The organism is Rhizobium sp. NPDC090275 (genome assembly GCF_044772225.1).
GTDB lineage: Bacteria > Pseudomonadota > Alphaproteobacteria > Rhizobiales > Rhizobiaceae > Rhizobium.
The window spans coordinates 57,672-113,052 of the sequence record NZ_JBIVYL010000010.1; the positions used below are offsets into that span (position 1 = coordinate 57,672).

54 protein-coding genes, 2 pseudogenes and 1 riboswitch (1 of these 57 running past the window's edge) are annotated in these 55,381 nt (G+C 61.6%); of the genes and pseudogenes, 30 read left to right on the forward strand and 26 right to left on the reverse strand.

All coding sequences use genetic code 11. The annotated features are described in order from the left end of the window. Nucleotides 1–124 carry the beginning of an MDR family MFS transporter gene (locus ACIQUB_RS23370; RefSeq protein ID WP_402932750.1) on the reverse strand. The gene continues 1,409 nt to the left of window position 1, outside the view, so the window shows 124 of its 1,533 coding nt (coding positions 1–124); the start codon lies at nucleotides 122–124; its stop codon lies beyond the left edge, outside the window. 117 nt (nucleotides 125–241) lie between these two features. Here ACIQUB_RS23370 and ACIQUB_RS23375 point away from each other — a divergent pair, with 117 nt between their 5' ends. From ACIQUB_RS23375 to ACIQUB_RS23390, 4 genes are all read left to right on the forward strand, one after another. After that, nucleotides 242–778 (forward strand): MarR family winged helix-turn-helix transcriptional regulator, encoded by a 537-nt coding sequence (locus tag ACIQUB_RS23375; protein ID WP_113238161.1) that lies wholly within the window; start codon nucleotides 242–244, stop codon nucleotides 776–778. An 83-nt stretch (nucleotides 779–861) separates the two neighbouring features. Continuing rightward, complete coding sequence (locus ACIQUB_RS23380; RefSeq protein WP_113238162.1) at nucleotides 862–1,542, forward strand: OmpW family protein; 681 nt, start codon at nucleotides 862–864, stop codon at nucleotides 1,540–1,542. A gap of 87 nt (nucleotides 1,543–1,629) precedes the next feature. After that, on the forward strand, nucleotides 1,630–2,286 hold the full coding sequence (locus tag ACIQUB_RS23385; protein WP_402932754.1) for a thiamine diphosphokinase: 657 nt from the start codon (nucleotides 1,630–1,632) through the stop codon (nucleotides 2,284–2,286). Between the two features lie 3 nt (nucleotides 2,287–2,289). Continuing rightward, nucleotides 2,290–4,113, forward strand: a complete 1,824-nt coding sequence (locus tag ACIQUB_RS23390; protein WP_113238164.1) for an ABC-F family ATP-binding cassette domain-containing protein — start codon at nucleotides 2,290–2,292, stop codon at nucleotides 4,111–4,113. Nucleotides 4,114–4,120: 7 nt separating this feature from the next. On the opposite strand, the gene ACIQUB_RS23395 is transcribed toward ACIQUB_RS23390, so the two are convergent. Beyond that, entirely contained in the window at nucleotides 4,121–4,516 is a 396-nt protein-coding gene (locus ACIQUB_RS23395) for an ester cyclase (RefSeq protein WP_113238165.1), read from the reverse strand. A 148-nt stretch (nucleotides 4,517–4,664) separates the two neighbouring features. On the opposite strand from ACIQUB_RS23395, the gene ACIQUB_RS23400 reads away from it, so the two are divergent. Beyond that, a complete protein-coding gene (locus ACIQUB_RS23400; RefSeq protein WP_047508956.1) occupies nucleotides 4,665–5,288 on the forward strand; it encodes a DUF5666 domain-containing protein in 624 nt (207 codons plus the stop codon). Nucleotides 5,289–5,303: 15 nt separating this feature from the next. On the opposite strand, the gene ACIQUB_RS23405 is transcribed toward ACIQUB_RS23400, so the two are convergent. Beyond that, nucleotides 5,304–7,133, reverse strand: a complete 1,830-nt coding sequence (locus tag ACIQUB_RS23405; RefSeq protein WP_113238166.1) for an ABC transporter ATP-binding protein/permease — start codon at nucleotides 7,131–7,133, stop codon at nucleotides 5,304–5,306. Between the two features lie 151 nt (nucleotides 7,134–7,284). Then, nucleotides 7,285–7,362: riboswitch (SAM riboswitch) on the forward strand. 34 nt (nucleotides 7,363–7,396) lie between these two features. Between ACIQUB_RS23405 and metA the strand changes: the two genes are divergently transcribed. The 7 genes from metA to ACIQUB_RS23440 all read left to right on the forward strand — a co-directional run bounded on the left by metA (nucleotide 7,397) and on the right by ACIQUB_RS23440 (nucleotide 13,070). Continuing rightward, a complete protein-coding gene (gene metA, locus ACIQUB_RS23410) occupies nucleotides 7,397–8,320 on the forward strand; it encodes a homoserine O-succinyltransferase (protein WP_018901853.1) in 924 nt (307 codons plus the stop codon). A 137-nt stretch (nucleotides 8,321–8,457) separates the two neighbouring features. Then, a complete protein-coding gene (locus ACIQUB_RS23415; RefSeq protein ID WP_113238167.1) occupies nucleotides 8,458–9,480 on the forward strand; it encodes an aldose epimerase family protein in 1,023 nt (340 codons plus the stop codon). A gap of 113 nt (nucleotides 9,481–9,593) precedes the next feature. Continuing rightward, on the forward strand, nucleotides 9,594–10,367 hold the full coding sequence (locus ACIQUB_RS23420) for a GntR family transcriptional regulator (protein ID WP_112942684.1): 774 nt from the start codon (nucleotides 9,594–9,596) through the stop codon (nucleotides 10,365–10,367). Then, nucleotides 10,364–11,395: an SIS domain-containing protein gene (locus ACIQUB_RS23425; protein ID WP_113238168.1), complete on the forward strand. Its 1,032-nt coding sequence runs from the start codon at nucleotides 10,364–10,366 to the stop codon at nucleotides 11,393–11,395. The genes ACIQUB_RS23420 and ACIQUB_RS23425 overlap by 4 nt, the downstream gene beginning before the upstream one ends. Continuing rightward, entirely contained in the window at nucleotides 11,395–12,546 is a 1,152-nt protein-coding gene (gene nagA / locus ACIQUB_RS23430; RefSeq protein WP_113238169.1) for an N-acetylglucosamine-6-phosphate deacetylase, read from the forward strand. Before ACIQUB_RS23425 ends, nagA begins: the two co-directional genes overlap by 1 nt. A gap of 139 nt (nucleotides 12,547–12,685) precedes the next feature. Beyond that, a complete protein-coding gene (locus tag ACIQUB_RS23435) occupies nucleotides 12,686–12,832 on the forward strand; it encodes a hypothetical protein (RefSeq protein ID WP_018901848.1) in 147 nt (48 codons plus the stop codon). An 85-nt stretch (nucleotides 12,833–12,917) separates the two neighbouring features. After that, entirely contained in the window at nucleotides 12,918–13,070 is a 153-nt protein-coding gene (locus ACIQUB_RS23440; RefSeq protein WP_018901847.1) for a hypothetical protein, read from the forward strand. A 27-nt stretch (nucleotides 13,071–13,097) separates the two neighbouring features. On the opposite strand, the gene ACIQUB_RS23445 is transcribed toward ACIQUB_RS23440, so the two are convergent. Continuing rightward, on the reverse strand, nucleotides 13,098–13,823 hold the full coding sequence (locus ACIQUB_RS23445; RefSeq protein WP_113238170.1) for a beta-ketoacyl-ACP reductase: 726 nt from the start codon (nucleotides 13,821–13,823) through the stop codon (nucleotides 13,098–13,100). Nucleotides 13,824–13,892: 69 nt separating this feature from the next. After that, nucleotides 13,893–15,074 (reverse strand): acetyl-CoA C-acetyltransferase, encoded by a 1,182-nt coding sequence (locus ACIQUB_RS23450; protein ID WP_113238171.1) that lies wholly within the window; start codon nucleotides 15,072–15,074, stop codon nucleotides 13,893–13,895. 236 nt (nucleotides 15,075–15,310) lie between these two features. Here ACIQUB_RS23450 and phaR point away from each other — a divergent pair, with 236 nt between their 5' ends. Then, nucleotides 15,311–15,889: a polyhydroxyalkanoate synthesis repressor PhaR gene (gene phaR / locus ACIQUB_RS23455; RefSeq protein WP_018901844.1), complete on the forward strand. Its 579-nt coding sequence runs from the start codon at nucleotides 15,311–15,313 to the stop codon at nucleotides 15,887–15,889. A gap of 57 nt (nucleotides 15,890–15,946) precedes the next feature. Here the strand turns inward: phaR and ACIQUB_RS23460 are convergent, their stop codons facing one another. The 4 genes from ACIQUB_RS23460 to mtgA all read right to left on the reverse strand — a co-directional run bounded on the left by ACIQUB_RS23460 (nucleotide 15,947) and on the right by mtgA (nucleotide 18,345). After that, a complete protein-coding gene (locus ACIQUB_RS23460; RefSeq protein ID WP_047508975.1) occupies nucleotides 15,947–16,354 on the reverse strand; it encodes a hypothetical protein in 408 nt (135 codons plus the stop codon). 146 nt (nucleotides 16,355–16,500) lie between these two features. Next, on the reverse strand, nucleotides 16,501–16,686 hold the full coding sequence (gene rpmF, locus ACIQUB_RS23465) for a 50S ribosomal protein L32 (protein ID WP_003543812.1): 186 nt from the start codon (nucleotides 16,684–16,686) through the stop codon (nucleotides 16,501–16,503). Between the two features lie 156 nt (nucleotides 16,687–16,842). After that, entirely contained in the window at nucleotides 16,843–17,490 is a 648-nt protein-coding gene (locus ACIQUB_RS23470) for a glutathione S-transferase family protein (RefSeq protein ID WP_113238172.1), read from the reverse strand. Nucleotides 17,491–17,598: 108 nt separating this feature from the next. Beyond that, a complete protein-coding gene (mtgA, locus tag ACIQUB_RS23475) occupies nucleotides 17,599–18,345 on the reverse strand; it encodes a monofunctional biosynthetic peptidoglycan transglycosylase (protein ID WP_183795299.1) in 747 nt (248 codons plus the stop codon). Between the two features lie 135 nt (nucleotides 18,346–18,480). Here mtgA and ACIQUB_RS23480 point away from each other — a divergent pair, with 135 nt between their 5' ends. Next, the gene (locus ACIQUB_RS23480; protein WP_113238173.1) at nucleotides 18,481–19,392 is read left to right on the forward strand and encodes a polyprenyl synthetase family protein; all 912 of its coding nucleotides are present in this window, start codon (nucleotides 18,481–18,483) and stop codon (nucleotides 19,390–19,392) included. A 152-nt stretch (nucleotides 19,393–19,544) separates the two neighbouring features. After that, complete coding sequence (locus ACIQUB_RS23485) at nucleotides 19,545–20,183, forward strand: LysE family translocator (RefSeq protein WP_113238174.1); 639 nt, start codon at nucleotides 19,545–19,547, stop codon at nucleotides 20,181–20,183. Between the two features lie 28 nt (nucleotides 20,184–20,211). Here ACIQUB_RS23485 and ispG read toward each other — a convergent pair whose 3' ends face one another. The 3 genes from ispG to ACIQUB_RS23500 form a co-directional block, all read right to left on the reverse strand. Next, nucleotides 20,212–21,465 carry a flavodoxin-dependent (E)-4-hydroxy-3-methylbut-2-enyl-diphosphate synthase gene (ispG, locus tag ACIQUB_RS23490; protein ID WP_113238175.1) on the reverse strand — a complete coding sequence of 418 codons (1,254 nt, stop codon included), beginning with the start codon at nucleotides 21,463–21,465 and terminating at the stop codon, nucleotides 20,212–20,214. A 97-nt stretch (nucleotides 21,466–21,562) separates the two neighbouring features. After that, nucleotides 21,563–22,756: an MFS transporter gene (locus tag ACIQUB_RS23495; protein ID WP_113238176.1), complete on the reverse strand. Its 1,194-nt coding sequence runs from the start codon at nucleotides 22,754–22,756 to the stop codon at nucleotides 21,563–21,565. Nucleotides 22,757–22,816: 60 nt separating this feature from the next. Further along, nucleotides 22,817–23,599, reverse strand: a complete 783-nt coding sequence (locus ACIQUB_RS23500; protein ID WP_113009336.1) for a DeoR/GlpR family DNA-binding transcription regulator — start codon at nucleotides 23,597–23,599, stop codon at nucleotides 22,817–22,819. Nucleotides 23,600–23,839: 240 nt separating this feature from the next. On the opposite strand from ACIQUB_RS23500, the gene ACIQUB_RS23505 reads away from it, so the two are divergent. From ACIQUB_RS23505 to ACIQUB_RS23515, 3 genes are all read left to right on the forward strand, one after another. Then, nucleotides 23,840–24,613, forward strand: a complete 774-nt coding sequence (locus tag ACIQUB_RS23505) for an amino acid ABC transporter substrate-binding protein (protein WP_047508997.1) — start codon at nucleotides 23,840–23,842, stop codon at nucleotides 24,611–24,613. A gap of 182 nt (nucleotides 24,614–24,795) precedes the next feature. Next, the gene (locus tag ACIQUB_RS23510; RefSeq protein WP_113009335.1) at nucleotides 24,796–25,476 is read left to right on the forward strand and encodes an amino acid ABC transporter permease; all 681 of its coding nucleotides are present in this window, start codon (nucleotides 24,796–24,798) and stop codon (nucleotides 25,474–25,476) included. Next, complete coding sequence (locus ACIQUB_RS23515; protein ID WP_112436395.1) at nucleotides 25,473–26,234, forward strand: amino acid ABC transporter ATP-binding protein; 762 nt, start codon at nucleotides 25,473–25,475, stop codon at nucleotides 26,232–26,234. The genes ACIQUB_RS23510 and ACIQUB_RS23515 overlap by 4 nt, the downstream gene beginning before the upstream one ends. Nucleotides 26,235–26,614: 380 nt before the next feature. Here ACIQUB_RS23515 and pyc read toward each other — a convergent pair whose 3' ends face one another. Together pyc and ACIQUB_RS23525 are read right to left on the reverse strand one after the other, a co-directional pair. Continuing rightward, the gene (gene pyc, locus ACIQUB_RS23520) at nucleotides 26,615–30,079 is read right to left on the reverse strand and encodes a pyruvate carboxylase (RefSeq protein ID WP_113238178.1); all 3,465 of its coding nucleotides are present in this window, start codon (nucleotides 30,077–30,079) and stop codon (nucleotides 26,615–26,617) included. Between the two features lie 119 nt (nucleotides 30,080–30,198). Beyond that, complete coding sequence (locus ACIQUB_RS23525; RefSeq protein WP_113238179.1) at nucleotides 30,199–30,942, reverse strand: LuxR family transcriptional regulator; 744 nt, start codon at nucleotides 30,940–30,942, stop codon at nucleotides 30,199–30,201. A gap of 326 nt (nucleotides 30,943–31,268) precedes the next feature. On the opposite strand from ACIQUB_RS23525, the gene ACIQUB_RS23530 reads away from it, so the two are divergent. From ACIQUB_RS23530 to ACIQUB_RS23540, 3 genes are all read left to right on the forward strand, one after another. Next, nucleotides 31,269–33,032 carry a glucan ABC transporter ATP-binding protein/ permease gene (locus tag ACIQUB_RS23530; protein ID WP_112942725.1) on the forward strand — a complete coding sequence of 588 codons (1,764 nt, stop codon included), beginning with the start codon at nucleotides 31,269–31,271 and terminating at the stop codon, nucleotides 33,030–33,032. Nucleotides 33,033–33,144: 112 nt separating this feature from the next. Further along, complete coding sequence (locus ACIQUB_RS23535) at nucleotides 33,145–33,498, forward strand: VOC family protein (RefSeq protein ID WP_113238180.1); 354 nt, start codon at nucleotides 33,145–33,147, stop codon at nucleotides 33,496–33,498. 170 nt (nucleotides 33,499–33,668) lie between these two features. Continuing rightward, nucleotides 33,669–35,555 (forward strand): MFS transporter, encoded by a 1,887-nt coding sequence (locus tag ACIQUB_RS23540; RefSeq protein ID WP_113238181.1) that lies wholly within the window; start codon nucleotides 33,669–33,671, stop codon nucleotides 35,553–35,555. Between the two features lie 52 nt (nucleotides 35,556–35,607). Here ACIQUB_RS23540 and ACIQUB_RS23545 read toward each other — a convergent pair. From ACIQUB_RS23545 to leuB, 3 genes and pseudogenes are all read right to left on the reverse strand, one after another. Then, nucleotides 35,608–36,336: pseudogene (locus ACIQUB_RS23545) on the reverse strand (phosphatase PAP2 family protein); the annotation flags it as partial. 82 nt (nucleotides 36,337–36,418) lie between these two features. Further along, nucleotides 36,419–37,180 (reverse strand): phosphatase PAP2 family protein, encoded by a 762-nt coding sequence (locus ACIQUB_RS23550; protein ID WP_113238183.1) that lies wholly within the window; start codon nucleotides 37,178–37,180, stop codon nucleotides 36,419–36,421. A gap of 119 nt (nucleotides 37,181–37,299) precedes the next feature. Further along, a complete protein-coding gene (leuB, locus tag ACIQUB_RS23555) occupies nucleotides 37,300–38,412 on the reverse strand; it encodes a 3-isopropylmalate dehydrogenase (RefSeq protein ID WP_113238184.1) in 1,113 nt (370 codons plus the stop codon). A gap of 182 nt (nucleotides 38,413–38,594) precedes the next feature. On the opposite strand from leuB, the gene ACIQUB_RS23560 reads away from it, so the two are divergent. Together ACIQUB_RS23560 and ACIQUB_RS23565 are read left to right on the forward strand one after the other, a co-directional pair. Beyond that, nucleotides 38,595–39,527, forward strand: coding sequence for a pyridoxal-phosphate dependent enzyme (locus ACIQUB_RS23560; RefSeq protein ID WP_113238185.1), 933 nt, complete (start codon nucleotides 38,595–38,597; stop codon nucleotides 39,525–39,527). Nucleotides 39,528–39,586: 59 nt separating this feature from the next. Next, nucleotides 39,587–39,733, forward strand: a complete 147-nt coding sequence (locus ACIQUB_RS23565) for a hypothetical protein (RefSeq protein WP_402932783.1) — start codon at nucleotides 39,587–39,589, stop codon at nucleotides 39,731–39,733. 164 nt (nucleotides 39,734–39,897) lie between these two features. On the opposite strand, the gene leuD is transcribed toward ACIQUB_RS23565, so the two are convergent. The 3 genes from leuD to ACIQUB_RS23580 form a co-directional block, all read right to left on the reverse strand. Further along, the gene (leuD, locus tag ACIQUB_RS23570) at nucleotides 39,898–40,506 is read right to left on the reverse strand and encodes a 3-isopropylmalate dehydratase small subunit (RefSeq protein WP_018901042.1); all 609 of its coding nucleotides are present in this window, start codon (nucleotides 40,504–40,506) and stop codon (nucleotides 39,898–39,900) included. 127 nt (nucleotides 40,507–40,633) lie between these two features. Beyond that, on the reverse strand, nucleotides 40,634–41,062 hold the full coding sequence (locus tag ACIQUB_RS23575; protein WP_113238186.1) for a glyoxalase/bleomycin resistance/extradiol dioxygenase family protein: 429 nt from the start codon (nucleotides 41,060–41,062) through the stop codon (nucleotides 40,634–40,636). 137 nt (nucleotides 41,063–41,199) lie between these two features. Next, nucleotides 41,200–41,442 carry a hypothetical protein gene (locus tag ACIQUB_RS23580; RefSeq protein ID WP_111562683.1) on the reverse strand — a complete coding sequence of 81 codons (243 nt, stop codon included), beginning with the start codon at nucleotides 41,440–41,442 and terminating at the stop codon, nucleotides 41,200–41,202. Nucleotides 41,443–41,554: 112 nt separating this feature from the next. On the opposite strand from ACIQUB_RS23580, the gene ACIQUB_RS23585 reads away from it, so the two are divergent. Further along, on the forward strand, nucleotides 41,555–42,478 hold the full coding sequence (locus tag ACIQUB_RS23585) for a CoA ester lyase (protein WP_113238187.1): 924 nt from the start codon (nucleotides 41,555–41,557) through the stop codon (nucleotides 42,476–42,478). 11 nt (nucleotides 42,479–42,489) lie between these two features. After that, nucleotides 42,490–42,696, forward strand: coding sequence for a DUF1737 domain-containing protein (locus tag ACIQUB_RS23590; protein ID WP_018901046.1), 207 nt, complete (start codon nucleotides 42,490–42,492; stop codon nucleotides 42,694–42,696). 35 nt (nucleotides 42,697–42,731) lie between these two features. Here ACIQUB_RS23590 and ACIQUB_RS23595 read toward each other — a convergent pair whose 3' ends face one another. Next, complete coding sequence (locus ACIQUB_RS23595; protein ID WP_112942703.1) at nucleotides 42,732–43,169, reverse strand: metallopeptidase family protein; 438 nt, start codon at nucleotides 43,167–43,169, stop codon at nucleotides 42,732–42,734. A 163-nt stretch (nucleotides 43,170–43,332) separates the two neighbouring features. On the opposite strand from ACIQUB_RS23595, the gene ACIQUB_RS23600 reads away from it, so the two are divergent. From ACIQUB_RS23600 to bfr, 5 genes and pseudogenes are all read left to right on the forward strand, one after another. After that, entirely contained in the window at nucleotides 43,333–44,283 is a 951-nt protein-coding gene (locus ACIQUB_RS23600; protein ID WP_113238188.1) for a hypothetical protein, read from the forward strand. Between the two features lie 40 nt (nucleotides 44,284–44,323). Continuing rightward, nucleotides 44,324–45,736: a Y-family DNA polymerase gene (locus tag ACIQUB_RS23605; protein WP_402932914.1), complete on the forward strand. Its 1,413-nt coding sequence runs from the start codon at nucleotides 44,324–44,326 to the stop codon at nucleotides 45,734–45,736. Further along, on the forward strand, nucleotides 45,733–49,179 hold the full coding sequence (locus ACIQUB_RS23610) for an error-prone DNA polymerase (RefSeq protein ID WP_113238190.1): 3,447 nt from the start codon (nucleotides 45,733–45,735) through the stop codon (nucleotides 49,177–49,179). Before ACIQUB_RS23605 ends, ACIQUB_RS23610 begins: the two co-directional genes overlap by 4 nt. A 94-nt stretch (nucleotides 49,180–49,273) precedes the next feature. Beyond that, nucleotides 49,274–49,668 (forward strand): annotated as a pseudogene (locus tag ACIQUB_RS23615) ((2Fe-2S)-binding protein). Continuing rightward, the gene (gene bfr, locus ACIQUB_RS23620; protein WP_018901052.1) at nucleotides 49,634–50,119 is read left to right on the forward strand and encodes a bacterioferritin; all 486 of its coding nucleotides are present in this window, start codon (nucleotides 49,634–49,636) and stop codon (nucleotides 50,117–50,119) included. Before ACIQUB_RS23615 ends, bfr begins: the two are co-directional and overlap by 35 nt. Nucleotides 50,120–50,175: 56 nt before the next feature. Here bfr and ACIQUB_RS23625 read toward each other — a convergent pair whose 3' ends face one another. The 5 genes from ACIQUB_RS23625 to rlmH all read right to left on the reverse strand — a co-directional run bounded on the left by ACIQUB_RS23625 (nucleotide 50,176) and on the right by rlmH (nucleotide 55,343). Beyond that, nucleotides 50,176–50,706, reverse strand: coding sequence for an RNA pyrophosphohydrolase (locus tag ACIQUB_RS23625; protein WP_113238191.1), 531 nt, complete (start codon nucleotides 50,704–50,706; stop codon nucleotides 50,176–50,178). A gap of 11 nt (nucleotides 50,707–50,717) precedes the next feature. Then, entirely contained in the window at nucleotides 50,718–51,914 is a 1,197-nt protein-coding gene (locus ACIQUB_RS23630) for a divergent polysaccharide deacetylase family protein (RefSeq protein ID WP_113238192.1), read from the reverse strand. A 79-nt stretch (nucleotides 51,915–51,993) separates the two neighbouring features. After that, nucleotides 51,994–53,316, reverse strand: a complete 1,323-nt coding sequence (locus ACIQUB_RS23635) for a S41 family peptidase (RefSeq protein ID WP_047509025.1) — start codon at nucleotides 53,314–53,316, stop codon at nucleotides 51,994–51,996. After that, nucleotides 53,306–54,739, reverse strand: a complete 1,434-nt coding sequence (locus ACIQUB_RS23640) for a murein hydrolase activator EnvC (RefSeq protein ID WP_113238193.1) — start codon at nucleotides 54,737–54,739, stop codon at nucleotides 53,306–53,308. Before ACIQUB_RS23640 ends, ACIQUB_RS23635 begins: the two co-directional genes overlap by 11 nt. A gap of 121 nt (nucleotides 54,740–54,860) precedes the next feature. After that, nucleotides 54,861–55,343 carry a 23S rRNA (pseudouridine(1915)-N(3))-methyltransferase RlmH gene (gene rlmH / locus ACIQUB_RS23645; protein ID WP_113238194.1) on the reverse strand — a complete coding sequence of 161 codons (483 nt, stop codon included), beginning with the start codon at nucleotides 55,341–55,343 and terminating at the stop codon, nucleotides 54,861–54,863. Between the last annotated feature and the right edge of the window lie 38 nt (nucleotides 55,344–55,381).

Sequence of the window (55,381 nt, forward strand, 5' to 3'; positions counted from 1 at the left end):
GAGCGGTGGCAACGATCTGGTTGTCGAGCGTGGCCATGAAAAGGGCGGCCATCAGGAAGAGAAAGAGAATGAGCCGGCGACGAGGGTCGGTCACCAGCGGCTGCGCGGCGATCTGTGAATTCATGGGGGCGATCTTTCAGGTTTCGGCGCAATTTATGTGCTGTCAGCATATAAATGTCAACGTCATATAAATGACATCAGCATATTTTCCTCCCCGATCGCTTCTGTTATCCTCCGTCCCATGACAGATAGTTTGCAAATCGCCCCAGACACCACGCCGACCGAGGATGATATCGCCCATATCGGCCAAAGCATGAGCCGTATGCGCATGATCACGGGGCGACGACTGATTGCCCGCCTCGCCATCGAAAAGGTGGCTCCGGATCTGGAGCTTTCGCATCTGGATGTTCTCGAAGCCGTCAAGCTCGCCCGCAGGAATGGCGAGGTGACCGTGGGGACGATTGCCGAGGCCATGCGCATCGATCCGTCCCGCGCAAGCCGCATTGTCGCCGACATGGTCGGCCGCGGTGTTCTCGAACGCGCGGCATCTCAGCAGGACGCCCGGCGGATCCTGGTGGTGATCACGCCATCCGGCTGGAGCCTGCTCACGGAACTGAAATCTCAAAAGCTCGCGATCATCAAGGATGTCGTCTCCGACTGGTCGTCTGCGGACGCCAAAAACTTCGCCGAGCTATTTGATCGGTACATGACCGGCTTCGAGCGCGTTTTCGCCATGCGTGACAAACATTTGCCCGCGGCACCAAAAGCTGGAAAATAGAACGAGAGATTGATCTGAATCAAACGGTTACCCGACAGCGTTTCATAGAACTCCCCCTGACCATAAACCTAGGAGAGATTCGAATGAAACGCCGCCTGGCAAAACTAAAGGGCATGTTCGCTGCCGTCGTTCTGGTTGCCGCTGCCCATCCGGCCATGTCCGCCGACCTGACCCAGCCGACCGCGGCTCAGGAAGCAACGCAGAGCCAGAGCCCCTGGATGATCCGCCTGCGCGCGCTTGGCGTCATCACCCAGGATTCCGGCTACGTTGGCGGCGTCGCGGGATCGGATCTCTCCTACTCGGACACCGTCGTTCCTGAATTCGACGTCACCTACTTCTTCACCGACAACATCGCCGCCGAGCTCATCCTCGGCACGACATTCGCCAACGTCACCGGCAAGGGTTCGATCGAAAGCCTCGGCGATGTCGGCAAGACCTGGCTGCTGCCGCCGACCGTCACGCTGCAGTATCACTTCAACGATTTCGGCAACTTCAAGCCCTATGTCGGCGCCGGCTTGAACTACACGATCTTCTACAACGAGAAGGGCAAGAGCGCCCAGAGCCTCGACATCGACAACACCTTCGGCGTCGCGCTCCAGGCCGGCTTCGACTACATGTTCGACGAGCACTGGGGCCTCAACGTCGACGTCAAGAAGATCTTTCTGCGTCCCGATTTCAACGTGAACGTCGGCGGCGCCGACATGACCGGCAAGGCCAAGCTCGATCCTTGGCTGATCGGCGCCGGTGTGACCTACCGTTTCTAAACCCAACCTTTATCGCAGAAACGCCAGAGGGCGCGGACAAACCCTGTCCGCGCCCTTTCCCTTTTCCTCCGCTTTGCGCTATGGGCAATGCCCATGAGCCAATCCACCTTCACCATCCTGCTCGGCGGCGAGCTGCACATCACGGAGCGCCTTCGCGTCGCCGTCTCCGGCAGCCGTTTCATCGCGGCCGATGGTGGCATGCGGCACGCGCTGGCGCTCGGTGTCAGGCCGGAGCTCTGGGTCGGCGATTTCGATTCCACGCCGGATGATCTGACGGCCGCATTCTCGGACATCCCGAGAAAGCCCTACCCCGCCGCCAAGGCCGCCACCGACGGCGAGATCGCCGTGTCGGAAGCGATTGCGCGTGGCGCGACACGGCTGATCCTCGTGGGCGCCCTCTCTGGCGACCGTTCCGACCACGCGTTGCAGCACCTGCTCTACGCCGTCAGTCTGGCAGAAACCGGCCTCGATGTACTCCTGACCTCGGGCACGGAAGAAGCCGTGCCGCTGATCGCGGGCAGCATCACGCTCGACCTGCCGAAGAACAGCCTGTTTTCCGTGCCCGCCTTCAGCGAACTCAACGGCCTCTTCATCGAGAACGCCCGCTACCCGCTCAGCGATTTCCATTTGCCCTTCGGCTCGTCGCGCACCATTTCCAATGTCGCGGAAGGCCCCGTGCGCTTCTCGCTTGAAAGCGGCCGCGCCATCGTGCTCGCCCGCCCTTACGATCTTTCCGGAGTCTGATTTTTGGCGCCCCCTATCCTTAAACTCGACGATATCTTCCTGAGCTTCGGCGGCGCGCCGCTTCTGGCGGGCGCTGCCCTGCAGGTGGAGCCCGGCGACAAGATCTGCCTTGTCGGCCGCAACGGTTCCGGCAAGTCGACGCTCCTGAAGATCGCCGCCGGCATGGTCGAGGCGCAGTCCGGCGAAGTGTTCCGCCATCCGTCGTCGACCGTGCGCTATCTCGAACAGGCGCCCGATTTCGCCGGCTACAGCACCGTGCAGGCCTATGCGGAAGCGGGGCTTGGACCGGGCGACGATCCATACCGCGTCACCTATCTTCTCTCGCATCTCGGCCTCACCGGCGAGGAAGACCCGAAGAACCTCTCCGGCGGCGAAGCGCGCCGCGCGGCCCTTGCCCGCGTTCTGGCGCCCGAGCCCGATATTCTGCTCCTGGACGAGCCGACCAACCATCTCGATCTCCCCACCATCGAATGGCTGGAAGGCGAGCTGCAGAAGACCCGCAGCGCGCTGGTGCTGATCTCGCACGACCGTCGCTTCCTCGAAAAGGTCTCCACCGCCACCGTCTGGCTCGACCGCGGCACCTCGCGCCGCCTCGATCGTGGCTTCGGCCATTTCGAGGCCTGGCGCGACCAGGTTCTGGAAGCCGAGGAGATGGAGCAGCACAAGCTCGGCAAGGCGATCGAGCGCGAAGAGCACTGGCTGCGCTACGGCGTCACCGCCCGCCGCAAGCGCAACATGCGCCGCCTCGGCGAACTGCAGACGATGCGCGCCAGCTATCGCGGCCACAAGGGTCCGCAGGGCACCGTTCAGGCGACCGTTTCCGACGCGCAGGAATCCGGCAAGCTCGTCATCGAAGCCGACAAGATCACCAAGACCTATGGCGAGCGCCCGATCGTCACGCCGTTTTCGATCCGCGTTCATCGCGGCGATTGCATCGGCCTCGTCGGCCCGAACGGCGCCGGCAAGACGACGCTTCTGAAAATGCTGACCGGCCAGCTGCCCCCCGATACCGGCATCATCAAGCTCGGCACCAATCTGGAGATCGCAACGCTCGACCAGAAGCGCGAGGATCTGAACCCCGAGGACACGCTGGCGCACTACTTGACCGACGGGCGCGGCGAGAACCTGCTTGTCAACGGCGAGCAGCGCCACGTCACCGGCTACATGAAGGAATTCCTGTTCCAGCCGGAGCAGGCCCGCACGCCGATCAAGAACCTCTCTGGCGGCGAGCGCGCCCGCCTGATGCTCGCCCGCATGCTGGCGCGGCCATCCAACCTGCTTATCCTCGACGAACCGACCAACGACCTCGACATCGAGACGCTGGACCTCCTGCAAGAGGTCGTCGCCGGCTTCCCTGGCACCGTCATCCTCGTCAGCCACGACCGTGACTTCCTCGACCGCACCGTGACCTCGACGATCGCACCTGCTGTTCCCGATGCGCCCGATGGCCGCTGGATCGAATATGCCGGTGGCTATTCCGACATGCTGGCGCAGCGCAAGGGTGCCGCCGACGAGCGCAAGAAGGCGGAGAAAGCCGAAAAGGCGAAAGCGCAGGACGCGGCACCGGCCGCCGAAGCGCCCAAGGGCAAGGGAAAGCTCTCCTTCAAGCAGAAGTTCGCCCTCGAAAACCTGCCCAAAGAAATGGCCAAGGCCGAAGCCGAGATCGCCAAGCGCGAGGAAAAGATGGCCGACCCCAACCTCTTCTCCAAGGACCCCACGACCTTCAACCGCCTGGCCGCCGAGATGGAGAAATTCCGCGACAGCCTGGTGAAGATGGAAGAGGAGTGGCTGGAGCTCGAGATGCTCCGGGAAGAGCTGGAGGGCTGATCGCCCTCTACGCCGTCGAAAGCTGAGCCTCGATCGCCGCCTTGTCGACGATCGACCACACGTTTGCGATCTTGCCGTCGGTAAATTCGTAGAACACGTTCTCGGAAAACGAGATCCGCCTGCCGTTGACGGGCAGCCCAAGGAATGTGCCTTGCGGGCTGATGTTGAAATTCAGCCGGCTGGCCACCGTGGTGTCATCGGCGATCAGAATCCGGACGTCGAAATGGAGGTCGGGGATCGCACGAAACTCGGCCTCACGCGCCTGCCGATAGCCATCCAGGCCAACCACTTGGCCGTTATAGCGCACATCCTGCCCGACATAGGTGCCGAGGTTTTCCCAATCCTGAGAATTCAGGCAGCCGATATAGGCGCGATACAAATCCGCAAGGCTCTCCTCCGGCATTCAAGCTCTCCTGCCCATTGGCGATATCTTGCCAGATAGTTCCCGTCTCCGAGCCGGAAACCCTCACATTTCATTGATTGGCCAGCGCCGAGACCTCGTGCCTAAGCTCCCGAAGGCTCCCGCCCCCGGAGCCAAGAGGAGAAAACCCATGTCTCGCTATCTGATTACCAGCCATGTCGCGGCGCTTGCCGTCGGCATTCTTCTGAGCACGTCGCAGATCACATCGGCGGCTGACGCCCAGCGCGTGCGCGTCCGTGGCGATATCGCCAGCCTCAGCGGCGACACGCTCGTCGTCAAGACCCGCGAGGGCGCCGACCAGACCATTGCGTTGAAGCCGGAATGGAAGGTTGGCGGCATCAAGAAGGCGTCGGTCGAAGACATCAAGCCGGGCGATTTCGTCGGCATCGCCTCGCTGCCCAAACAGGACGGCGGCGATGGCGCGCTTGAGGTTCTGATCTTTCCGGCAGCCATGAAAGGCACCGGCGAAGGCAGCCGCCCCTGGGATCTGAAGCCCAACAGCAGCATGACCAATGCGACCGTTGCCAAGGCAGTCAAATCCGTCGATGGCCACACCGTGACGCTGACCTATCAGGGCAAGGAAAAGACCATCTCGATATCGGACGATACGCCGATCGTGACCTTCACCGCCGCGCAGAAGTCGGACCTGACGCCGGGCGCGCATGTCATCGTCATGGGCGAGAAGGCAGCGGACGGAACGGTCTCTGCGGCACAGGTCACGGTCGGCACCAACGGCATCGTTCCACCGATGTGATCCCGATCGAGACGATCAGAGCGCAGGCGCCGGCGTGTTCGGCGCCTTGTCCGCCACCTTGTTTTCGTCGGGCTTCGCGGCAAGTGCTTCGAGATGCAGCACGCGTGGATGGAAGGCCTCGATATAGGCGTCGGAGCGGCCGATATAGATCATCGTCGCATCCGGCATCGCCTCGAGCACCTTCATCATCGTCGACTGCCACTCGGGCTCCATACCCTCGAGCACTTCGTCGAAGACCATCCATTGTGGCCGAACCAGCAAGAGGCGCGCGAAACCGATAGCCCGCTGTTCATCGGCATCGAGCAGCTTGTCCCAGCGCGCGCGCGTGTCCAGACGAGCAATGAGATTGTGCAGCCCCGCCTTTTCGAGCGCGGCCACCACATCGTCGTTCTTGTAGGTGTCGGCGGCTGCGGGAAACGCCAGCGCTTCGCGCAAAGTACCACCCGGAATATAGGCCGATTGCGGCACGAACAGCATGTCGTCGGTGGGTGGCAGGCCGATCTTGCCGCTGCCGCACGGCCACAGCTCCGACATCGCCAGGAACAACAGCTTGCGATTGACGTTGTGATCGCCGTTGATCATCACCTTCTCGCCGGCCTTGATGGTGACGCTGCCCTCATGCAGGCGGAAGCCGCCGCACTGGTCGATCTCCTCGTCCATCTTGGTGGCGATCGTCACATCCTCGAGCGTCAGCGTACCCGGCGCGCTGCGCTCATAGGCGATCGTTTCCTTGAGATCGACGTCGTCGCCCATGGTGGTCAATGCCTGGCGGAAATCGGTGACGCGCATCAAGGTTGCGCGCCATTCGGCGATTGGGCCGAAGTTTGACACGTACCAGCGCAGCGCCGTGTTGACCTGGTTGAACGCGCCGACCGACATCATCAGCTGGCCGAAGGTGAGGCCACCGGAGAAATAGGCGGGTGCGGCCACGATGATCGGAATGACGACGACGAGCCAGCCGTAGCCAGCCGACACCCAGGTCAGGTTGACGTTTGCCATCGCCAGCTTCTTGATGACGGCGAGAACGGCGCTGATATCGGTGTTGATCCGCCCCCGTTCATTCTCCTCGCCACGCGCAGCCGTGATCGCCGGAATATTCTCGTTGGCATGCATCAGCGCGAAACGCAGCTCGGCTTCCTTGGAGAAGCGGTCCGCATTGAGCTTGACGAGCTTGCGCCCGACGAGCTGGCTGAGCACCGAGGCGGACGCGGCGTAGAAGATCGCCGCCCAGACCATATAGCCCGGAATGGAAAAGGCGTACTCGCCGAAGCGGAAGACGAAGCCGCTCGACAGTTCCCAGAGAACGCCGATGAAGCTCACCAGCAGGATCGTCGATTGCACCAGGCCGATGACGAGCCCGGTCGTGCTTTCCGCCAGATTGCGAGCATCCTCATGCAAGCGCTGATCCGGATTGACACCGATCAGCCCGCTGGAGGCGAGCCTGAGCGCCCGCTTGCGCTGCAGCCACTGGTCGACAAGATCGCGCGTCAGCCCCTCGCGCATGTAAAGCGCCGTCATCTGGTTCAGCCAGGCCTGCACCACGTTGAGCAAAAGCAGCATGCCGGCGATCAGCGCGAAGATCTTCAGCTGGTGGAAAAATCCGGGCAGGTCGCGGCGCGAGATGGCGTCGTAGAATGGCGCATTCCACTGGTTGAGGATGACGGTGGCATAGGCCGTCGCCAGAATGATCCCGATCAACGCCGTCGAGAGAATGAGCACCGGCGCGCGCACCCTGGAATGCCAGAATGCCGAAAACATCACCTTGAGGCGGAAGATCAGGCTGAGATCATACCCTACCCGGTCCTGCCCCTGGATGCTCGGTCTGCTTTTGACGTCCTCTGCCATCATGCTTCCTTACGCGTATGTAGCCCCTGAATAGCACCGTGAGTCAGCCTGTCCAGCAACAGTTTCTAGCATCAGGTAATGCGCGAGTTACCTCGGCAAATAGGCGACGCCACGTATCGGTCATTGATTCGCGGCCTGACTGGGTCTATTTAGAGCGCTCCGTGGTGATTTGGCCGGCCGGCTTGCAGCCACGTTAAAGAAGTTGCTAAAGGGCCGCGTGCGGACCGATAGCGATATTTTCGTTTTTTCATCGAGTGACCGCTATGCCGATCAAGATCCCCGATACCCTGCCCGCCTTTGAAACCCTGGTTCAGGAAGGTGTGCGCGTGATGACCGAGACGGCCGCGATCCGTCAGGACATTCGCCCCCTGCAGATCGGGCTTCTGAACCTCATGCCGAACAAGATCAAGACCGAGATCCAGATGGCGCGCCTCATCGGCGCCTCGCCGCTGCAGGTCGAGCTGTCGCTTGTTCGCGTCGGGAACCACAAGGCGAAGAACACCTCGGAAGATCATCTCTTCTCCTTCTACCAGACCTGGGAGGAGATCAAACACCGGAAGTTCGACGGCTTCATCATCACTGGCGCGCCGATCGAAACGCTTCCATACGAAGACGTTACTTATTGGGATGAAATGCAGCAGATTTTCGACTGGACGCGCACCAACGTGCACTCCGCGATGAATGTCTGCTGGGGCGCGATGGCCGCGATCTACCATTTCCACGATATTCCCAAGCACGCGCTGACGGAAAAGGCCTTCGGCGTCTACCGCCACAAAAACCTCAAGCCGTCGTCGGTCTATCTCAACGGCTTCTCCGACAATTTCGAGGTTCCGGTCTCGCGCTGGACGGAAGTGCGCCGCGCCGATATCGAAAAATCCGACACGCTGGAAATCCTGATGGAATCGAGCGAGATGGGCGTGTGCCTCGTTCACGAGAAGAAGGGCAACCGGCTCTATATCTTCAACCACGTCGAATATGATTCGACATCGCTCGGTGACGAGTATTTTCGCGATGTGAATGCCGGCGTCCCGATCAAGATGCCGCACAACTATTTCCCGCATAACGACCCGTCGATCCCGCCGCAGAACCGCTGGCGCAGCCACGCGCATCTGCTGTTCGGCAACTGGATCAACGAAATCTACCAGACGACACCTTACAATCTGGAAGATATTGGCGAGGACGGCTGAGATCTTTTCGCTTTGCTTGACACGCCGCCGGACCTGACCGGCGGCGTTTGTTTTTTATATCGCGGCGGTTGCGATTTCATTCAATTGAGAGCAGGTTCTGGCCCGAAATTGCGGACGCGAACCGGGGAGGAAACAGGATGGCGGATGGATTGAAGCGGGACGTTTTTGGAACGACGAAGACGGGCGAAACCGTCCATCGCGTCGAAATCTCGGGCGGCGGCCTGACCGCCAAGGTGATCACCTGGGGCGCCGTCATCCAGGACCTCAGGCTCGAGGGCCATGACGCGCCGCTCACGCTCGGCTTCGATGATTTCGACAGCTATCCCGCTCATTCCGCCTATTTCGGCGCGACACCCGGCCGCAACGCCAACCGCATCGGCGGCGGCAAGTTCACGATCGACGGCAAGAATTATCAGCTCGACCTCAACGAAAACGGCGTCAGCCACCTGCATGGCGGCTTCGAGAACATCGCGCTGCGCAACTGGACGATCGTCGAGCATGACAACGACCGCGTCGTCCTGAAGATCGTCGACGCCGATGGCCGCGGCGGCTATCCCGGCAATTGCACCATACTCGTCACCTACCGCGTGCATGGCGACGGCGAACTCTCGGTCGTCTACGAGACGACCAGCGACCAGCCGACCATCGCCAATGTCTGCCAGCACGCCTATTTCAATCTCGATGGTCGCGACGACACGCTTGGCCACGACATCATGATCGCGGCCGACAGCTATCTTCCAACCGACGAGCGCCAGATCCCGACCGGCGAGATCCGCCCGGTGCAAGGCACGGTCTTCGATTTCCGCGAAATGGCCTCGCTGAAGCGCTTCGAGGGCGACACCCAGGCGCTCTACGACCACAATTTCTGCCTCTCATCCGAACGTGTCGCCAAGCGCTCCGTGGTGCTCGCGCGCAGCCTCTATTCAGGCGTGTCGATGGAAGTGCGAACGACCGAGCCCGGCGTCCAGTTCTACGCCGCCTTCAAGCTCGATGTGCCGGTGCCTGGCATCGGCGGCCGCAAATACGGCCCCTTCGCCGGCTTCTGCCTGGAAACCCAAATCTGGCCCGACGCCATCAACCACGAGGGCTTCCCCAACGCGGTTCTGCGCCCCGGCGAAGTGCTGCGCCAGGAAACGGACTACATATTCTCCAAGAGCTGACAGCAGCAAGCCGACCGCTTCTGATGTCATCAAACCCTCGCAGAGCTCTGCGAGGGTTTTTTCATGCAAGTTAGCGCTTGCAATTGGTTCCAAAGAGGTTCTATTTTAATCTCATGGATAGAACCAGTCTGATAGCCGAGATCGAGGCACGCGGACTGCGCGACACAGCGCGCAGCGGACCTCTCTATCGCCGTCTCGCGCAGACACTGACCGGACTGATCAATGAGGGGCTTCTCAAGCCCGGTGCCGCACTGCCAAGCGAGCGCGATCTGGCGGAAGCCCTGAAGATTGGTCGCGTCACGGTGCGCACCGCCTATCGCGATCTCCTGAATTCAGGCACGCTGGAATCACGCCACGGCAGCGGCACCTTCGTCTCCGCCAAGGTGGAACGTATGGAGCAGTCGCTCTGGCGGCTTTCGTCCTTCTCCGAAGACATGCGCTCGCGCGGCCGCGTGCCGGCGGCGCGGATCCTGTCGCGCACCATCAACAAGCCCTCGCCGGAGGAAGCCTTCCTGCTGGGCCTCGGCGTCGACGAGCGTGTGTTGCGCCTCGATCGCCTGCGGCTTGCCGACGGGCTACCGCTGGCGATCGATCGCTCGGTGGTCCCCGTCAAGTTTCTCGATGACACCGCCGGCGGCGAAGGCTCGCTCTACGACGCGCTGACGGCAAGCGGCCACCGTCCGGTGCGCGCGCTGCAGAAGCTCTCCGCCGTCACGCTCGACGCGACCTCGGCGGCAGCGCTCGACGTCGCGGCCGGCGCACCCGCCCTTCTGATCGAACGCGTATCGCGCCTGGAAGACCAGCGCGTCGTTGAATACACCCGCTCCCACTATCGTGGCGATGCATATGATTTTGTTGCAGAATTGAGAATTGGAGACGAGCTATGAGTGAAACCCAATCGCTGATGTTGCAGGAAGCCGGCCAATCTCCCGAGGTGGTCGCGACGCTGCTGCGCAAGGAAAAGCCTGTTTTCGACGAGATCGCCAAGCTCTTTTCCAAGAACGCGCCAAGCGTCGTCACCACCGCCGCGCGCGGCTCGTCCGACCATGCCGCTACCTTCTTCAAGTATCTCTTCGAGATCACCTGCGGCATTCCGGTGGCCTCTGTCGGCCCGTCGATCGCGTCGGTCTATGGCACGCCGCTGCGCCTCAAGGGTGGCATTCACTTCACCGTATCGCAGTCTGGCGCGAGCCCCGATATCGTGGCGCTCCAGGAAGCGGCCAAGCGCGGCGGCGCGACCACCATTGCCGTCGTCAACGTCACCGACAGCCCGCTCGCCAAGCAGGCCGATCTCGTGCTCGACCTCAACGCCGGCGCCGAAAAGAGCGTCGCGGCGACCAAGTCCTTCATCGCCTCGGTGGCGGCCCTCTCGGGCGTCACGGCGGCAATCGGCGCCAGTGGCGACCTGCAGGCAGCCCTTGAAAAGCTTCCCGAAGCGCTGAGCGCCACATCGGGCATCGATACGGCTGCCGCCGAAGACGTGCTCTTCAACGCCACCTCGCTCTACACCGGCGGCCGCGGTCCGGCCTTCGCCATCGCGCTCGAAGCGGCGCTGAAGGCCAAGGAGACCTCCGGCCTGCATGCCGAAGCCTTCTCGCTCGCCGAACTCATGCACGGCCCGATGCGCCTCGTCCAGCCGGGCTTCCCGATCCTTGCCTTCACGCCCGATGACGCGGCTTACGCCAACAACGTCAAGGCGCTGGAGCGCCTGAGCAACCTTGGCGCCACCACCGTGCCCTTCTCGACCAAGGAACTCCCCGGCATCAACCTGCGCGTCCCCACGACCGGCAACGGCCTCCTGGACCCGCTGGTTTCGCTGCTCGTCTACTACCGCATGATCGAGGCGGTCACGCGCCGCAAGGGCTTCGACCCCGACAAGCCGGCGAACCTCCTGAAGGTGACGGAGACCGTCTGATGTCGCGCAAGATCTTTACCGGCGCCCGCATCTTCGACGGCGAGCGCTTTCACGACGACAAGGCGCTTGTCGTCGCAGACGGCCGCATAGAGACGATCGCCAGCCTGAACGACCTGCCTGATGGCGAAACGATCACGCTCGACCGCGGCATCCTCGCACCCGGCTTCATAGATGCTCAGGTGAATGGCGGCGCCGGCCGTATGCTCAACGACGAGCCATCGCCCGCCTCCATGTACCGCATCGCCGAGGGCCATCGCCCCTATGGCACGACGTCGCTGCTGCCGACGCTGATCACCGATACCGGTGAAGCCACGGCCGCCGCGATCGACGCTGCGAAAGAAGCGGTCAAGGCGAACCGCGGCGTGGCCGGCCTCCATCTTGAGGGTCCCCATCTCGCGCCTGCCCGCAAGGGCGCGCATCTGGCCGAACTTATGCGCCCGGTTGACGACCGCGACGTCAAGGCGCTTTCCGCCGCCGCCGAGGCGATCGGCACGCTGCTGGTGACGATGGCGGCCGAGCAGGTCACGGCACGACAGGTGCGCGAACTGAGCGAGGCAGGCGTCACCGTCAGTATCGGTCACTCCGATTGCACGAGCGAGGCCGCCGAGGCGCGCTTCGACGCTGGCGCCCGTGGGGTGACGCATCTCTTCAACGCCATGAGCCAGCTTGGCCATCGCACGCCCGGGCTGGTGGGAGCGGCAATCGATAACCCGGCCGTCTGGTGCGGCATCATCGCCGATGGGCATCACGTCGATCCCAAGGCGCTGCGCACGGCTCTGAGAGCCAAGCGCGGCGAGGGCAAGCTGTTCTTCGTCACCGACGCCATGTCGCTGGTGGGTTCCACAGAGAACAGCTTTACGCTGAACGGCCGCACGGTGCGCCGCGAGACCGGCGCCTTCTGCTCGAGACTGGTGCTGTCAGACGGCACGCTCGCCGGCTCCGACGTCGATATGGCCTCGGCGATCCGCTACGGCCTCACCTATCTCGATCTGTCGCTATCAGAAGCGTTGCGCATGGCAACGCTCTACCCGGCCCGCTTCCTGAAGCTCGATGACCGTGGCCGCCTCGCGCCCGGCCTGCGCGCCGATCTCGTGCATATGACCGACGGCATCAAGGTCAACCAGACCTGGATCAGCGGCGAGCCTGCGTGACCGTGAAATGGCGATTGTCAACCAAGTGTTGACAATCGGTCGCTAAAGCCTGGTCTATTCGGCAACGGCCGACAGGCTCATATTCCCCCTCACGAAACGGCGGCACGCAGATGCGCCGCCCCTGTGAGAGGACAAAATCATGGCCCAGATCATCCTGAATTCGGCAACCGCCATCCTGATCGCGGCGGCATTTCTCGCAACGGCAGCAATGGCGCTCCGCACTGAAAACCAGGTGCGCGTCCGCGTGCCTGTGAAGGTCCGAGATCGGCACCATCCCAACGGTTGAATGACCGAATAATTCCTCGAATTCGCCCCAATATCGACACCGGTCGGGATCAGGAATGCCTCGACCGGCTTGAGAGGGAAAGACAATGACAAAGATCATCGGCGCTGCGGCAATCTTGACGATTGCGCTCGCCACTTATGCGGCCTCGCTCAACCCGTATGACACGAGCAAGACCCCGCATAAGCCGTCGCACCAGACGACCGTCAGCGATACCGAACATACCGCCTCGATCCGCTAAGCATGCATCGCTAGAGCGCGATGCGCTTTAGACGAACAACTGCCCGCCATTGGCGCTGAGCGTCGAGCCGGTGATAAAGCCGGCATCATCCGAAGCCAGAAACACCACGCATCGCGCGATCTCCTCGGGCGTGCCCAGACGCCCCACGGGAATCTGCGGAATGATGCGCTCGTTGAGCACCTTCTCCGGAACCGCCAGCACCATTTCGGTGCCGATATAACCGGGGCAGATGGCGTTGACGGTGATGTTCTTCGCCGCCCCTTCCTGGGCAAGGGCCTTGGTGAAGCCGAGATCGCCGGCCTTTGCCGCCGAATAGTTCGCCTGCCCCATCTGGCCCTTCTGACCATTGATCGACGAGATATTGACGATCCGCCCGAAGCTGCGCTCGCGCATGCCGGCCCAGACCTGATGCGTCATGTTGAACAGGCCGGTGAGATTGGTGTTGATCACCTCGTGCCATTGCTGCGGCGTCATCTTGTGGAACATCGCGTCGCGCGTGATGCCGGCATTGTTGACCAGCACCTCGATCGGGCCGACCTCAGCCTCGATCTGCGCTAGGCCTTCCGAACAAGCTTCATAGCTCGACACGTCCCACTTGAAGACTGGAATGCCGGTCTCCGCGTGAAACGCTTGGGCTGCCTCGTCATTGCCGGCATAATTGGCCGCGACCCGATAGCCTGCACTCTTCAAGGCCAGTGAAATGGCGGCGCCAATACCGCGCGTACCGCCGGTGACAACAGCGACTCTGCTCATGTTCCGCTCCCCATATGTAAGGCTCCGCTATCCCCGGAGCTCAACCATCACACGATATAAAGCAGGCTATTAGAGTGCTTCGAAGCACATGGCGACGCCCATTCCGCCGCCGATGCACAATGTCGCAAGTCCCTTCCTGGCGCCGCGGCGCTTCATCTCGAACAAGAGCGTGTTGAGCACGCGCGCGCCGGATGCGCCGATCGGATGGCCGATGGCGATCGCCCCGCCATTCACGTTGACAATCTCGGGGTTCCAGCCGAGGTCCTTGTTGACCGCGCAGGCCTGCGCGGCGAAGGCCTCGTTGGCCTCGACGAGGTCGAGATCGTTGATCGACCAGCCGGCCTTCTCCAGCGCCTTGCGCGAAGCCGGGATCGGCCCGGTGCCCATGATCTGCGGATCGACGCCGGCGGTGGCCCAGGAGACGATGCGCGCCAGCGGCTGAATGCCGCGACGCGATGCTTCCTGTTCAGTCATCAGCACGGCAGCCGCTGCGCCGTCATTGAGACCCGAGGCGTTGGCGGCCGTGACCGTCCCTTCCTTGTCGAACGCCGGGCGAAGCTTCGCCATCGCCTCCATGGTGGCACCGTGGCGGATATATTCGTCCGCATCGACCGTGACATCGCCCTTGCGCCCCTGAATGACGAAGGGAATGATCTCGTCGGCGAAACGTCCGGCCTTCTGCGCGGCCTCGGCCTTGTTCTGCGAGGCGACGGCGAACATGTCCTGCTCCTCGCGCGTCAACTGCCACTGGCGGGCGATGTTTTCGGCGGTCACGCCCATGTGGTAGCCGTAGAAAGCGTCCGTCAGGCCGTCCTTGATCATGGTATCGACCATCTTCATGTCGCCCATCTTGGTGCCGGCGCGCAGGTGCGCTGCATGCGGCGCCATCGACATGGATTCCTGGCCGCCGGCGACGATGATCTTCGCATCGCCGAGCGCTATCTGCTGCATGCCGAGCGCGACCGCGCGCAGGCCGGACCCGCAGAGCTGGTTGATCCCCCAGGCGGTCGCTTCCTTGGGAACGCCGGCCTTCATCGCAGCCTGGCGCGCCGGGTTCTGCCCCTCGCCCGCCGGCAGCACCTGTCCCAGGATGACTTCGTCCACTTCGGACGCATCGACACCCGCCCGATCGAGCGCGCCCTTGACGGCCGCGGCACCCAATTCATGGGCGGCGACGGTGGCGAAAGCGCCGTTGAACGAACCGACAGCCGTACGGCCGGCGCTGGCGATGACGATAGACGGACTGGACATGAAGGTCTCCTCGTTTGCTCCACCACATATAGGTTGAAACTGACAAAGCTTCATCGCCAAGTCAAACGACAAGACAGCACATGCGAATTTTCGAAAGAACTTACGCTGCGTGAATTGTCTTGCACTAAAAGGGGCTTGCCGCATCGCACAAAGAGATTGTCACCGGCCCGATTTTGCGTCTACACTCCCAAGTGGAGGAATTTCAATGACAATAAGACGGGCTTTGGGAGATTCATATGGCGAAGAATGAGGGCCAGGTAGCAATCAAGAAATACGCCAATCGCCGACTGTATAACACGGGCACCAGCACATACGTGACGCTGGAAGACCTGGCGGAGATGGTGAAGAAGGGAGAGGACTTCACCGTACAGGACGCCAAGAGCGGCGACGACATCACGCATTCCGTGTTGACGCAGATCATCTTCGAGCAGGAATCGAAGACCGGCAACACGCTGCTACCCATTTCCTTTCTACGCCAGCTGATCACTTACTATGGCGACCAGATGCAGATGGTGGTTCCGAGCTTCCTGGAACACTCCATGCGCGCCTTTACCGAGCAGCAGACGCAGATGCGCGAGCAGGTGACGCGCGCCTTCGGCGAGACGCCGCTGACCAAGAACCTGCAGCTGCCGATGCAGATGGTCGAGGACCAGGTGCGCCGCAACACCGAGATGTTTCAGCAGGCCATGCAGATGTTCTCACCCTTCAAGGCGCCGGCGACTGCCGCCAAGGAAAGCCGCAAGGCCGAGGCCAAGGACATCGACGAACTCAAGGAACAGCTGCGCGCGCTTCAGAGCAAGCTCGACAGTCTCTGATACCAGATCCCATCGCTTCGCATCTCCTCTGGCCATGGCTCGAGGAGATGCCGAAACTCACAGCCCGATAGAGACATCCCGCCCGGCGCTGCGGATCGATACCGCGAAGCCGCCGACGACATCGATCAGCGCGATCGTCAGAAGGATGAAGAACACCTGCGTCGCCGCATCGGGAACAAGCAGGAACTCCACCAGAAACGCGATGAAAACAAGCATGGACAGCATGTGGTTGGCCAGGCTGCCGCGCGCGTTGCGCGTTGCGCGCAAGATCTCGAAGAACAGGACGACGAGTGCGACGACGATGAACAGGTCGCCGAGCGACATGCTCCAGATCGCCCCTGAGATCATCGACAGTACGATAAGGTCATTGTGAAGCGCGGGAAGTCCGCCGCTGCCCATGAACCCGACCATCGCAAGATTATAGAGAATGAAAGGCACGACCATCAGCGGAATTGCAGTGAACATGTGGCGGTATTCTCCCTCGGTGGAAGAATAGTGCCGTAAATCACCGCGTCACTTCAAGTGATCATGCGATATATTATTGCCAAAACGCAAAAGGCCGGCACACGGCCGGCCTTGCGAATTCTGCTGAAGCAGAACGCATAATGAAATTATGCGCTTTCCTTCGGCGTCAGAACCTGACGGCCGCGGTACATACCGGTCTTCAGATCGATATGGTGCGGGCGACGCAGTTCGCCGGAGTTCTTGTCTTCAACGTAGGTCGGGGCCTTCAGCGCGTCAGCAGAGCGGCGCATACCGCGCTTGGACGGGCTTGTTTTTCTCTTAGGTACAGCCATTTTTCTTACTCCACTTCACAGGCGAACACATCCAACGGCCAGACTGGCGGCCGAAACGACATATCGCGATTTCGGAAATTTTGCGCGCTTATACATGCCTTGGAGGGGCTTGACCAGTCCCCAGCTTTATTTTTTGAGATTCACTTGAATCTCTCATCAGACCTCGTCTTCCTCGACGATCCAGGGCTCCGCGCGCGCCGCATCCTCCCAGGCCTTCCAGGCCGGAAGGGCCTTCATCGCCGCCATATAGCTCAACGTATCGCCCGACGCCACCAGATCGTAGATCTCGAAGCGATTGACGACAGGCGCGAACATCGCATCGGCGCCGGAGAATTCACCAAACAGGAAGGGGCCGCCGGAATGGGCGCGCAGATCCCGCCAGATCGTCTCGATGCGCGCCACATCAGCCATGACACCGTCAGCGAGCGCAATGCGCCCCTTCGGCCGGCGCATGTTCATCGGACAGGCGTTGCGCAGCGCCCTGAAGCCGGAGAGCATCTCCATCGACACCGCGCGTGCGACGGCCCGCTTGTCGCGCGCCTTCGGCCACAGTCCGGCTTCGGGATAAAGTTCGGCGACATATTCGATGATCGCAAGCGACTGCCACACGCGGGTGGCGCCATGCTGCAGCACCGGCACCTGCCCGGTCGGCGAAAACGCCCGGAAATGCGGATTGCCGGCCGCCATGTCGAAGGGAACGAGCACCTCGTCGAATGGTATGCCAGCCGCGGCAAGCGCGATCCACGGACGAAACGACCAGGAGGAATAATTCTTGTTGCCGATATAGAGCGTCAGCCGGTCCAAAGATCTCTCCCTTGCAAGCAGGCGCGGCCGGGCCGCGCGCATCATCCCTCATACGTGCGATCACGCATGCCAGATGACATCCGGGGTCACCAGCGACATCTTCTGATGTCAGTCATAAATGCATCTGATGTATTCGCCGGAATTGCGCGCCCGGCGCTCGATGACGCCGGCGAGACTGCGCAGGCCGCGACCCGGCTTGCCGGCATTGCGGTCGATCGGATTGGGCAGCGACACGGCAAGCAGCGCCGCCTGCCGGCTGGTGAGCTTCGAGGCTGGCACCTTGAAATGATAGCGCGCCGCCGCCTCGATGCCGTAGATGCCCGGCCCCCATTCGGCGATGTTGAGATAGATCTCCATCAGCCGCCGCTTCGACCACACGAAATCGGCGGTCACCGCCAGCGGCAGTTCCATCGCCTTGCGCACGAAGGAGCGGCTGTTCCACAGGAACAGGTTCTTCGCCGTCTGCATCGGTATGGTGCTGCCGCCGCGCGTCGCTTCACCGCGCAGCGTGTCGGTGACCAGCATCCGCATCTCGCCCCAATCGACGCCGCCATGGAAGCAAAATTGCCCGTCTTCCGACATCATCACCGATTGCACTAGAACCGGCGAGATCTGGTCGATCGACACCCATTGCCGGTCATAGCCGCGCAAGAGCACCAGATCGCGCAGCATCAAGGTCGAGACCGGATGGATGAAGGGCAGCACGTAAAGGAAGATCAGCGCATAGGGCAGGACAAGCAGCGCGGCGATCGCCAGAACAATACGCATCATAAGCGAACGACCCTTCAGCCAAACGAGGGCGCGCCGATGGATCGGCATGGCCATGCTGTCGTCTGTCTCCGGCGTGATGTCCAATTCCCCTGACCCAGTCTCGTTCCCCTCTTCTCCATACCGCCTGCAAACTGGCATTGCCAGACACAAAGGAAATCTTGGTTGCTCTGTCGACAATTCCGTTGCAAGCCCAAGCCCGCCCGTGCCAAACAACGCCGCATGAACGCGCATCTGAAGACATTTGAAAGCCGGCTCGCAGCCAACGCCCGTGAGATCGAAGGCGTGCTCGACGCGTTGCTTTCTCAACAGGTTCTGGACGACGAGATCGCCCGTCCGGAAAACCTGCGCTCGGCCATGCACTACGCGGTGCTGAACGGCGGCAAGCGGCTGCGCCCGTTTCTGGTTGTCGAGACGGCAACGATGCTCGGCGGCAATCGCGACGCCGCCTTGCGGATCGGCGCCGCACTCGAATGCGTTCACTGTTATTCGCTCGTCCACGACGACCTTCCCGCGATGGACGACGACGACCTGCGACGTGGCAAGCCGACCGTACACATCGCCTACGACGAGGCGACCGCCATTCTCGCCGGCGACAGCCTGCTCACCTACGCCTTCGACATCATCGCCTCGACACCTGACCTCGACGAGGCGCGTAAGGTCGCGCTGATCCTGGCGCTGTCGCGGGCCTCCGGTCTCGGCGGCATGGCCGGCGGGCAGGCGCTCGATCTGGCCGCGGAGAAGCAGGCGCCGGACGAACAGGGCATCATCATGCTGCAGGCGATGAAGACGGGTGCCCTCATCCGCTTTGCGTGCGAGGCGGGCGCCATCGTGGCTGGCAGCCCGGCTGAAGACCGCGCGACATTGCGCCGGTTCGGTGAACGTATCGGCCTCGCCTTCCAGCTCGCCGACGACATCCTCGACCTGACCGCCGACAGCGCCACCATGGGCAAGGCAACCGGCAAGGACGCCGGACGCGGCAAGGGCACGCTGGTGGGCCTGCACGGCATGGCCTGGGCCGAGGCGACGCTTTCAGCCCATGTGAAGGAAGCCGAGACCCTACTGAAGCCCTACGGCGAGCGTGCCGCGGTTCTCGTCGAAGCCGCCCGCTTCATCGCCGAGCGCAAGAGCTGAGACGGACAAGCGTTAGCAATCGCTGAAAAAGCGTCACCGAGACAAGATTCCGGCGCCCGCTCAGGCTCTGCTCTCTTGCCGAGCGACACGTGGCGCGCCTAGAACTTGGTGCAAGGCCGCAACGATGCGCGGCCATTCCCAAGAGAAGCGCCATGCACGAGACCCTGAGCTACCTTCCGCAGATCCTGCCCGCCTATATCGCCTATATCGTTGCCGTCATCAGCCCCGGCCCGGCCATCATGGCGATCGTCTCGACATCCATGATGCATGGCCGCAAGGCCGGCATGACGATCTCGCTCGGCATTTTCGCCGGCTCCTTCACCTGGGCCTGCGCGGCCGCACTCGGGCTTGCCACCATCCTCAACACCTACGCGGTCGCGCTTGAGATCCTGAAGATCTTCGGTGGCCTCTATCTGCTCTATCTCGCCTACAAGGCCTTCAAGGCCGTCCGCGCCAACCCCGATATCCAGCAGGCCACGACGCCAAAGAATATGTCGACGCGCGCGTTGCTGCTGCGCGGCTATGGCATTCACGTCACCAATCCGAAGGCGATCTTCGCATGGCTGGCGATCATTGCGCTGGGCATGCCGCAAGGCGCGCCGGCATCGGTTGCCGGCCTGATCGTCGGCATCTGCCTGACGACGGGCTTCATCGTCTTCATGGGCTATGCCGTGCTCTTCTCCACACCGCAGGCGCTGAAGATCTATTCAAGCCTGCGTCGCTGGATCGAAGGCGCCATGGCAGCCTTCTACTGCTTCGCAGGGCTGAAGCTTCTCACCAGCCGCATCTGATTTTGGATAGGGAAAGCGACGGCGCGGATTACTCCGCCGCCGTCCTGTTCTGGCCGAAACGCTTTTCGATGTAATCGGCGACCAGCGCCTCGAAATCCGACGCGATATTCGGGCCGCGCAGCGTCATCGCCTTCTGACCGTCGATATAGACGGGCGCCGACGGGCTTTCGCCCGTGCCCGGCAGCGAGATGCCGATATCGGCATGCTTGCTTTCACCCGGGCCATTGACGATGCAGCCCATAACCGCGACGTTGAGCGCCTCGACACCCGGATACTTGTCGCGCCACACGGGCATGTTCTTGCGCAGGTCGTTCTGGATGTTCTGCGCCAGCTCCTGGAAGACCGTCGACGTCGTACGGCCGCAGCCGGGACAAGCGGCGACAACAGGAATGAACTGGCGGAAGCCCATGACCTGCAGGATTTCCTGCGCCACCTGCACTTCGCGCGTGCGGTCGCCGTTCGGCTCCGGCGTCAGCGATACACGGATCGTATCGCCGATCCCGTGCTGCAGCACATAGCCCATGGCGGCCGACGAGGCGACGATGCCCTTTGTGCCCATACCGGCTTCGGTGAGGCCGAGATGCAGCGCATGGTCGGAACGCTCGGACAGCATGGAATAGACGGCGATAAGGTCCTGCACCTGGCTGACCTTGGCAGACAGGATGATGCGGTTGCGCGGCAGGCCGATCTCTTCGGCAAGATTGGCCGAGATCAGCGCCGACTGCACGATCGCCTCGCGGGTGACCTGGCGCGCCGAAAGCGGCGAACCCGCCGCCGAATTCTGGTCCATCAGCGCGGTCAGCAGTTCCTGGTCGAGCGAACCCCAGTTGACGCCAATACGCACCGGCTTGTCGTAGCGGATCGCCATCTCGATGATGTCGCCGAACTGCTTGTCCTTCTTGTCCTTGAAGCCGACATTCCCGGGATTGATCCGGTACTTCGCCAGCGCCTCGGCGCAATCGGGATGATCGGCCAAGAGCTTGTGGCCGATATAATGGAAGTCGCCGACCAGCGGCACGTCCATGCCGAGGCGCAGCAGCCGGTCGCGGATGCGCGGCACGGCGGCAGCGCTTTCATCGCGATCGACAGTGATACGAACAAGCTCGGAGCCGGCCTTGTAGAGCGCGGCCACCTGGGCGACCGTGGCATCGATATCGGCCGTATCCGTATTGGTCATCGACTGGACGACGACGGGCGCGCCGCCTCCGACGATGACGCCGCCGACATCGACGGCAACGGATGCGCGGCGCGGTTTCGGATCAAAATCCGTAGCTGAAGACATGGATAGAGCTCTTGAACCCTTAAATTTCGTGCCTTTCAGGTGGATCATGACCGCCCGCTTGTCAACCCGCGGCATCCATCACTTTGTTTGACGTCTGTCAGTGACCGCCACCGGAAATGCCGTCGGCGTAGCGCGCCAGATGGGAAAGCGCCAGCACGACGAGGAGAAGCACCGGCAGCGCCATGAACACCACGGAGAAGCCGACATGCTCCGCCACGAAGCCGATCGCCGACGGTGCCACCAGCATGCCGGAATAGCCCATGGTGGTGACGACCGAGATACCGATACCTGCCTTCAGATGTGGAATATTGCCCGCTGCCGAAAACGCGATCGGCACCATGTTGGAGATGCCGATACCGCAGAAGGCGAAGCCGAGAATGGCGATCTCGGCATTCGGCGCGAAACCTGCGAGAAGCATGCCCGCGATGGCGAACAGGGTGCAGATCCTGAGCGTCATGACGCCACCCAGGCGATCACGAACGAGGTCGCCGGCAAAGCGCATCGCCGCCATCGTCAGCGAGAAGGCCGCGAAGCCGAAGCCGGAAAGCGCAACCGAAGCACCAAGTTCCTCGCGGAGATAAAGCGCGCCCCAATCGAGCACCGCACCTTCAGGCATCATCGAAAACAGCGCGACGAGACCGAGCAGCCACGGCAGCGGCACCATCGGCAGCCGTGTCTTCTCTTTCTTCGTATCGGGATGCGGCTGGTCGGCAAGGATCATGTTCCAGGCAACCGCAAGCGTGATGGCCGCAAGAGCCGTGGCGACGACGGCATGCGCGAACACGCCGAAATGCGCAATCAAAAGCCCGCCGAGGCCGGCGCCGATCAAGCCGCCGAGGCTCCAGAAGGCATGGCAGGACGACATGATCGCCCGCCGCATCGATTGCTCGACGGCAACCGCATTGGCGTTCATGGCGACATCCATGGCGCCCATGAAGCCGCCGAATAGAAAGATCGCGATTGCCGCCGTCACGATATTGGGCGCCAGCGTCAGCGCCAGCAAGCCGGGCAACAGGCAGACGGCCATGGCAAGCGACACGACCCGCGATCCATGCCGGGCGATCTGCGCGCCGGCAAGCGGCATCAGCGTCAGCGAGCCGATACCGAGCACCAGGATCATCAGCCCGAGGTGGAACTTGCTGAGCTCCAGCCGCTCGGCGAATTCAGGAATCTTCGGCGCCCAGGAACCAACGGTGAAGCCGTTGATCAAGAACAGCAGCGACACCGCCGTCCTGTTCTTGGTGACGTATCCGCTTCTCACCGGAAGCGCTGTGTTGACGTGATTATCCATGTCTCTTCCCATTATGCACTGGCGCCGGCACTCCTCGTCCGGCGCATCATTGAACGATATCTATTCGGTTTCGCCGGCAACCAGCGTCTTGCAGCCAAGATCGCGGTAGCGCGCAAGCATCTGAGGATCGGCGTCCCGCTCGACCACGAGGCAGCCGCAATCGGCGGCCGAAAGCACGCCATGCGGCGCGGCCGTGCCAAACTTGTCGGAGGTGACGGCGACGAGCACCTGCCGGCTTTTGGTCGCGACGAAGCGCTTGAACTCCGCGTCCTCGAAACCGAAGACGGTGACGCCCGCCGCGATATCGACGCCGCAGGCGCCGAGAATGCAGAGATCCGGCGACAATGGCTCCATGTCGCGCATCGCCTTCGCCCCCAGCGCGCCGCCCACCTGCCGATCGATCAGTCCACCGATCAGGATGACGTTGACGAGCGGCTTGTCGATCAGCGCCGCGGCAATCGACGGCGCGTTGGTCACCGCCGTCAGCGGCAGATCCATCGGCAATGCCATGGCGATCGCCAGGTTCGTGCTGCCAGCATCGAAGAACACGGTCATATCGGCTGCGATCTGCGAAACGGCGGCCGCCGCCAGCGCCTGTTTGCGATCGCGCGCGATACCGGCGCGGTGATTGAGGCTGCCGCCGGCGGGAGAAACCGGCAGCGCGCCGCCATAGACCCGCTCGCAGAGCCCTGCCGCCGCCATCTCGCGCAGGTCGCGGCGAACCGTATCCTCGGACACGCCGAATTCCGCCGCAAGCTCGGCGGCGAGCACGCGCCCATGCGTCTGCAGCTTGCGCGAAATGACGCTCTTGCGCTCCTGCAGCAGAAGTTCGTTCGTATTCATGCCGGATTTAGCCTGACAATTCTCAAATCGATTGAATCATGCATAAACCGATACAAACGTGCAAACAAGCAGGAGCGAACAAATCATCTCTTCACATTGTGAAACACTGAACACCAAAACCGTGATAAATGAGAAAAATATTCGCAGTTGCCGATTTTATTCGCAGTTTTTGACGCATCGCGGCATCGGCTTTTCTGCGATTTTCCAGCCATCGAACACACTGGTGAATTGGACAGACACATGAACCTCCTGAAGACCCTCGCCACCGCAGCCCTGATCCAGGCCGCCGCCCTGATGCCGGCGCTGGCCGGCGAAAACCTCGCCGCCATCAAGCAGGCAGGCGTGCTGAAGATCGGCACCGAAGGCACCTACGCCCCGTTCACCTTCCATGACGCCAGCGGCAAGCTTGTTGGTTTCGACGTCGAGATCGGCGAAGCGGTCGCGGCCAAGCTCGGCGTCAAGGCCGAGTTCGTCGAAGGCAAGTGGGACGGCCTGATCGCCGGCATCGACGCCAAGCGATACGACACCGTCATCAACCAGGTCGGCATCACCGATGCGCGCAAGCAGAAGTACGACTTCTCCGAGCCCTACATCGCCTCCAAGGCCGTGTTGATCGTTCGCGACGGCGACGACAGCATCAAGACCTTCGCCGATCTCAAGGGCAAGAAGTCGGCCCAGTCGCTGACCAGCAACTTCGGCAAGCTCGCCGAACAGTCCGGCGCCGAACTCGTCGGCACCGACGGCTTCGACCAGTCGATCCAGCTGGTTCTGACCAAGCGCGCCGACGCCACCATCAACGACAGCCTGTCCTTCCTCGATTTCAAGAAGCACAAGCCCGACGCTCCGGTGAAGATCGCCGCACAGGAAGAGAATGCCGACCACTCCGGCATCATCATCCGCAAGGGCGAACCGGAACTGCTGGAAGCGATCAACAAGGCGCTCGTCGATATCAAGGCCGACGGCACCTACAAGACGATCTCCGACAAGTATTTCGGCCAGGACGTCTCGAAGTAAGTCTGATCGACAGCGCAGATCTCCTCCCAACCCCTCCCCGCAAGGCGGAGGGGCTTTTTATTGGGCGCTTTCAGACTAACTTTGCACGCACGGTGCCGCCTCTTAGCCCCTCCCCCTTGTGGGAAGGGGTTGCGGAGGGGTATTCCACGTCGAACCGATAACCCCCGCGAAAGGGAACGCCCGTGCCGCACTGGCTTCAATTGATGGCGGATTCGCTCGTGCCCCTGTTGTGGGCCGGGCTGGTCTTCACCATTCCGCTGACATTGCTGTCCTTCACCTTCGGGCTGGTGCTCGGCCTGATCACCGCCATCGCCCGGCTCTTCGGCGCCGCCCCCTTCGTGGCGATCGCCCGCTTCTACGTCTGGGTGATCCGCGGCACGCCGCTTCTGGTACAGCTCTTCGTCATCTTCTACGGCCTGCCCAGCATCGGCATCCTGCTCGACGCCTTCCCGGCCGCCCTCATCGGCTTCACGCTCAATATCGGCGCCTACAGCTCCGAGATCATTCGCGCCGTCATCTCCTCCGTCCCCAAGGGCCAGTGGGAGGCCGCCTATTCGATCGGCATGAGCTGGCGTCAGGCGATGAGCCGCACCATCCTGCCACAGGCCGGCCGCGTTGCCGTGCCGCCGCTGTCGAACACCTTCATCTCGCTGGTCAAGGATACGTCGTTGGCAGCCGCCATCACAGTGCCGGAGCTCTTCCAGGCGGCGCAGCGCATCGTTGCCACCACCTATGAGCCGCTGATCCTCTATATCGAGGCGGCCCTTATCTACCTCGCCCTGAGCTCCGTGCTCTCGGCCCTACAGGTCAGGCTGGAACGCCGCTTCGCCCGCTATGGCGGCATGCTGGAGGCAAACGCATGATCGAGCTCTCGAACATAGAAAAGCGCTTCGGCGACGCCGTCATCCTGAAGGACATCAGCATCCGCATTCCCGAAGGCAGCGTCACAGCACTCGTCGGCCCCTCGGGCGGCGGCAAGAGCACGCTCCTGCGCTGCATCAACCTCCTGGAGATCCCGACGGCGGGCACCATTCGCCTCGGCGAGGAAACGCTGACCTTCAAGCCCGGCCAGAAGACCAGCTGGCAGGCGATCCAGAAGATCCGCCGCCAGACCGGTATGGTCTTCCAGAACTTCCAGCTCTTCCCCCACCAGACGGCGATCGAAAACGTCATGGAAAGCTTGGTGACGGTGCTCAAATGGCCGAAGGAAAAGGCCCGCAACCGCGCCATGGAGCTCTTGACCAAAGTCGGCATGGCTCACAAGGCCGATGCCTGGCCCTCGACGCTGTCGGGCGGCCAGCAGCAACGCGTGGCGATCGCCCGTGCGCTTGCCCCCTCGCCCCGCGTCCTCCTCTGCGACGAGCCGACATCGGCGCTCGACCCGGAACTCTCCGCCGAAGTCGTCGACGTCCTCGGCCGCCTCGCCAGCGAAGGCACGACCATGGTCATGGCGACCCATGACCTGAGGCTAGCCTCGAAGATCGCCAATGACGTCGTCTTCCTGGAAGCGGGAAGCGTGGTCGAGACTGGCAGCGCGCGGAACATCTTCACCGCCCCGGAACGCGAACGCACCAAGCGCTTCATCTCGACGATCAACGCCGCGCACACCTACGATATTTGAGGGATGCTTACGAGATCACGGGGCAAAGTCAGGATTACGGCGGAGCGGATGACCGCAGCCGCAACTCATTGAAACGCAGAGTCAAAAACCCGCTCGACGTCATCCTCGGGCTCGTCCCGAGGATCTAAGCACGCCTCCCGGAGTTCAACGGTCCTGGCATTCGCGACGGATCAACATGCGCCGTAGAGAACAAGGCGCCAAGTGTCCATGCACGTCGAGCAAGTGGGACCCTTGGCAGATCCTCGGGATGAGCCCGAGGATGACGGCAGAGTAAGTGGCCGCGTCCGTAACCTATTGAAACGACACAGTACGCCGCCAAGAACGCCATACAGCGGATGGCCCGACCGGGCGCCGCATGACACGACGCCCGCCAGCATCACTTACCCCGCATAAGTGACCAACAGGTCCTTGGCGTCGATCTGGTCGCCGGCCTTGACGAGAACTTCGGCGATCGTGCCGTCCTTCTCGGCGTGGATCGCCGTTTCCATCTTCATGGCTTCGATCGACACCAGCACGTCGCCGGCGCTGACCGTCTGGCCGGCCGAGACGAAGGCGCGGGAGATGACGCCAGGCATCGGCGCGCCGACATGGGCGGCATTGCCCGGCTCCGCCTTCCGGCGGGCAGCAGCTCCGGTGGCGCCGTGGGCGCGATCCGGAACCTTGATGCGGCGCGGCTGGCCATTGAGCTCGAAGAACACCGTGACCATGCCCTGGCTGTCGGTGCCACTCATCGCCTGGTTGACGATGACGAGCGTCTTGCCTTTCTCGATATCGGCAAACAGCTCCTCGCCGTCGCCAAGACCGTAGAAATAGGCGGGTGTCGGCAGAACCGAGACCGGGCCGTAGGTGTCGGATGCCAGCGCGAAGTCGGTGAAGACCTTCGGATACATCAGGTAGGAGGCAAACTCGAAGTCGTTGACCTCGCGCTCCAGCTTGGTCTCGATCGTCTTGCGCTCCGCATCGAGATCAGCGTCTTCAAGCAGCGAGCCCGGACGCACCGTGTAGGGTGCATCGCCCTTCAAAGCCTTCTTCTGCAGTGCTGCCGGCCAGCCTGACGGCGGCTGTCCGAGATCACCCTTCAGCATCGAAACGACGGATTCGGGGAAGGACACTTCCTTGTCGGCGCTGACGACGTCGGCGACGCTCAGGTCCTGGCTCACCATCATCAGCGCCATGTCGCCGACCACCTTGGAAGACGGCGTCACCTTGACGATATCGCCGAACATCTGGTTGGCGTCGGCATAGGCCTGTGCCACCTGGTGCCAGCGGGTCTCGAGACCGAGCGAGCGTGCCTGTTCCTTGAGATTGGTGAACTGGCCGCCCGGCATCTCATGCAGGTAGACTTCAGACGCCGGTCCCTTGAGATCGCTTTCGAAGGCCGCGTACTGGTGGCGCACGGCTTCCCAGTAGAAGGAGATGCGGCGGATCCATTCCGGATCGAGACCCGGATCACGCTCGGAGCCGCGCAGTGCCTCGACGATCGAGCCGAGGCAGGGCTGCGAGGTGTTGCCCGACAGCGCATCCATGGCCGCATCGACGGCATCGACCCCGGCATCGACGGCAGCCAGAACGGTCGCGGCCGCAATGCCCGAGGTGTCGTGCGTGTGGAAGTGGATCGGCAGGCTGGTCGCTTCGCGCAGCGCCTTGAACAGCACCTTGGCGGCGGCCGGCTTCAACAGGCCCGCCATGTCCTTCAGCGCGATGATATGCGCGCCGGCCTTTTCCAGCTGGACGGCGAGATCCGTGTAGTACTTCAGATCATACTTCGGGCGCGCCGAGTTTAGGATGTCGCCGGTATAGCAGATCGCCGCTTCGCAGAGCTTGTTCTCTTCGGCCACCGCATCCATCGACACGCGCATGTTTTCGACCCAGTTCAGGCAGTCGAAGACGCGGAAGAGATCGATACCGCCGGCAGCAGCCTGGCGGACGAAGTATTTGACGACGTTATCGGGGTAGTTCTTGTACCCGACGCCGTTGGCGCCGCGCAACAGCATCTGCAGCAGCAGGTTCGGCGCCGCCTCGCGCACCTGCGAAAGGCGTTCCCACGGATCCTCCGTGAGGAAGCGCATGGACACGTCGAAGGTCGCGCCACCCCAGCACTCCAGCGAGAGCAGGTTCGGCAGCGCATGCGCATAGGTGCCGGCGATGCGGGCGATATCGTAGGTGCGCATGCGGGTGGCGAGCAGCGACTGATGACCATCGCGCATCGTCGTGTCGGTCATCAGAACGCGCTTTTCGTTGCGCATCCATTCGCCGAACTTCTTCGGACCCAGCGTGTCGAGCAGCTGCTTGGTGCCGTCCTTGATCGTCGTGCCGTTGGTGTAGGGCACGACAGGCTCTGCGGCATCCGCGGGCGGGCGCGGCCGATCCTTGGCCTCGGGGTGACCGTTGACGGTGACGTCGGCGAGATAGGTGAGCAACTTCGTCGCGCGGTCCTGGCGCTTGACCTGCTGGAACAGTTCCGGCGTCGTGTCGATGAAGCGGGTGGTGTAGCTGTTATCCTTGAACTTCGGATGCGTGATGATCGCTTCCAGGAAGGTCAGGTTGGTGGCGACGCCGCGGATGCGGAATTCGCGCAGCGCGCGGTCCATGCGCGAGATCGCTTCCGACGGGCTCGGTGCCCAGGCCGTTACCTTGACCAAGAGCGGATCGTAATAGCGGGTGATGATGGCGCCCGAATAGGACGTGCCGCCATCGAGACGAATGCCAAAGCCGGATGCCGAACGATAGGCGGTGATGCGGCCGTAGTCCGGGATGAAGTTGTGCTCCGGATCCTCGGTGGTGATGCGGCACTGCAGGGCATGGCCGTTGAGCTTGATATCGGCCTGTGCGGGAACGCCCGATTCCGGCGTACCGATCGCGAAGCCGTCGAGGATATGGATCTGCGCCTTGACGATATCGATGCCGGTGACGACTTCGGTGACCGTGTGTTCGACCTGGATGCGCGGATTGACTTCGATGAAGTAGAATTTGCCGGTATCGGCATCCATCAGATATTCGACAGTGCCGGCGCCGACATAGCCGGTGGCACCCGCGATCTTCAGCGAATAGGCGGCCAGTTCCTGGCGCTGCGCTTCGGAAAGATAAGGGGCGGGCGCGCGCTCGACGACCTTCTGGTTACGGCGCTGGATCGAGCAGTCGCGCTCGAAGAGATGAACGACATTGCCGTGTGTGTCGCCGAGAATCTGGCTTTCGACGTGGCGGGCGCGCTCGACGAGCTTTTCGAGATAGACCTCATCCTTGCCGAAGGCGGCCATCGCCTCGCGCTTGGCTTCGGTCACCTCGCGGGCAAGGTCCTTCGGATCGCGGATGGCGCGCATGCCGCGACCGCCGCCGCCCCAGGAAGCCTTGAGCATGACAGGGTAGCCGATCTCGTCGGCCATCTTGGCGACGACAGCCATATCATCCGGCAGCGGATCGGTGGCCGGAACGACGGGAACGCCGACCGAGATCGCCAGATTGCGGGCCGCCACCTTGTTGCCGAGCTGGCGCATCGTATCGGCCTTCGGGCCGATGAAGATGATGCCGGCCTTGTTGCAGGCATCGACGAATTCGGGGCTCTCAGACAACAGGCCGTAACCCGGGTGGATCGCATCCGCTCCGGAGAGCTTGGCGACGCGGATCACTTCGTCGATCGACAGATAGCTCTCGATCGGGCCGAGGTCGCGCGCAAGATGCGGGCCGCGGCCGACCTGGTAACTCTCGTCCGCCTTGAAGCGATGCAGCGCCAGTTTGTCTTCCTCAGCCCATATCGCGACCGTTTTTATCCCGAGCTCGTTGGCAGCGCGAAACACGCGGATGGCAATTTCGGAACGGTTGGCGACAAGGATCTTGGAAATGGGCAAATGCAGTCTCCTCACGGCATAAAAACGGGCAATGCTGCACCCGCGAAAGGAGTCTTAACCCGCTGTCACGGAAAGTTCAATTTCCCACGACGACGCAAGATCGAATTTCTCTAAACTAGCTAGCTGATGAGCCCGTGGCGGAACGCAACAGCCACGGCGTGCTGGCGGTTCTTTGCCTTCAGCTTGTCCTGCAGGCCGTTCATGTACCAGTCGACCGTATGGTTGGAGATTTGCAACAGCTTGCCGATCTCGACCGACGTCAATCCTTCCGCGAGATACTGCAGGATTTCCATTTCGCGGCGCGTGAGCCGTGTGTCCGCACCCGACAGATCATCCGAAATAGAACCGTCTTCCCCGCGCAGTTCGAGAATGCGCCAGAACGCGCGTTTGGCTATCGCGTCGAAGAGGGTGATCTCGAGCGGAGACAAATCGACAGGCTTACCGCCAACGCGCAGATAGCCGAGCACGCCGCTTCGCCCATGGATCGGAAACATGTAGCCATCTTTCAGGCCATAGCCCGAGGCGGCTGACATAACCTGTTCCATCCGTCGGTAGTGCGGATCGTTGCGAAACGCCGCGAGGCTGTCTTTCCAGCGAAACGGCTGTTGCGCGAAAGCGAGATAACGGATCGTGGGATCGTTCAGCATGTATTTCTTGCCGACATAAACCTGCGGCCAACCCTCGGGCCACTCGCCGGCAAGCACGGCCGCGGTCAGATCTTCGCTGTGTTTCGGATACCGGAGCAATCCATGAAACTCGAAGCCATAAGACAGGACGACGTGCTTCAACTCATCGACCACCGCTTCCGGTTTCCGGCATTCTTCAAGAACGACAAGTAATTGAATTAATGAATGAATATTCACTAAAATGCCCCCATCCCATCACAGGCTTTCAAGTGAAGCCGCTGCGACAGGATTGCCCCGATAGCGAACGGTTATCGATGCAATGAAATTAGAGTTCAGAATATCGTTTATGGTTGTGCCAGTTTGACGCGACAACGCAAGGGTTAAATGTCGGGCCTTTTTATTTCACTAAGAAATTTTATCACATCTGGCACCCGCTCATGAAAACGAGCGCCGGCACGACGGCGAAACTCCAACAATGAATGCCTTGTTAATCGCCAGTTCAGATAGGTTTTTGTAGCATCGCAACATCCGCTATTTCGCAGATGCACAAAGAGGAATTCGCCGTGTCGCTTTTCAAGGTCTATGCAAGAGCTTTGCGCTATCTTGGCGCCTATAAGTTCCGCGTATCCCTGGTCGTTATCGCGAACATCGTGCTCGCAGCGATCACCATCGCCGAGCCGATCCTTTTCGGCCGCATTATAGATGCAATTTCCGGTAAAGGCGAGGTCAAGCCGATCTTGTTCATGTGGGCCGGTTTCGCCGTCTTCAACACGATCGCCTTCGTCCTGGTCGCCCGCGAGGCTGACCGGCTGGCGCATGGCCGTCGCGCGACGCTTCTGACGGAAGCTTTCGGCCGCATCATCTCCATGCCGCTCTCCTGGCATCATCAGCGTGGCACGTCCAATGCCCTGCATACGCTGCTGCGCGCCTGTGAGACCCTGTTCGGCCTCTGGCTCGAATTCATGCGCAATCACCTTGCGACCGCCGTTGCCATCGCCATCCTCATTCCGACGGCGATCTCGATGGACGTCCGTCTGTCCGGCGTGCTTGTCGTGCTCGGTATCGCCTATTGGCTGATCGGTCGTCTCGTCATGAGCCGCACGAAGGATGGCCAGGCTTCGGTCGAAAACCACTACCACACGGTTTTCTCGCACGTCAGCGACTCGATCAGCAACGTCTCGGTGCTGCACAGCTACAACCGTATCGAAGCAGAAACCAAGGCTCTGAAGTCCTTTACCGAACGCCTGCTGCAGGCCCAGTACCCGGTTCTTGACTGGTGGGCGCTGGCCGGCGCGATGAACCGCATGGCTTCGACCATCGCCATGATGATCATTCTCGTCATTGGCACCGTCATGGTCCAGGCCGGCGAGCTGCGCATCGGTGACGTCATTGCCTTCATCGGCTTTGCTAACCTCCTGATCTCGCGTCTCGACCAGATGCGCCAGTTCGCATCTCAGATTTTCGAGGCCCGTTCCAAGCTCGAGGACTTCTATGCTCTCGAAGACTCGGTCCGCGACCGCGAAGAGCCTGCCGGCAACGCCGACATCACCGACGTGAAGGGCGAAGTCGAGTTCCGCAACGTGTCGTTCCGCTTCGGCAACACGGCACAGGGCCTGCACAACGTGTCCTTCACCGCCAAGGCTGGCCAGACGGTTGCGATCGTCGGCCCGACCGGCTCGGGCAAGACCACGATGATCAACCTGCTGCAGCGCGTCTATGACCCCGACAGCGGCCAGATCCTCGTCGACGGCCACGATACGACGAAGGTCACCCGCAAGTCGCTGCGTCGCTATATCGCCACCGTGTTCCAGGACGCAGGCCTGCTCAACCGCTCGATCAGCGATAACATTCGCCTCGGCCGGGAGAACGCTTCGGATGAAGATATGCGCCGTGCGGCTGAAGCTGCCGCCGCCGCCGACTTCATCGAGACCCGCGAAGACCAGTACGACACCCATGTCGGCGAACGCGGCAACAGGCTTTCGGGTGGCGAGCGCCAGCGTGTGGCCATCGCCCGCGCCATCCTCAAGGATGCGCCGATCCTGGTGCTGGACGAGGCGACGAGCGCGCTCGACGTCGAAACGGAGAACCGCGTGAAGGCTGCGATCGACAATCTTCGTCAGAACCGCACCACCTTCATCATCGCCCACCGTCTGTCGACGGTTCGCGAAGCCGACAAGGTTCTCTTCCTCGACAACGGCCGCGTCGTTGAAGAGGGCAGCTTCGACGAACTCAGCCAGAGCAACGGCCGCTTTGCCGCACTGCTCCGCGCCAGCGGTATCCTGACGGACGAGGAAGTCCGCAAGGCACACACGACCGAAGCCGCCTAAGACAGGCGATTCACAAAAATGATCGAAGCCGGATGGTTCTGCCATCCGGCTTTTTTCTTACCTGACAGGCCCGCACGTCTAGATAATCCGGAACTTGAGCCGGGAGCCCCGTATGCAGGTCAAACGAATTGTCGCCAATATCGCGACCATCGATCAGAAGGCCGCCAGGTCTTTCTATCAGGACATCCTCGGGCTTGAGCTGCTGATGGATCACGGCTGGATAGCAACCTATGGCTCCGACCAGCAAATGGCGGTTCAGGTGAGCGTTGCCAGCGAAGGCGGCTCCGGAACACCCGTGCCGGGCCTGTCGATCGAAGTCGATGACGTCGATGAGGCATTTTCAGCCATGAGCGCCGCCGGTTTCGAAATCACCTATGGGCCGGCCGATGAGCCCTGGGGTGTACGACGCTTCTATGTCCGGGATCCCTTTGGCACCCTCGTGAACATCGTCTCGCATACAGGCTAAACTAGAGGCCTGCGCAAGGGGCGTTAGACTAAAGTCATAATCCCAAAGCCGCTCTCCGTAAGTGTGGTGTTTTCTGGCACACTTTCCTCGGGCGAACCGCGACCAGGGGTATGCTTTGAGGAGAGTATGGTCGCGCGCCGCATTTCACATCATTCTGTGGAGGACAGAACATGGCAAATGTCGCAAGCGTCGGGGGCGCGAAAGCTGGACCGATGACATCGGAGGAGAAGAAGGTCATCTTCGCCTCCTCGCTTGGCACCGTATTCGAATGGTACGACTTCTATCTCTACGGCTCGCTCGCCACTTATATCGGCGCGACCTATTTCACCCAATATCCAGAAGCCACCCGCAACATCTTCACGCTGCTGGCCTTTGCCGCCGGCTTCCTGGTGCGTCCGTTCGGCGCGCTGGTCTTCGGCCGCCTCGGCGATCTCGTCGGCCGTAAATACACCTTCCTGGTGACGATCCTGATCATGGGTCTCTCGACCTTCCTGGTCGGTATCCTTCCCGGTGCCGCCACCATCGGCATCGCCGCTCCGATCATCCTGATCGCGCTTCGCCTGTTGCAGGGCCTGGCGCTCGGCGGTGAATATGGCGGAGCCGCCACCTATGTGGCCGAGCACGCACCGAACGGACGTCGCGGCTACTTCACCTCATGGATCCAGACCACGGCCACACTCGGCCTCTTCCTGTCGCTGATCGTCATCGTCGGCGTCCAGTTCATCATGGGCAAGGAAGCCTTCGCCGCCTGGGGCTGGCGCATCCCATTCCTGGTCTCCGTCATCCTTCTCGGAGTCTCCGTCTGGATCCGCGTGCGGATGCACGAATCCCCCGCCTTCCAGAAAATGAAGGCGGAAGGCAAGGGCTCCAAGGCGCCACTGACGGAAGCGTTCGGTCAGTGGAAGAACGCCAAGATCGCCCTCATCGCCCTGCTCGGCGCCACCATGGGCCAGGCGGTCGTCTGGTACGGTGGACAGTTCTACTCGCTGTTTTTCCTGCAGAACGTTCTCAAGGTCGACCTGCAGGCAGCCAACATCATGGTCGCCGTCGCCCTCATCCTTGCCACACCATTCTTCGTCATCTTCGGCGGCCTGTCGGACAGGATCGGCCGCAAGCCGATCATCATGGCTGGCCTCCTGATCGCCGCCGTCACCTACAATCCGCTGTTCAAGGCCCTGACTTGGACCGCCAACCCGGCACTCGCCGAAGCGCAGGCCTCGGTCCGCGCGACGGTCACAGCCGATCCGGCCGACTGCAAGTTCCAGTTCAACCCGACCGGCACATCCAAGTTCACCAGCTCCTGCGACGTGGCGACAGCCTTCCTGACCAAGAACTCGGTGCCATATGATGTCGTCCCCGGCCCCGCCGGCCAGCCGGCGACGGTAAAGATCGGCGATGAAACCATCACCAGCTTCGACGCCGTCGCAGCCGGCGACAAGGCCAAGGGCCTGACGGCGGCATTCGAGAAAAGCGTCAACATCGCGCTCCACGACGGTGGCTACCCGCTGAACCGCGGCGCCATCAAGGTACCAGACGCGAAGCTCGATGCCTTCATCGCCGCCAATCCCGAGCTTGCCCTGAATGCCGATGCGATCCGAGCAGGAACCAAGGAGACGATGCCGGCCGACAAGCTGATGGCGGCCAAGCTGCTGACGGCGGATGAAGCCAACGGCGTCACCGACATGGCGGTCTACAACGTCGCCGGCGGCGGAACCTTCGCCATGGCGGCGGATCCCGCTCGCGTCAACTGGATCGGCACGATCGCCATCCTGTTCGTGCTGGTTCTCTATGTGACGATGGTCTACGGCCCGATCGCCGCACTTCTGGTCGAGCTCTTCCCGACCCGCATCCGCTACACCGGCATGTCGCTGCCCTATCACATCGGCAACGGCTGGTTCGGCGGCCTGCTGCCGGCAACGGCCTTCGCGATGAGTGCGGCCACCGGCGACATCTACTTCGGCCTCTGGTACCCGATCATCTTCGCGGCGATCACGCTTGTGATCGGCCTGATTTTCCTGCCGGAAACCAAGAACCGCGATATCCACGCAATGGATTGATCATCCCCGAGACGACAGACCACGCCCGGCGCTCCAAAGGCGCCGGGTTTTCTATGGCCGGAAACAGCCGCTTGGGCTCCGGCCAGCCGCCGGCACCGGGGCGAAACAGCAGATTATGGCGCGCATAGACAATGGCGATCATCATCGAGAACCAGCCGCCAAGCGCCAGGCCTGCGATAACGTCGCTCGGATAGTGCGCCCCCACCATCACCCGCGTCATGCCGAACCACAGCGCACAAGCGATGAACGCAATGCGATAGCGCGGAAAGAGCAGCGCGAAGGCGGCGAAGAAGGCGCCGATCGTCGTCGCGTGCCCGGATGGGAAGCTCTCGAAGGAATGGCCGGAGAAGGACGAAAACGAGAAGATGCCGTAGTCCTGGAAATGCTCCGGTCGCGCCCGTCCGATCAGCCGCTTCAGGAGATTGGCGACCAACCCCGACACCGCGATCGAGGTCAGGAGATAGCAGCCGATCCAGCTGATCCTGAGCGCCTGCAGGCGGTGGCGAATGCTTGTCGCCGTCCGCGACGACGCCCAGCCTTGAAACAGAAGGAACGCACTGACGATGATGATCCAGTCGGACTTGCCGAAATCGGTCAGCATCAGCCCGATCCTGCGAATAGCGGGCGGAACGTGATCGCCCCCAACAGGACCATCGAACAACAGAAGCGAGAGGATCACGGCGTTGACCGTGACGAACAGACAGGATTGCCAACGCAGATGCGGCATACCGTGATTGCAACGAAGCCTGCGTTTCTCAAGGGACGAGAGGAAGGATTTCATGTCTGTCGGCTGTCCGGGTCAGGGGTTGTCGATCAACAGCCAAGACCTAGCAGAAGCAGAATACAGATTTTTTACGACCGTTCTAAAGCAGGCGGCTAAGCCGCGGTATCGGCCATCCGCCATCGCGCCCGATCGAGAACGCCAGCCCGAAACGCGCAAACAGCACCGATGTGGCAAAGGCGATCCACGCACCAAGCGCCAGCCCGGCCGTAACGTCGCTTGGATAGTGCACGCCGATGATGATGCGCGTTGCGCCAAGCCATAGGCCGATCCCAATGAAGCCCAGGCGAAATCGTGGGAAGAGCAGCGCCAGCGCGACGAACAGCGCGCCGATATTGGCCGAGTGCCCGGAGGGAAAGCTCTGATGCAGGAAATCCATGTTGAATGGCGCGAAGCTGAATATGCCCTCCTGATCGTAGATCAGTGGTCGGGCGCGGCCGATCGCGAACTTCAGGAAGTTGGCGATGATGGCGGTGAACAGCACGGAAAGCGCGACATAGGCGGTCATCTGCCCGAAATAGATCATCCGGAACCGCTCGCGCACCTTCCACAGGCGCCGGCGGACCAGATAGGCAACAGCAAGAATGGTAGCGAGACCAGCGAGGATCCAAGCAAGCCTGCCGATGTCGGTGACGTCGCCCGCGATCGATATCAACGGCGCCGCCAAGTCCTTGGCGGCCAGGCCGAGCGGCCGGTCGAACACGAAAAAAGCGATGGCCACGGCGTTGATCGCGGAAAAGACAAACCCCTTCCAGGGAACCCGGCGATGGATCGTGCGGCGCGCCTGATAACGCTTTTTCAGATAGCCGCAGAAACCTGGCCCGCGATCGACACTCTCGCTCATTCCACTCCCGCTCTTTTCTCAATAGAGAAGGGAGATAGGGGCCGCGATAGCTCCCTTCAATGCAAAGGCCCTCCGCATCGTGAGATGCGAAGGGCCTGAAACGTGTTTCACGTGAAATATCAGGCAGAAAGCGCCTTGAACTCGGAAAGGATCGCCTCGCCCATCTCGACCGTGCCGACCTTCTTGGCGCCGTCGGCCATGATATCGGCGGTGCGGATGCCCTGGTCGAGCACGTTGGCAATCGCCTTTTCGAGGTTGTCGGCTTCCTTGACCATGGCGAAGGAGTAGCGCAGGCACATGGCAAACGAAGCGATCATCGCGATCGGGTTGGCAATGCCCTTGCCGGCGATGTCAGGCGCCGAACCGTGCACCGGCTCGTAGAGCGCCTTGCGCTTGCCGGTCTTGCCGTCAGGCGCGCCGAGCGAGGCCGAAGGCAGCATGCCGAGTGAACCGGTGAGCATGGCGGCAACGTCGGACAGCATGTCGCCGAACAGGTTGTCGGTGACGATGACGTCGAACTGCTTCGGCGCGCGCACCAGCTGCATGCCGCCTGCATCCGCCAGCATGTGCTCGAGCTTGACGTCGGAATACTTGTCCTTGTGCGTCGCGGTCACGACCTGGTTCCACAAGACGCCCGACTTCATGACGTTGCGCTTTTCCATGGAGCACACACGGTTCTGGCGCGTGCGGGCCATTTCGAAGGCCACGGCCGAGATGCGCTCGATTTCGTAGGTGTCGTAGACCTGCGTATCGATGGCGCGCTTCTGGCCATTGCCGAGATCGGTGATGGTCTTCGGCTCGCCGAAATAGACACCACCAGTCAGTTCGCGGATGATCAGGATATCGAGGCCTTCGACCAGCTCCGGCTTCAGCGAGGAAGCGGCAGCGAGCGCCGGGTAGCAGATGGCGGGACGCAGGTTCGCGAACAGCTCGAGATCCTTGCGCAGGCGCAGCAGGCCGGCTTCCGGGCGCACTTCATAGGGAACGTCATCCCACTTCGGGCCGCCGACGGCGCCGAAGAGAACCGCATCGGCAGCAAGCGCCTTCTGCATATCGGCTTCGGAGATCGCCGCGCCATGCGCGTCGTAAGCGCTGCCACCGACCAGACCTTCGTCGGTGACGAAGCCGGCAGACATTTCCTCGTTCATGTAAGCGATGATCTTGCGGACCTCGCCCATGGCCTCGGGACCAATGCCGTCACCCGGCAGCAGGAAAAGATTGCGCGTCGTCATGAAACCCTCCGGGAAAAACAAGTTGCGGCTTATTATCCCTCGGCAGAAGGCATTTCAAGCGATGAAGGGGCCGTTTCGGTACGGTTGGCGCCAGAGTTGAACGAACGGTTGAGCGATCGGTTGACCCGGCGATTTGCCTGGGCAACAAGAAGGGCATCGTGACCATGATCCGGAAAACGCCCATGCCCGCCGCACCGCTCCATCTCGACACCCCGCTCTTTCAGACATCCGCCGACTATAGCGCCGCAAACCGGCCGCTCTGGCTGAAGCTGGACGCGCTGCAGCCGGCGGGAAGCTTCAAGCTGCGCGGCGTCGGCAGATTGTGCCAGCACGAGGTGGAAAACGGAGCGAAAGAAATCTTCTGCGCCTCCGGCGGCAATGCCGGCATCGCCGCTGCCTATGCCGGCCGCGCGCTCGGCGTACCCGTCACCATTGTCGTGCCGGAAACCACCTCCGAGGAGGTCCGCCGCTCAATCGCCGCGACAGGCGCCGCCGTCCTTGTCCACGGTTCGGTCTTCGACGAGGCCAACGCCCATGCGGTCAATCTCGCCGCAGAGCGCAAGGCCGCCTATGTGCACCCCTTCGACCACCCGCTGCTCTGGGAAGGCCACGGCACGCTGATTGACGAAGTGGTGGCCAAGGGCGCCGAATTCGATTGCGTGATCGCCAGTGTCGGCGGCGGTGGCCTGCTTGCCGGCATCGTCGCCGGCCTGAAGCGCAACGGCCTTGATGATGTGCCCGTCATCGCCGTCGAAACCGCAGGCGCCGCATCCTTCAACGCCAGCCTAAAAGCCGGCGAACGCGTCACCCTGCCCGCCATCACCTCGATCGCCACCTCGCTCGGCGCCCGCCAGGTCGCCCAGCATGTGTTCGATCTGCCCAAGCATCATCCGATCGAGAGCGTGACGGTGAGCGACGCCGAAGCCGTCGCCGCCTGCCTGAAATTCGCCGACGCCTATCGCATCCTCGTTGAACCCGCCTGCGGCGCCGCCCTTGCCGTCGCCGACACCCACCCCGACCTCCTCGCCCGCTTCAAGAACCCGCTGATCGAGGTCTGCGGCGGCATCGGCGTGTCGCTGGAAAAGCTCAAGATGTGGAGAGAGCGCCTGCTCTGAAGCGACCGAGCCGATCAGGCGTCGCCGTCGATAGCTTTATGTTGCGCCAAGGGGTGTCCATGTCGACGCTCTGCGGCATTGACGATTGCCCGGGCTTTCTGAAGCACATCATCCAGATCGGTGCTCTCGCCGCGATCGAGCTCGGCCAACCCTTGAGCGATGTCGTCGAACGCATCCTCAAGCTCGGGCAGCGGTGGCACCTGTGATTTATCTTGGTCCGACATACCAGGCTAATCCCGCAATTCAGCGAGAGGCAGTGTAATCCAGGCTATTGCGGTGTCAAAGCACTGCAACAACGCCATCGTGCGGCCAAAGAAAAAGCCGGCGGGAGAGAACCCGCCGGCTTGATCATGCAATCCTGTCGAGGCGCTTAGGCGGCCCAGGGATGGGAAGCGGCGTTGGCCTTTTCGAACTGGTCGATTTCCTTGCCCTTTTCCATCGTCAGGCCGATATCGTCGAGACCGTTCAGCATGCAGTGACGCTTGAAGGCATCTAGATCGAACTTGATGGAGCCGCCGTCGGGACCGGTGATTTCCATGTTTTCCAGGTCGACCGTCAGGATGGCGTTGGAGCCGCGCGAGGCGTCGTCCAGCAGCTTTTCCAGGTTTTCCGGGCTGACCTTGATCGGCAGGATGCCGTTCTTGAAACAGTTGTTGTAGAAAATGTCAGCGAAGCTGGTGGAGATCACGCAGCGGATGCCGAAATCGAGCAGCGCCCACGGAGCGTGCTCGCGCGAGGAGCCGCAGCCGAAATTGTCGCCGGCGACGAGGATCTTGGCGTTCTGGTAGGCCGGCTTGTTGAGGACGAAATCCTCGTTCGGCGTGCCGTCTTCATTGTAGCGGGCTTCCGCGAAGAGACCCTTGCCGAGGCCGGTGCGCTTGATCGTCTTCAGGTAATCCTTCGGGATGATCATGTCGGTGTCGATGTTGACAACCGGCAGAGGGGCGGCGACGCCCGTCAGCTTGGTGAATTTTTCCATGGCCTGGCCTCCAGTTCGGCAGAGATAGTGTGTTGATCAGCGTTTAGTCCAGTTTCCCGGCAAAATGAAGGGGAATCTGCAGCCCCGGCCAGCGCCCTGAAGAATCAGCCGGCCGGGCGCGGCTGATCTAGCCGGCCTTGGCGGGCTCGTTCATCGCCCAGGAGACGCCGAAGGGATCGCGCAGCTGACCATAGCGATCGCCCCAGAACATGCGCTCGACGGGCATGACGACCTCGACGCCGGCCTTCACCGCCCGATCCCACCACAGATCGATATCGTCGACGACGAGCTGTAGCGAGAAACCCTGGTGCGGCCGAAAGGGGTGGCCGTGTTCGGGATAGGCGTCGCTCAGCATCAGCGAGCTGCCATTGATGTAGAGATGCACATGCATCGTGCGTCCATTTTCATCGGGCGGCACGACGAACGCCTGCTCGGCGCCGAAAGCTTCTCTGTAGAATTCCGCCGCCTTCAGCGCGCCGTCGACAGTGATGTAGGGGAGCAGCCCGTTCTTGACCGGCGGCATGGCCATCTGGCCGGTTTGCGTTTCGCTTTCCATGCAGTCCTCCATTGATGCCTAGGCGTGATGCTTGTGCCCCCACAAGCCTTGCCGCATCTAGGACGCGCGAGCAAAACGCCAGCCGACAGACCGAATGAAATAAATGCGAGACGCCAGAAGCGATCGGTGAGAGGCGATCAGAGATCGATGATCGTGCCGCGACCGTCGTTCCAGATGCGCATGGGTTGACCATCGCGCGTCTTGGACTTCGCCCTTGCGCAGACCGGAGCCGCCTTCATCTTCAGCGAGAGCGCGCGACCGACCATCAGCACCGTCAGAATGGCGCCGACGGCGAGCGTCACCGAAAAGGTGAAGAGCGCCAATGCTGCGAATGCGGTGATGCCTGCAAGCAAAAGGAAGACGGAACGAATATTCTGCATGGGTTTGAAACCTTTCTAGGAAAGGAATGTGGTCCTTCGTCTTGTCTTCTGCAAGATAAGCATGGCTTTTTGTTGTCTTGCCATCGGTCACAAAGCTTGACACACATTCGTGATGAGCCAGTCTCCCCTCACCCGTTCGATGAACCTGCGCCGCTCGGTGCTGAGCGTTCCCGCGATCAACCCTCGCGCGCTTGAAAAGACCCATCAGCTTGATTGCGATGCAGTGATCTTCGACCTCGAGGATTCCGTGGCGCCGGAGAAGAAGGCCGAAGCACGCGATAACCTGGCCACCTTCTTTCAGGGCAAACCGCTCGCGGGCAAGGAACGCATCATCCGCATCAATGGCCTCGACACCAACTGGGGCCGCGCCGACATGGAGCTCGTGAGTGTGCTTGAGCCGGATGCCGTTCTGCTGCCGAAGGTCAACGAACCGCAGGACGTCATGTCGGTCGGCGACCTTCTTGCGGATGCCGATGCACCCGACGAACTGCGAATCTGGGCGATGATCGAGACACCGCGCGGCATCCTCAATGCTGCAGCGATCGCCGAAGCCGGGCGAACTGCGGGCTCAAGGCTCGATTGCTTCGTCGTCGGCCTCAACGACCTGCGCAAGGAAACCGGCGTACTGCCGCAGCCCGGCCGGCAATATCTCGTGCCCTGGCTGATGCAGGTGATCCTCGCCGTACGCGCTTACGGCCTCTGCGCCATCGATAGCGTCTTCAACGATTTCAAGGATATCGATGGCTTCGACACCGAATGCGCCGAGGCACGCGCCATGGGCTTCGATGGAAAGATGCTGATCCATCCCGCGCAGATCGAGCCCGCCAACCGGCATTTCGGGCCGGACGCATCCGCCATCGCAGAAGCCCAAGCGATCATGAAAGCTTTCGCCGACCCCGCCACCGATGGCCTCAACGTCATCAATGTCGGCGGACGCATGATCGAACGGCTGCATCTTGTCCAGGCGGAAACTCTGGTTCATAAAGCCCGCCTGATTGCAGAACGCCAGAAGGCAAAAGGCCAGACGGCAAACTGAAAGACGATGTGATGAAGCTCTACCGCCTTCTGACCGGCCAGGACGACGCCGCCTTCTGCCACCGCGTAACCGATGCCCTTAACAAGGGCTGGTCGCTGAACGGCTCCCCGGCCATGACCTTCAACTCGCAAACCGGCCAGGTGATGTGCGCCCAGGCGATCGTCAAGCATGTCGAAGGCAAGGACTACCACCCCGACATGAAGCTCTCCGAACAGTAGGATTTGCTGCGGCGCGCGCGTGAAGACCCCGGCGCCTAGCGCTCGGCCGCCTCTTCGGCGCTCGCCTCGATCCGCTCCATGTCGTCGTCGCTGAGACCGAAATGGTGGCCGATCTCATGGATCAGCACATGGGTGATGATATCACCCAGCGTCTCGTCGTTCTCGGCCCAATAATCGAGGATCGGCCGCCTGTAGAGGCGGATGCGGTTCGGCAGCTCGCCCGTTTCCATGGTGAAGCGCTCGGAAATCCCGCGCCCCTCGAACAGGCCGAGCAGATCGAACGGCGTTTCCAGCGCCATGTCCTCGAACACCTCGTCGTCGGGGAAGTCTTCGATCTCGATCGTGAGATTGGTCGTCAGCGCACGGAATTCTTCCGGCAGGTGGCTGTAGGCCTCCATCGCCAGGGACTCGAACGTGCTGATTGTCGGAGCGTGGCGATCCTGCCAATTGTCGCTCTGGTCTATGCGAGCCATAAAAGCTCCTTTCCTTTGCCGCCCATATAGAGCCTTTGCCGCTGATTTTCGAGAGCGGAATCAAAGGCAGGAATAAATTCACATCAAACGGCTGTTGACTCTTCGGCCGAGCTCTGGAATCCATAGGAACATAATAGGAACATCCGATAGATGGAGTGACGTCGTGGCACAGTCGGCCGTGGCGCGCGAGCGGCTTTTTGCGCTCCGCGAAACCATTGCAAAGCTTGAAGGAAAACCGGTGCCCGCATTGGCGGCGGCGGAAAACCAGGCTTTGGCCGACACCGTTCTCGACAAGCCGAAGAGCGAAGACGCCCTGCGCCTGCCGCTTGGCATCCCCGCTCTGGATGAGGCACTCGACGGCGGCCTGCCGCTTGATGGCCTGACGGAAATCCGCACGACGCTGCTGCGCAATGCCGGCGCAAGCAGCGGCTTCGTTCTGGCGATCGCAGCCATGCTCCAGCACGGGCAAGAGGAGGGGGCAAACGCGCACCTGCCGATCCTCTGGATCGCCGACACGGTGGCGACGATGGAGGCCGGGCGGCCCTATGCCGTCGGCCTCCGCGATTTCGGCCTGAAGCCGCGGCTCTTCCTGCACGCCGCGCCGAAAAGGCTGGAGGATGCGTTGTGGCTGGCGGAAACCGCCGTCGAAAGCGGCGTCTTTCCAGCCACCATTCTTGAGGTTCGCGGCAATCCCACGCCCTTCGGCCTGACGGAAAGCCGCCGTCTCAACCTGCGGGCCAAGGCATCGCGCCGCCCGCTTTTCCTGTTGCGGCAAGCAGCGGAAGAAGAGGCCAGCAGCGCCATCTTCCGCTTTCTTGCCGAACCCGCGCCATCTGCGGCGCGGCCCTTGCCTGATGGTTCGATGCTGGGCGGCAGCATCGGCAATCCAATTTTTCGCATCACCCTGGAGAAGAGCCGAAACCCGGCTCCCTTCTCCATTCTTCTGGAGTGGAACCCCCATGACCGCCGGTTTTTCCCTGTCCGCCCATCAGCCAACACTCGCTTTCCAGGCGAACGCTCAGCGCATTTTGGCGCTGCACTTCCCGCATTTGCCGACCGATCGCATATCCAGGAAGAAGTGGGGTCTCGCCTGGCGTTTGCGCAATCGTCCTGAGACGCCGCCGATCGTCTGTTCCGGCCGCCACGCCAACACCATGCGGCTGACGGCGCTGGACGAGGCAGCCGAAGAGATCAACCTGAAAAAGAGCATGGGTGTCGCCGAAGCCCGCGCCATCCACCCGACGATCGAGGTGATCGAGGAGGATCCGGCCGCCGACCAGCGCTTTCTCGAAGGCATCGCCGACTGGTGCGACCGCTATACGCCGCTGGTGGCGCTCGACGGCAGGGATGGCCTGTTTCTCGACATAACCGGCTGTGCCCACCTCTTCGGCGGAGAAAAGGCGCTCCTCAAGGATATCATGTCCAGGCTCTTTCAAATGGGCATCGACGTCCGGGGCGCGATCACCTCTTCCCCCGGCCTCTCCTGGGCGGTCAGCCGTTTCGGTCAGGGAGGCGTGATCGACGCGGATGAGACGGAACGGGTCGTCGCCCCACTTCCTGTCGCCGCACTTCGCCTCTCGGACGACACGGTCGCAGCGCTCACCAAGATGGGCCTGAAATACATCGGCGACCTGATGGAAACCCCGCGTGCGCCGCTGACCCGCCGCTTCGGCGCAAGCGTACTGTTGCGGCTTGACCAGGTGCTTGGAACGGACGAGGAGCCGATATCGCCGCGCCTGCCCGTCGCCAGCCTCTCGGCCGAGCGCCGGTTGATGGAACCGGTCGCCGCGGAAGAGGAGATTCTGGCAGTCACCGACCAGATCGCCCATGCGCTGAAACCGTCGCTGGAGGCGCGCGGCGTCGGCGGGCGCGTTTTCGAACTCGTCCTGTTTCGCGTCGATGGCAAGGTCTTCCGCATCACGGCCGGCACGACAAGGCCGCTGCGGGAACCAAGGCGCATCGCCGTCCTGTTCACCGAACGCCTGCAGGCCGTCCATGACGATCTCGATGCCGGCTACGGGTTCGAGATTCTGCGTCTCAATGTTCTGCGTCACGAAACCTTCGATACGGCTCAAAGCGATTTCGAGGGACACCAGCAGAAGGATGCCTCGCTGGCAGCCTTCGTCGATCGCGTTTCCGCGCGATTGGGATCGCATTGCCTTCAGACCTTCCAGCTGCGCGAAAGCCACCTGCCGGAAAGGGCCGTGATTTCGGTTCCCGCCATCGATGGCCTCTCCGCGAAGACCCCGCCTGGCAATCCCGCCCCCTCACGCGGCGAGAGACCCGCGCGTCTCCTGGAAAGAGCGGAACCGATGGATGCCTTTGCCATCGAGGTTCCAGATGGTGCGCCGGCCAATTTTCACTGGCGCCGCATGCGCCACCGTATCGTCAAAAGCGAGGGGCCTGAGCGGCTTGCCATGGAATGGTGGCTCGACGGCAAGGATACGCAGCCCCGCGACTATTTCCGCGTCGAGGATGATCAGGGCCACCGCTTCTGGATCTACCGCAAGGGTCTGTACGGCCAGGACGAGACGCAAAGCTGGTACATGCACGGGATGTTCGCATGAACAAGGCTTTCTTCGAGATCGGCGCCAAGACCAATTTCTCCTTTCTGGAGGGTGCCTCCAAGCCTGAGGAAATGATGCTGCAGGCCGCGGTCCTGGGGCTAGGCGGCATCGGCATCGCCGACCGAAACTCGGTCGCCGGCGTCGTCAGGGCGCACGCCCAGGCAACGGCGCTTCGAAAAAAATTCGAGCGGAAAGAACAGGGCCTGCTGGAAAAGGGCGAGAACCCAGAAAACATCCTTGACCCGGTCCGCCTGCAACCCGGCGCCCGGTTGGTCTTTTCGGATGGAACACCCGATATTCTGGCCTATCCTCAAAATCGAAAGGGTTGGGCGCATCTCTGCCGCCTCCTGAGCGCCGGCAATCTGCGCGCGGAAAAGGGCAACTGCATCCTCGTGGAAGCGGACCTGCTTGAATGGGGTGACCAGATGATGCTGGCGGTCATCCCTAATCCTGCCGTTGCCGACGATCCCCTGCGTTGCGACACATTCGAAGCCTGCGTTGGGCGTCTCCGCGCTCGTTTTCGCGACAAGCTCTACATGACGATGACTTCATCTTATGACGGTCGCGACAAGCGCGTCTTTGCGGTGATTTCGATCATCGCGTCCAGAAACCGCGTCCCTCTTATCGCCTCCAATCAGCCGCTTTATCATGACACCGCACGCCGCCCTCTATCGGATATCGTCACCTCGATAAGGGAGCATGTGCCGATCCCCGAGGCCGGTTTTCTGCTGGCGCCGAATGCCGAACGCTATCTGAAGCACGGAAGAGAGATGGTACGGCTTTTCAGGGAATATCCCGATGCGATCTCCAACACGGAGAAATTCTTCTCCAGGCTGAGCTTTTGCCTGGACGAACTGAAGCACAATTATCCTGATGAGAACGACGCGGGCGAAACATCTTACGAAACGCTGGAGCGCCTGACATGGGCTGGAGCGGCAAGGCGCTTTCCCGAAGGCATCAGGGAGAAGACCCGGAAGCAGATCGTCTACGAACTGGACCTCGTAAGAGAGAAGCAATACGCGCCTTATTTCCTGACGGTCCACCGGATCATCATGCATGCCCGCTATGAGCTCAATATCCTTTGCCAGGGCCGCGGCTCGGCCGCCAATTCGGTGATCTGCTACTGCCTTGAGGTCACAGAGGTTAACCCGGAAAAAAGCGTGCTGTTGTTCGACCGATTCATGTCGACGGACCGCGACGAACCACCCGATATCGATGTCGATTTCGAGCATGATCGGCGCGAGGAGGTCATCCAGCACATCTATAAGCGCTATGGCAAGGAGCATGCCGGGCTGACGGCGGCCGTCACCAGCTACCGCACCCGTTCCGCAGGCCGCGAGGTCGCAAAGGCGTTCGGCTTGTCGGAAGATGTGCAATCAGCGATCGGCAGCCTGGTATGGGGCTGGTCGGATGACAAGCTGTCTGAACGGGAAGCAAGAGCCGCCGGCCTCGACACTGGCAACCCCGTAACCAACCACGTCCTGCAATACGCATCCGAACTCTTGAGCTTCCCCCGCCACCTCACCCAGCATGTCGGCGGCTTCGTCATCACCCGCGATCGTCTCGATGAGGTCGTTCCCATCATGAATACGGCGATGCCAGATCGCTACATGATCGAATGGGACAAGGACGATCTCGACAATCTGAAGATCCTCAAGGTCGACGTGTTGGCGCTCGGAATGTTGACCTGCCTGCGCAAGGCCTTCGATCTTCTTCTGCTGCATTACGACGTGAAGAAGACGCTGGCCGATCTCGGCAATGACACGCATGAGGACGAAAAACCGGTCTATGACATGATGTGCCGGGCCGACACGCTGGGCGTCTTCCAGATCGAAAGCCGGGCGCAGATGAGTATGCTGCCGCGCCTGCGGCCAAGACGATTTTACGATCTCGTCATCGAGGTTGCCATCGTCCGGCCCGGGCCTATCCAGGGTGACATGGTCCACCCCTATTTGAAGCGAAGGGAGCAACGACAGAAAGGTATTCCTATCGACTATCCGAGCCCGGAATTGGAAGGCGTCCTTGAGCGGACACTTGGAGTCCCGCTCTTTCAGGAGCAGGCCATGCAAATCGCCATCACGGCGGCCGGTTTCGAGCCTGCCGAGGCCGACCAACTGCGCCGCGCCATGGCAACCTTCAAGCGCACCGGCACCATCGGCAATTTCGAACAGCGCTTCATCGACGGAATGGTATCCAAAGAGTACCCTCAGGAATTCGCCCAGCAATGCTTCAACCAGATCAAGGGGTTTGGCGAATACGGCTTTCCGGAAAGCCACGCAGCCTCCTTCGCGCTGCTCGTCTACGCCTCCTCCTGGATGAAGGCCTATTATCCCGATATCTTCTGTGCGGCCATGTTGAACTCGCAGCCCATGGGCTTCTATGCGCCGGCGCAACTGGTCCGCGACGCCAGGGAGCACGGCGTCGAGATCCGGCCGGTCGATATCAACAGCTCGGATTGGGATTGCTTGTTAGAAAATGGCCGTTTCGATGATCGCCGGATCGACTTTCGTCATCGCGAGATGACTGAGGTCATCAAGGCCAACCACGCCGTCCGCCTCGGCTTTCGTCAGGTAAAGGGGTTATCCGAAGACGCGATACGCGAGAAGCTGATGGCACAGCGCGGATACGGCTATACCTCCATCCGTGATCTCTGGCTGCGCTCGGGCCTCGACAAATCCGATATCGAGCGGCTGGCGGATGCCGATGCCTTCAACAGCATTGGCCTGTCCCGGCGCGAGGCGCTATGGGCGGTCCGTGCGCTCGATGTGAAGAGCGCGGCCGAGCGCTTGCCGTTGTTTGATCAGGCATCTCATCTCGATCTGCAGGTCGAGCCGCAAGCAAGACTGCCCGAAATGCTGCCCGGCGAGCAGGTGGTCGAGGACTACCGATATCTGTCCCTGTCGCTCAAGGCGCATCCTCTTTCCTTCCTACGCGACGAACTGCGCGGGATAGGCATCACCCGCAGCGTCGACCTGCTCAAGGTACCGAACGGCCGTTGGGTGACGATTGCCGGCCTCGTATTGGTGCGCCAGCGCCCGGGCTCGGCCAAGGGCGTTATCTTCATGACGCTGGAGGATGAAACCGGCGTCGCCAATGCCATCGTCTGGCCGAAGACCTTCGAGAAATACCGCGCCATCGTCATGGGAGCCCGGCTCGTCAAGATCCGCGGCAAGCTGCAGAGCCAGAGCGGGGTGATTCATACGGTCGTCGATCACATCGAGGACATGACGCACGCCTTGGGCCTCTTGCAGAAGGAGGCCAATCGCTTCGGCGTCTGCGATCGCTCGGACGAAGCGCGCCGACCGACCGCCGATCCCCGGCAGAAGAAGCTCAGCGAGACATTGGAGAAGGCGGTGATGGAAAAAAGAATGACCACTCATGACAAGCGCGGGCGGGATGAAACCACGGCATCGGTCATGCCGAAGGGACGTAATTTTCATTGATTTTCAATGGCGGGTCCGTTCGGTCATCGTCGCAAGCGGAGAGCCATATGCTTCAGTTGGATCGTAGACGAGCCGGAAGGCGGGCAAAGCGGGAGTGGCTGAATATGAATCTTTCTTGACAACAAGCGTCTTCTTTAGCAAAAAGACGATAGTCATTGTCATGTTTGGAATGAAGACGTGCTTGTCTGCAGTTGCAACTACATAACCGACACCGAAATCCGGGAGGTTATCAACAGCCTTCTCGATGAGGACTGTTGGCAGCTTATTGTCCCTGCGAAAGTCTACCACGCCATGGAAAAACGCGGCCGTTGCTGCGGCTGTTTCCCGAATGTGGTCGACATCATCATTCAGACGACCGAGGACTATCACGCCCGTCGGCACTCGACGGATGCTGAAATATTTGATTTCATGTCTCGCCTCAGAAACTTCCATGAAGAAAACAGGAGAGCGGACATTGAAAGGCGACAAAAAAGTCATCGAGCGGCTTAACGAGGCCCTCTTTTTGGAACTTGGTGCTGTCAACCAGTACTGGGTTCACTACCGGCTCCTTGAAGATTGGGGTTACACCAAGCTCGCCAAGAAAGAGCGCGCTGAATCGATTGAAGAAATGCAGCATGCCGACAAGCTCGTCGCACGCATCATCTTCCTCGAAGGCCACCCCAACCTGCAGACGCTTGCGCCTCTGCGCATCGGCCAGAACGTCAAGGAAGTCCTGGAAGCGGATCTCGCAGGCGAATACGACGCCCGCACCGCCTACAAGAAATCCCGCGATATCTGTCATGAGGCAGGCGACTACGTTTCCATGAAGCTCTTCGAAGAACTCCTCATGGACGAAGAAGGCCACATCGACTTCCTCGAGACCCAGCTTGAGCTGCTCGGCAAGATCGGCGAAGCCAAGTACGGCCAGCTGAACGCCGACTCGGCCGACCAAGCCGAATAATCAAGCCACAGGAGCCGGTCGCCCAGGCGGCCGGCATCCAAATCAGGCACCATCAATCAGGCGGCTGGCGATCCGGCGAGATGGCTGAACTCGCTGACCACCTGTTCGTAGACACCGCGCTTGAAGGACACGATCAGCTCCGGCAACTCCGCCATCGGCTTCCAGTCCCACGCGTCGAATTCAGCGGAATGTCCACCCGGCGGCGGGTTGATGGCGATCTCGCTCTCATCGCCGTCGAAGCGGAAAGCGAACCAGCGCTGCGTCTGGCCGCGAAACTTGCCCTTCAGCCCGATGCCGATCAGCTGTGGCGGCAGATCGTAGTTGATCCAGTCCTTCGCCTCGGCAAGCAGCGCCACCGTCTTCATCCCGGTCTCTTCATAAAGCTCGCGATAAGCAGCCGTCAGCGGGTCCTCGCCCTTGTCGATGCCGCCCTGCGGCATCTGCCACAGCTGCGGCGAGCCGTCATATTCCGAATTCTCCGCCGGAATCCGGCGGCCGGCCCAAACCAGCCCGGCACGGTTGAGGATCATCACGCCGACGCAGGGGCGATAGGGCAGATCTTCGGCTTTAACGGTCGATTGGCTCATGGTTGTCTCTGCTAGGGCTTCTTGGGATCGTTGGTCAGCGCAGCGATCCCGACGATCTCGATGCCGCGCATCGCCGCTTCTTCCGTCCATTTTGAAATGGCATCGATGCTCTCGTCAAATGCCGAGGCGACGCCGATCGCCTGGCCGTTGCGCTTGGCCACGCGCTCGAGTTCATCCAGCTTGTTGGTGATCGCGTTGAAATCCACCTGCCCGTCGAGCTGCACGTCCGCAAAGGCGTATGGCGTCTCCGTGCCCTTGGCGATCGCGGCGGTCTTCGACTGCGCCGAGGTTCCGTCGTCGAGAAACAACAGCCCGCGCTTGCCGATATCGCGCATGACAGGCTCCAGCGCATTCGCATCGGAGAGAAAACGGCCACCCTGATAATTCAGCACGCCGGTATAGTTGGTGATTTCGCCCATCGCCCGATGCAGGCTCTCGATATTCCTGGCCACGCCTTTCGACGTCAGCAGCGTATCGGGACCCGGATCGTTCGCCGGATAATCAAAAGGCTCAAACGGCACCTGGATCAATATCTCGTGGCCGGACCGGCGCGCCTCCTGCATCCAGCGCTGCAGACTGTTGCCGCTGGCGGCAAAGGCAAGCGTCACCTCCTCAGGCAACTGCTTTATCGCCCGCTGCGTGCCCGTCTGGCTGAGGCCAAGGCCGCTCACGACGATCGCGATCCGCGTTCCATGCGCGCCCGACCATGGCCGTGCATATTGATCCATCGGCCGGCGGCCATCGGGGCCGACAATCGGCAACCGCCCGAACGACGACGCCTCAAGCAGGGCATCGTTCGGCAGCGCGGCCATCCGCGGATCCTGCCCCACCTGCATGGCGTCGATCAGGACGGGGCCGTTTCCGTCGCGGGTCTTCGGGCTGTATTTGGTCACCACCGAGCCATCACCCGTCGTCATCCGCTCAACATTGGCGCCGGAATTTGGCTCGCTGCGCGGCATGCCGTTGGGAGGCGCGGTATCCGGCGTTGCAGCCTGTTGGGCGGTATCGGTGGGAACGGCAGAGGCCTGCTCCTTGGCGGGCGGCGTCTCGCGTTTCAGGCCATCGCCGCGAAAGGCGGTATAGACCGAAAAGCCGCCGATCAGCACGAGGCAAAGCCCGGCAATCACCCGCCCTGTGCGCAAGACGCCAGGGCGCTTGCCGCCCGGCTTGCGGTTCTGTCCAAGGGGCGCGTGCAGATCGGTATTCATTCTTCGGCTGCTTCCATCATCAGGACAGCAAAAAGGCGTCAGGCCGGATCCTCATCCAGCCTGACGCCTCATCTGATCGTTACTTGGCGCTGACGGCCTTTTCAGGGTTCGGCGGGAAAGACGGGTCCGTCTTCTTGCCGCGCAGAAGGTCGAGCGCGTAGTTGAGCTGCACGTCATCCTTCGGATCCGGCGGCACGTAGGCGACGGAGCCCGAGCCCTCATCCGTCTCGCTCTGGCCCTTGATGTGGCCGCGCAGGGCGGATTCGCCCTCGGTCACCATCTTGCCCTTCAGATCATCCGGCAGCGGCTCTTCGACCTTGATGTCAGGCGTGATGCCGGTGCCCTGGATCGAGCGGCCCGACGGCGTGTAGTAGAGCGCCGTCGTCAGGCGAAGCGCGCCGTTCTCGCCAAGCGGGATGATGGTCTGGACCGACCCCTTGCCGAAGGAGCGCGTGCCGAGAACCGTGGCGCGACGCAGATCCTGCAGGGCGCCGGCGACGATTTCCGATGCCGAAGCCGAGCCGCCGTTGATCAGAACGATCACAGGCTTGCCATCCGTCAGATCGCCAGGGCCGGCATTGAAGCGGCGGGTTTCGTCCGGATTGCGGCCACGCGTGGAAACCACCTCGCCGCGCTGCAGAAGCGCATCCGATACCTGGATCGCCTGGTCGAGCAGACCGCCCGGGTTGAGGCGCAGGTCAAGCACGTAGCCCTTGAGCTTATCGGCCGGAACGGTCTTCTTGATCTTCTCGATCGCCTTTTCCATGTCCGGGTAGGTCTTTTCGGTGAACGAGATGATGCGGAGATACCCGACATCATCCTCGACACGCGACTTGACCGCCTGCACGGCCACGACATCGCGAACGATCGTCAGTTCGATCGGCTTGTCGGCGCCCTTGCGGATCAGCGTCAGCTTGATCGGGGTGTTGATGGCACCGCGCATCTTCTCGACAGCGTCTTCGAGCTTCAAGCCACGAACGGACTGTCCGTCGATTTCCGAGATATAATCGCCCGCGAGAACACCTGCCTTGGCGGCCGGCGTATCGTCGATCGGCGTGATGACCTTGACCAGCTCGTCTTCCATCGTGACTTCGATACCGAGACCGCCGAACTCGCCCTTGGTCTGGGTCTGCATGTCCGCCGCGTCCTTGGCGTTCATGTAGCTCGAATGCGGGTCAAGCGACGAAAGCATGCCGTTGATGGCATTTTCGATCAGCTTGTCCTCGGCCGGCGGCGTTACGTACTGGGCGCGAACGCGCTCGAATACGTCACCGAAAACGGACAGTTCCTTGTAGGTGGACGCCCCCGCCGCTTCCGCGGGCACACCGGCGGAATAGATGACGCTCATGGCCGTCGCACCCATCAATGCGCCAACCAGAACAAGAGAAGCCCTACGAATCATTGCGTGCCTTTCCGGTGTCTTTGGCGGTCCACCATGGTCGGGAATCGACCGGCTTTCCGTCTTTTCGAAATTCAATGTAAAGCGTTGGTCGGTTTGTTTCCAGCGCCAATGCAGTCGCACTGGCCACTCTTTTCGCACCCATCACCGCAAGTGGTTCGCCGGCGAAAACAAACTTGCCCTGCCGCGCGTTCATGGTCTCCATTCCGGAGAGAACTAGGTGATATCCGTCGCCGGCATCGAGAATGATCATCTGCCCGTAGCTGCGAAACGCGCCGGCATAAACGATCAGACCATCAGCCGGTGCGGTAACCACCGTTTCCGGGTTGGTCGCCAGCGTCATACCCATCGCCTCATGGCCTGTTCCATCGGCATCGCCGAACTGGCGCAGGATATCGCCGGCAACGGGCAACTCCAGCTTGGCCTTCAATTCTCCGAACGGATATGCGGGCGCAATGCGGTTTTTATCGGGCACCCCGCTGTCGGCCAAAGCCTTGGCCTGTGCGCGCTGCTCATCAGTCAGCAGCCTGCGATTTTCCTCCGCCTGGCGCGCCGCGGCAGTCGCCTGGCGAACGGATGAAATCTCGCTTTCCATCGATGCCACAAGGCTCTCCAGGCTCGTGGCCTTGCCCGCGAGTTCCTCGGAGCGCTGCCGCTCGGCATTGAGCTCAGCCGTATTGCTGCGGCTCAATTTCTCGTTCTCGGCGAGAAGCAAATCCATGCGTCGCTCTTCCTCGAGGCTGTTGGTCATCGTCGTCGTCAAGCCGGTCTTCTCGGCGGCACTTGCGGCCTGCAGAGAGGCTAGGTTGCCGAGATCGGCGGCGAGTTTATCCGTCTCCTTGCGGATGCCGGGAACGACGGCACCGAGCAGGATGGCGCTGCGCACCGAGGCAAGCGCATCATCAGGCGTCACCAGAAGCGCCGGCGGCGGGTTGCGTCCCATCCGCTGGAGTGCCGCAAGCACTTCGGCCAGCAATCCACGCCGCTCATGCAGCGAGTGGCGAACCGCATCTTCCTTCACGCCGAGATCGGCAAGCTTCTTCTCGCTTTCCAGTATCTGCTTTTCCAGCGACTTGCGCCGGGCGGCTGAATCGATCAGCGCCTGGCGAACACTGCTGGTGCTCTTGTCCAGATCCTCGATGCTCTTCTGCAGCTCCGCGACCTTGCTCGAAGAAAGATTGATGGTCTTTGACAGCGCATCCAGTTCGCTACGCGTCTGGTCGCGCTTCTTTTCCAATTCGACGGCCGGATCAGGTGCCGCAGCCAAAACGGGCGCGTTCGCCGCCTGCGGGTCCGGCTGTGCAGCGGCCGGCTGCTCCTGCGCCAGGGCCGAAACCCACCCGGACACGCCGAGAACCGACGCGGCAAGGCCCGCCACGGCAACCGACAAGATCACATAGTTTCGCTTGGATGCAGGTGTCGGCATGCCGATCGGTAAATCCTCTTAAACCGCGCGAAGATTAAGCTGATTTGACCATCTTTGCCAGAAAGATTGAGGCCTGCCGCCCGATCGCGCAAGACACACCTGCGTGAATGATTGTGACCGTTCAGACGCGATGGTAGGGATGGCCGGAGAGGATCGTCACCGCGCGATAAAGCTGCTCGGCGATCAGCGTGCGAACGAGTTGATGCGGCCAGGTCATCTTGCCCAGGCACAGCGTTGCGTCGGCCCGATCGTAGAGCGCCGGATCAAGTCCGTCGGCGCCACCGATCGCGATCAACATGTCGCGCTTTCCCTGATCGCGGTAACTGCCGAGAAGAGTGGCGAAGCCTTCGCTATCGAGCGCCTTGCCGCGCTCGTCGAGGAGAATGAGGATACTGCCGTCCGCCAGCGACTTCTGAAGCATGCCCGCTTCCTCGCGCTTGCGCGTATCGGCATTGGACGCGCGACTTTCGGCGACTTCGACAACGCGGGAGAATTCGAGGCCGATGGCGGGACCGGCCTTTGCAAAGCGGTCGAAATAACGCGCCGCAAGATCCTTCTCCGGGCCGGATTTGAGCCGCCCCACGGCAAAAAGACCAACGCGCATGTGTCCGCTCCTGCTATCAGGCTTTTCGCGGCCCAAAG

Bases quoted from the DNA above. Each gene is read 5' to 3' on its own strand.
- ACIQUB_RS23375 (WP_113238161.1), top strand. From the start codon at position 242: ATGACAGATAGTTTGCAAATCGCCCCAGACACCACGCCGACCGAGGAT.
- ACIQUB_RS23380 (WP_113238162.1), top strand. From the start codon at position 862: ATGAAACGCCGCCTGGCAAAACTAAAGGGCATGTTCGCTGCCGTCGTT.
- ACIQUB_RS23385 (WP_402932754.1), top strand. From the start codon at position 1,630: ATGCCCATGAGCCAATCCACCTTCACCATCCTGCTCGGCGGCGAGCTG.
- ACIQUB_RS23395 (WP_113238165.1), bottom strand. From the start codon at position 4,516: ATGCCGGAGGAGAGCCTTGCGGATTTGTATCGCGCCTATATCGGCTGC.
- ACIQUB_RS23400 (WP_047508956.1), top strand. From the start codon at position 4,665: ATGTCTCGCTATCTGATTACCAGCCATGTCGCGGCGCTTGCCGTCGGC.
- ACIQUB_RS23405 (WP_113238166.1), bottom strand. From the start codon at position 7,133: ATGGCAGAGGACGTCAAAAGCAGACCGAGCATCCAGGGGCAGGACCGG.
- metA (WP_018901853.1), top strand. From the start codon at position 7,397: ATGCCGATCAAGATCCCCGATACCCTGCCCGCCTTTGAAACCCTGGTT.
- ACIQUB_RS23415 (WP_113238167.1), top strand. From the start codon at position 8,458: ATGGCGGATGGATTGAAGCGGGACGTTTTTGGAACGACGAAGACGGGC.
- ACIQUB_RS23420 (WP_112942684.1), top strand. From the start codon at position 9,594: ATGGATAGAACCAGTCTGATAGCCGAGATCGAGGCACGCGGACTGCGC.
- ACIQUB_RS23425 (WP_113238168.1), top strand. From the start codon at position 10,364: ATGAGTGAAACCCAATCGCTGATGTTGCAGGAAGCCGGCCAATCTCCC.
- nagA (WP_113238169.1), top strand. From the start codon at position 11,395: ATGTCGCGCAAGATCTTTACCGGCGCCCGCATCTTCGACGGCGAGCGC.
- ACIQUB_RS23435 (WP_018901848.1), top strand. From the start codon at position 12,686: ATGGCCCAGATCATCCTGAATTCGGCAACCGCCATCCTGATCGCGGCG.
- ACIQUB_RS23440 (WP_018901847.1), top strand. From the start codon at position 12,918: ATGACAAAGATCATCGGCGCTGCGGCAATCTTGACGATTGCGCTCGCC.
- ACIQUB_RS23445 (WP_113238170.1), bottom strand. From the start codon at position 13,823: ATGAGCAGAGTCGCTGTTGTCACCGGCGGTACGCGCGGTATTGGCGCC.
- ACIQUB_RS23450 (WP_113238171.1), bottom strand. From the start codon at position 15,074: ATGTCCAGTCCGTCTATCGTCATCGCCAGCGCCGGCCGTACGGCTGTC.
- phaR (WP_018901844.1), top strand. From the start codon at position 15,311: ATGGCGAAGAATGAGGGCCAGGTAGCAATCAAGAAATACGCCAATCGC.
- ACIQUB_RS23460 (WP_047508975.1), bottom strand. From the start codon at position 16,354: ATGTTCACTGCAATTCCGCTGATGGTCGTGCCTTTCATTCTCTATAAT.
- rpmF (WP_003543812.1), bottom strand. From the start codon at position 16,686: ATGGCTGTACCTAAGAGAAAAACAAGCCCGTCCAAGCGCGGTATGCGC.
- ACIQUB_RS23480 (WP_113238173.1), top strand. From the start codon at position 18,481: ATGAACGCGCATCTGAAGACATTTGAAAGCCGGCTCGCAGCCAACGCC.
- ACIQUB_RS23485 (WP_113238174.1), top strand. From the start codon at position 19,545: ATGCACGAGACCCTGAGCTACCTTCCGCAGATCCTGCCCGCCTATATC.
- ispG (WP_113238175.1), bottom strand. From the start codon at position 21,465: ATGTCTTCAGCTACGGATTTTGATCCGAAACCGCGCCGCGCATCCGTT.
- ACIQUB_RS23495 (WP_113238176.1), bottom strand. From the start codon at position 22,756: ATGGATAATCACGTCAACACAGCGCTTCCGGTGAGAAGCGGATACGTC.
- ACIQUB_RS23500 (WP_113009336.1), bottom strand. From the start codon at position 23,599: ATGAATACGAACGAACTTCTGCTGCAGGAGCGCAAGAGCGTCATTTCG.
- ACIQUB_RS23505 (WP_047508997.1), top strand. From the start codon at position 23,840: ATGAACCTCCTGAAGACCCTCGCCACCGCAGCCCTGATCCAGGCCGCC.
- ACIQUB_RS23515 (WP_112436395.1), top strand. From the start codon at position 25,473: ATGATCGAGCTCTCGAACATAGAAAAGCGCTTCGGCGACGCCGTCATC.
- ACIQUB_RS23535 (WP_113238180.1), top strand. From the start codon at position 33,145: ATGCAGGTCAAACGAATTGTCGCCAATATCGCGACCATCGATCAGAAG.
- ACIQUB_RS23540 (WP_113238181.1), top strand. From the start codon at position 33,669: ATGGCAAATGTCGCAAGCGTCGGGGGCGCGAAAGCTGGACCGATGACA.
- ACIQUB_RS23550 (WP_113238183.1), bottom strand. From the start codon at position 37,180: ATGAGCGAGAGTGTCGATCGCGGGCCAGGTTTCTGCGGCTATCTGAAA.
- leuB (WP_113238184.1), bottom strand. From the start codon at position 38,412: ATGACGACGCGCAATCTTTTCCTGCTGCCGGGTGACGGCATTGGTCCC.
- ACIQUB_RS23560 (WP_113238185.1), top strand. From the start codon at position 38,595: ATGCCCGCCGCACCGCTCCATCTCGACACCCCGCTCTTTCAGACATCC.
- ACIQUB_RS23565 (WP_402932783.1), top strand. From the start codon at position 39,587: ATGTCGACGCTCTGCGGCATTGACGATTGCCCGGGCTTTCTGAAGCAC.
- leuD (WP_018901042.1), bottom strand. From the start codon at position 40,506: ATGGAAAAATTCACCAAGCTGACGGGCGTCGCCGCCCCTCTGCCGGTT.
- ACIQUB_RS23575 (WP_113238186.1), bottom strand. From the start codon at position 41,062: ATGGAAAGCGAAACGCAAACCGGCCAGATGGCCATGCCGCCGGTCAAG.
- ACIQUB_RS23580 (WP_111562683.1), bottom strand. From the start codon at position 41,442: ATGCAGAATATTCGTTCCGTCTTCCTTTTGCTTGCAGGCATCACCGCA.
- ACIQUB_RS23585 (WP_113238187.1), top strand. From the start codon at position 41,555: ATGAGCCAGTCTCCCCTCACCCGTTCGATGAACCTGCGCCGCTCGGTG.
- ACIQUB_RS23590 (WP_018901046.1), top strand. From the start codon at position 42,490: ATGAAGCTCTACCGCCTTCTGACCGGCCAGGACGACGCCGCCTTCTGC.
- ACIQUB_RS23595 (WP_112942703.1), bottom strand. From the start codon at position 43,169: ATGGCTCGCATAGACCAGAGCGACAATTGGCAGGATCGCCACGCTCCG.
- ACIQUB_RS23605 (WP_402932914.1), top strand. From the start codon at position 44,324: ATGCGGCTGACGGCGCTGGACGAGGCAGCCGAAGAGATCAACCTGAAA.
- ACIQUB_RS23610 (WP_113238190.1), top strand. From the start codon at position 45,733: ATGAACAAGGCTTTCTTCGAGATCGGCGCCAAGACCAATTTCTCCTTT.
- ACIQUB_RS23625 (WP_113238191.1), bottom strand. From the start codon at position 50,706: ATGAGCCAATCGACCGTTAAAGCCGAAGATCTGCCCTATCGCCCCTGC.
- ACIQUB_RS23630 (WP_113238192.1), bottom strand. From the start codon at position 51,914: ATGAATACCGATCTGCACGCGCCCCTTGGACAGAACCGCAAGCCGGGC.
- ACIQUB_RS23635 (WP_047509025.1), bottom strand. From the start codon at position 53,316: ATGATTCGTAGGGCTTCTCTTGTTCTGGTTGGCGCATTGATGGGTGCG.
- ACIQUB_RS23640 (WP_113238193.1), bottom strand. From the start codon at position 54,739: ATGCCGACACCTGCATCCAAGCGAAACTATGTGATCTTGTCGGTTGCC.
- rlmH (WP_113238194.1), bottom strand. From the start codon at position 55,343: ATGCGCGTTGGTCTTTTTGCCGTGGGGCGGCTCAAATCCGGCCCGGAG.